This window comes from Maribacter sp. 2-571, assembly GCF_050589625.1.
Classification (GTDB): domain Bacteria; phylum Bacteroidota; class Bacteroidia; order Flavobacteriales; family Flavobacteriaceae; genus Pelagihabitans.
Genome location: NZ_JBNGOP010000001.1, coordinates 1 through 57,671, shown reverse-complemented (window position 1 = coordinate 57,671; position 57,671 = coordinate 1). Strand labels below are relative to the sequence as shown.

The window sequence follows — 57,671 nt, the reverse complement described above, 5'->3', positions numbered from 1 at the left end:
TTGGACGTAATTTCTGCCGTTACCGGGCAATCCTTCTTTAGCCCGAGCAACACGGCCTATATGGCACACGTCGGGGGTGCGGTAATCGGCTTTATCATCATGTGGTATTGGAAAAAAAATCAGTTTAACGACAAACGCTGGAACTAAGTATGGGAACTACCGGACTTCGATATCAATACACCCGATTAAGTATCGCCGAAAAACTGATCGTCATTAATGTGGCCGTTTTTCTTTTGGATCTGTTGATTCCCTTTTTCCTGAAATTACCGGGAGAAGCGATTTCGGTTTGGTTCGAACTTCCAAAGGAAATTTCGCGATTTCTTTCCCAACCTTGGTCCTTGGTCACCTATGCGTTCTTTCATGGTAGTTTTGGCCATATTTTTTGGAACATGTTGCTGCTTTATTTTTCATCGCGCATATTGCTCAACCTGTTCGGCGACCGCAAGTTCATCAATATTTATTTCTTGGGCATTATTGCGGGCGGGGCTACTTTTTTGATAAGCTATAATATTTTTCCGGTGTTTTACAATGCCAATTCCGCACTGATCGGCGCTTCGGCAGGGGTAATGGCCGTGTTGATTTTTGTATGTGCCTATATTCCACAGCAGGAGGTACGCCTCATCTTTTTTAACGTACGGCTTTGGGTGGTCGGTCTAACGGTCGTCCTGCTCGATTTGATACAGATGGGCAGTGGCAATGCCGGCGGACATTTGGCCCATTTGGGCGGTGCGCTCTTAGGGTATGTGTATGCGCGCCAATTGACCGGCGGGAGGGATATCGGGGAAGGATTCGCAAAAATGTTGGACAGTATCGGAAACCTCTTTAAGCCAAAAGCAAAAAAAGCGCCTTTGAAAACGGTTTATCGAAAACAACGGAATACCGGGTCTCGAACAGTGAAAAATAGCGACAAGGCGAGCCAACAGCGAAAAATAGATGAGATACTGGACAAGATTGGAAAATCGGGCTATGAGAGCCTTTCCAAGGCCGAAAAGGATTTTTTGTTCAAAGCCGGTAAAGAAGACCAATAGTGTTTAGAGGCCTTAGCAAGTGGAATGTATTCGTATACCTGTTGAACGTCCTGTTCGCCCTTGTGATGCTTGTTGCTTTTTTGGTGCCGCTCGTTCCCGCCAACGTGTTTCCGTACCTATCCCCTTTGGGCCTTGGTATTCCCGTATTGGTGGTACTGCACCTATTTTTTGTTTGTTACTGGGCGGTACAATGGAAAAGACGGCTGTGGCTTTCTGTGGTCTTATTGCTGTTCGGTTACTTTTTTATGGGGTCTTTTTTTAAGGTCGGTTTTTCTTCCGGCGAAAACGGTCCCCAAGATCTAAAGGTAATGACCTATAATGTTCGTGGGTTTAACAAGTGGAAGGCCATTTCGGAATCGAACATCTATAACAAAATCTTCGATTTTATTGCCATGGAAGATCCGGACTTCATCTGTTTTCAAGAAGTGGACTATTTGAAACGGGGGGACTTCAAAAAATATCCGTACCAACATCTGAAATACATCAACAATACCAATCGGGTATTGCTCGGCATCTTTTCTAAATATCCGATCGTGGATCAGGGTACGCTCGATTGGCCCAACAGTATCAACAATGCCGCCTTTGCCGATATTGCCCTGAAAAACGATACCATAAGGGTATACAACCTTCATATGGAATCGCTAAGAATCGTACCCGAGAAAGCGGCCGTTGTAGCGCAACCCTATGATAATGTGTATAAAAAACTGGTAAAAGCGTTCAAGAAACAGAGCGAACAGGCAGCAATTTTTAGGGCGCATAGGGAAACCGTTTCCTATAGTTCCATTGTGTGCGGGGACTTTAATAACAATCAATTTTCCAATGCCTACCGCATTATAAAAGGGGATATGCAAGATGCGTTCAACCAAAAGGGCAACGGTTTGGGGGAGACCTATAATTTTTTGGGCATACCGTTACGCATCGATTTTATCCTTTCGGACCCCAAATGGGAGGTTAGCGCGTACAAAAGCTATGAAGTACGGTATTCCGATCACTTTCCGGTCATGGCCAGCTTTCGATTATCGGAAAATTAGCCAACAATCCACGGTATCGGCCACGATATGCAACAAAAGGGAAATACCGATAATCCGGGTCTTTTTAAAAAAGAGTAGTAAAACATAACTACCTATAGCCCAATAACGGTGTAAGGGATGAAAACCGATACTGCACCGGTTGGGGTCAAAAATGGGGTCTGCCCATAAATGGTCCAAATCGATGATTATACCTCCCCAAAGCAGCAACAGAACAATGCCCCTATTTTCCTTGAAAAATAAAAGCACAAGTGCTATGGGAACGATAAAATGGATGCCGTAATGAAGAAGAAACCTAAGCATCCAAAAAAGGAATATGTTGTGCCTTTAAATAAGAAAGGGCGTTCGGCCCTTCATTAAAGAGCAGGTCCAGCGTGCTGGTATTGGGTATAAACCCATGGCGGTCCCCAAAAACCTGTACATAGGGTTCAGGCGCCCACTGCGGTTCTTTTTTTGCTCCTATCAAGAACCTTAGGTCAGTGTATGCATCAGGGGCCATCTCGTATGCTTCCGTAACCGCTGTCGGGGTTTCCAATTGGAGCACATCGTATAAAAACGAAATCGTTTTAAGGTTGAAGTTGATAAGGGAATCGAACTTTTGATGGAACAACGGATACAGATCGTCCTCATAATATTCGAAAAAGGGCGAGGTACGATACGCGGTTTCCAAGGTGCGCCAATGCTGTCGCTGCCACGGGTACGAATTGTCGATATGCACCGCTTGGTAGCGTTGCCGTCCGTTGGTGCCCCCTACGTGTTGTATGGGGATGCTCAAAAGGTGCTTTCCGGAATCCGTACAGATGCAACAGCGGTTGCGATACGTCTGTTTTTGGTAATTGTCGTGCAGTTCCCAAACCACTTCGCGCCGCACCATGGCCGACATGGTGGCAATACCGGGAAAATAGGAGGGATGGAAAAGGCTTTTCAAAATAAAAAAATAGCGGCGTACCCGTTTCTACGGTCCTGATGCGAACAGTTACGCTCCGGTTTCACTTTTTTGTTTTTTTCGTTTCCATAACCAACTTCCCACAAAATAAGCGGCCAGCAGCCCTAAAAACAACTTTAGGTACGATCGGGGTTCCCCATCTCCATGAACGGTGGTAAAGATCCTGTCCCATCGGGGGCGCCAATTTAGAATTCCTTCATTAAAGTTATCAAAACTGAGCCAAATGAATATGGGTGTTCCCACGATATGGTTTTCAGGTACATACCCCCAGGCACGGCTGTCCTCGGAATGATCGCGGTTGTCGCCCATCATCCAGTAATAGTCCTGTTTAAAAGTGTAACTATCCGTAAGCTCGCCATTTATTTTGATTTGATTGCCCGAAACACTCAACGTATTGTCCTCATAGTGTTTGATGATTTTTTTATAAAGGGGCAATGTTTTTAAATTCAATGGTACGGTCTTTCCTTTTTCGGGAATGTATATCGGTCCCATTTGGCTATAGTTCCAAGCGTAGTCCGTACTCTGGGGAAATAGGTTGCCCCCACCTTGTCCCTTAGGTTGTATTTGACGTACTACGGAGTCGATACCTGCATTTTTTCTGAGTTGCGCTACCATATCGTCCGTAAGCGGGGCAATTCGTTGTCTACCGGTTTCCTCTTTTATGGAGAGCCTTAGTTTTCGGGCCAAGCTTGCGGGAATACCGTTTTCCTTCGTATAAATTTCCAAGTTGCCTTTCTGGTCCCTATTAAAGCCCATTACATAGCCCTGTAGTCCATCGGCCTGCTGTTGGTTCAGTTGGGCGGTGATATACTTTCGCTGAAAGCCGGTAACGCCGATTTCTTGTAATAGTTTTGATGAAACGCCCTTATTGGCATAAATGATATAATCGTATTGCGGCTTGGCCCTGTCCGACAACTGCAGCCGTTTTCCGTTAATGTATACATAACCGTCGATAACCGCTAGGGAATCCCCTGGAATACCAACGCAGCGTTTTACATAGTTCGATTTTTTATCGATCGGTTTGATCACTCCTTTTTCTTTCTGAAAAAAGCGGTACACGGTATCTGCCGGCCAGCTGAAAACAACAATATCGTTGCGATCTACCTTGCTGATCCCGGGCAATCGCATATAGGGCAAATGTGTTTTGTTCAACCACGATGTTTTGGCGGTTTCTGGATTGACATCGGCTACATAGGACCTGGTTTTTAGAACGGGAATGGTATCGTGCACCATCGGCGCGGCAATAGTGGTCATCGGTACCCGAGCCCCAAAATGAAATTTACTGACGAACAAAAGATCCCCTACACGCAAGGTCCGCTCCAGCGATGGGGTAGGGATAACGTAGGGTTGAATGAAATAGGTATGTACCAAAGTAGCGGCCACCACCGCAAATACTATGGAACTCACCCATTCTCCCAAGCCCGATCTCGGTTGAAGACTTCTGTCTTCCAAATAGGAAACGTCCAAAGCGTAATTTACGTAATAGATGTAAAAACCAAGACTAAGGATGACCAACCATGTCTCCCACAATTTATTGCGTCCAAAACTGCGGATGGTCTCTACCCAAACCACGGGAAACATCAAAAGGTTGATAATGGGGATGAAAAGCAAAATGACCCACCATTTCGGACGCTTGATGATCTGCATCAATACAATACCATTATAGATCGGTATCGCTGCCTCCCAAGCTTTCCTGCCGGCTTTAACATATAATTTCCAAGTGCCCACAAAGTGGATTACTTGAACGATCAAAATAAAAATAATCCAATGCGTTCCGTTCATCTGAAATGATATTGTTGGTAGTTTTCTTTTTGCTTATTGTAAAATTAACACGTTCTAATCGATCACAGTCCCAGCACGTCCTTCATGGAGAAAATACCGGTACGGTCCTTGATCCACTCCGCGGCAATGACGGCCCCCAATGCAAATCCTTTTCTGTTATGGGCGGTATGCTTTATTTCAATACCATCGACTTCACTTTCATAGGTCACGGTATGCGTTCCCGGTACCGTTCCGATGCGTTTGGAGTCGATTGCAATCTCATGTTTCTTGACGTCATTCCCTAGCTTCCAAGTTTCATATGTCGTATGTTCGAGTATGCCTTCGGCCAAGGTAATGGCGGTACCACTGGGGGCGTCCAGTTTTTGGGTATGGTGGATTTCCTCCATGGATACCGAGTATTGCGTAAGTGCTTTCATCATTTTTGCCAGCTTCTCGTTCAGATCAAAAAAGATGTTCACGCCCAGGCTGAAGTTCGAAGCGTAAATGAAGGCTCCTTTTTCTTTCGTGCATAGTGCTACGGCCTCCTCATATTTTGACAACCATCCCGTAGTTCCCGAAATAACGGGTACGCCGTTGGTAAAGCAGCTGCTGATATTGCCAAAGGCGGCATCGGGCATACTGAAATCGATAGCTACGTCCATTTCACCGAAATTGATGTCCTGGGTGTCCACATCGATCTTTGCAACGATCGTATGCCCCCTTTCAACGGCGATTTGTTCGATCATTTTTCCCATTTTTCCATAGCCGAAAAGCGCAATATTCATGAGTTTGGATTTTTGTTTGGAATGTTTTGTGCCGCCGTTAAAATTTAATGATCATAGCCATGCCGTAGTTGGGATCTCGCGTTACGGCGTTCAAATTAAGGTAGGGTTGCATATCAAAACTAAGGTCGTCGCTAATATTGAATTGTTTTAAATGCGCATCCACATTGGCATCCACAATATTGAGAATATAAAGCCCTATGGTGACCACCAGTGCCAGATCGCGGTCGCGTTGGTAGCGTTCTTGTTGGTTTTGTAACACACTTTCATCAAAATCGGGACCATTACCGTCCCCATTGGGGTCATAAAATTCATCATCGGTAAAACCGGCGCGTCTCCTTTTGAAAGCGGTCCGAAACCGATCATAATTATTATCGTTCCAAGTGTACCAATAAATACTGGCCCCTAAGGCTCCGTAAACCAAAGGTACTTTCCAATAACGTTTGTTATAGATCTGGCCCATACCGGGAAATACGGCCGAATAAAAGGCGGCCCTACTTGGGGCCAACGGATTGATGATTTTTTTTTCTGCAATAATCGTGTCTTGAATAACGATACCCTCCTGCTTTAAATCCTGCTGTAAGGAATCTACCGCTGTTTCCGTTTCGGCTTCTTGGGCCATTAGCCCGGTCAGCGGAAACAGTAATAGCAATAGCAGTATACGCAGGTCGTTATTCACCTAAAATCAGTTTTTGAATTCGGTCGAATTCCGCTTCGCTATGAAACGGGATCGTAATCTTGCCCTTGCCCTTTGCCGATGCACTTACCGCCACGTTTACGGAAAGTTTTTTTGTAAGCTTCCCTGCTCCGCCCGAAATAAAGGAAGGGGAACGCTGTGTTTCGGCACTGGTTTTTTGGGTGGATACCGGTTTTTCATGGAACGCTTTGACCAGTTTTTCGGTCTCCCGGACCGATAGGTTTTCGGTTATGATCTGTTCGTAAAGTGCAATCTGCTCTTCTTTCTTTTCTATGTTCACCAAGGCCCTACCGTGTCCCATGGTCGTAAAACCATCGCGGATGCCCGTTTGTATGATGGGATCCAATCGCAGCAGTCGCAGGTAATTGGTAATGGTCGATCTTTTTTTGCCCACCCGATCGCTCAATCGCTCCTGCGTCAATTGTATTTCATCGATAAGGCGTTGGTAGCTCAGGGCAATCTCTATGGGATCAAGATCTTGCCGTTGAATGTTCTCGACCAAGGCCATTTCCAAGGATTCCTGATCGTTCGCGATCCGTATGTATGCGGGTATTTTTCGAAGTCCGACCAATTTGGAAGCCCGAAAACGACGCTCCCCGGAAACCAATTGATATTGGTTGAAATCCATTTTCCGTACCGTAATGGGTTGTATTACCCCCAACTCACGAATACTGGTAGCCAATTCGTTGAGTGCGGTATCGTTAAAATTGGAGCGTGGTTGAAAGGGATTCACCGCAATGGTCTCCAAATCCAGTTCAACAATGTTACCTACTACCTTATCCGCATTTTTATCGGAAACGGACTGGATATCGTTTTCCGGATCGTTCAATAGGGCCGATAGCCCTCTGCCCAAAGCCTGTTTTTTGGTTGCCTTTGCCATTATACTGTTTGCTTGTTGCGCTTGATCATTTCGTTGGCCAAGTTCAAATAGTTTTCGGCACCCTTGCTACTTGCATCGTATTTGATAATACTTTCGCCATAACTGGGCGCTTCGCTCAATCGAACGTTTCGTTGTATGATGGTATCGAATACCATATTGGCAAAATGTTTTCGTACTTCTTCCACGACTTGGTTGGACAAACGCAAGCGGGAATCGAACATGGTCAAAAGCATCCCTTCAATGTCCAGGTCCGGATTATGGATTTTTTGGACACTTTTAATAGTGTTCAGCAGCTTGCCCAAACCTTCCAAGGCGAAGTATTCGCACTGTATGGGAATAATGACCGAATCGGCAGCGGTAAGGGCGTTCAGGGTAAGCAACCCTAGGGATGGCGCACAATCGATCAGAATATAATCGTAAGTTTCCTTTAGCTCCGTTATCGCCTGTTTCATCATATACTCCCGCTGGTCCTTGTCCACCAACTCGATTTCTATGGCCACCAGATCGATATGGGCCGGGATAAGGTCCACATTCGGAGAATCGGTCTTAACGATGGCGTCCATCGCTTTTTTGGTATGTTCCAGCAATTGATAGGTGCCTACCGATACGCTGTCAACATCGATGCCCAGTCCAGAAGTGGCATTCGCCTGGGGGTCGGCATCTATTAGCAATACTTTATTTTCCAATACGCCCAACGATGCCGCTAAATTAACGGTCGTGGTCGTTTTTCCAACGCCTCCCTTCTGATTTGCTATAGCAATAATCTTGCCCATTGTCCTACCAAAATTAGAGGGTAAAAGTACGATTATTTACAATGCCAAAAAATGGAAATTGTTAACATGAAGTGAATGAACGCGTTCTAAGTTGTTCTTTTACCTGCAAATTTCGCATTTTGCACCGTAATTTCGATATTTTTGGCTTCCGTAGCTACGGCTATGCAACCAAAAAATAGCTTCATTACGGCACAAAAGCCTTCGTTCTCGGTCACAAACAACAACTTAAAACGCGTTCAATAAGTGTAGTGCCCTGTGTTAAAGTAGGTTAAAGAAATGAACATCCCATGTTCACGGTACTGTAACGGGTGGCACTCCCTATCGCTCCTCTTCGGATAGCAACCTAAGGCTATCCTCATATTCGATCAGGTAAATTTCTTCGTTCTTCTTTTTGAGGAAATACTGTTCCCGGGCAAACTTTTCCAGTTGCTTGGGGTCCGACAGTTGTTCGATTATTTTTTTGTCCTTAGCGATTTCCTCTTTTAAAAATTCCTGTGTTTTTTGTAGTTTTTCAATTTCCTGATTGAGTTCTAAATGTATTTTCAAGGAGTTGGTATCAAAAAATATCATCCATATGAGGAAAGCGGTCAGCACCAACACATACAGACTGCCAAAGACCTTAAGCAAAGGGTACCACTTGCTTTTTTTGAAATTGCTCCAACCCATAAGGCTTATCTCAGTTTTTGATCGATAACGCTCCGCATCATGGCGACGGCAACGGTATTGTATTTGTTGTTGGGGATGATCATATCGGCATATTCCTTGGAAGGTTCTATAAATTGCTCGTGCATCGGCTTGATGTTGCTCTGATATTTTTCCAGGGTCTCGTTAAGGTTCCATCCTCTTTCGTTGACATCCCTTTTGAGCCGTCGTATCAGTCGCTCGTCCGAATCGGCATGAACAAAAATTTTAATATCGAACATGTCCCGTATTTTGGGGTTGGTCAAGATCAAGATACCCTCTACGATCATTACCTTGCTGGGGAGAATGGGAACGGTCTGATCGGTACGGTTACATTCCAAAAAAGAGTACACCGGTTGCGCAATGGCGTTCCCGGCCTTTAGGGCGGTCAAATGGCTTTCCAACAGTTCAAAATCGATGGACTGCGGATGATCGAAATTCGTTTTTCTACGTTCGGCCAAGCTGAGATGCGAAAGATCGTTGTAATAGGAATCTTGGGAAATGACCCCGACTTCACCCTTGGGCAGTTCGTTCACGATCTGGTTCACCACAGTAGTCTTTCCACAACCGGTGCCCCCGGCAATCCCGATAATCAGCATAGGTATTCTTTTTTGCAAAAGTAGCGATTTGACTTTAAAAACGGGGCGTCATCGGACATATCCGATGGCAAACTATTTTTGGGTACTGTGGTGCTTTACAAACGACAGCTGTGCACCTCGGTATCAATTGCCAGATGTCTTTTGGTTCCCAAGGAATAGCGTTGCCACATCGGTTCCCAATTGAAGGAAACCCTACCGGTAAGCATGCCTTTTTTCTATTTTTTTGAAATGAAAACAACAAAAGAAATTACGTAACTTCACCCCTATAGTAAAATAGTTGTGCTTATGGATCCCACTTTTAAATTGACCGTAAACGAAGCCTTGCAATTTGATTTGACGAAGGTCGACCTAGCGGAAACCGACCTGTTGGAAGTGTCGGAAAACACCTTTCATGCGCTTGAGGGCCATAGGTCTTACAATGTACGATTGGTGACTTCCGATTTTCTTCGAAAACGGTATGTCCTTACCGTGAACGAAACCCGATATGAGGTAGCTATTGCGGATGATTTGGACGTTTTGATCCAAGAAATGGGGTTCGCGCTTTCCGAGACCGAAAGTGTTACCGCGATCGAAGCGCCAATGCCGGGACTCATTCTAGAAATCAATGTTACCGCGGGTCAGGAGGTAAAGGAGAACGATACGCTGTTGATCTTGGAAGCCATGAAAATGGAAAATAGCATCGTATCGCCGCGAGACGGACTGGTTAAGTGCATTTCGGTAGCACCGGGCGATACCGTTGAGAAGAACCAGGTACTGATCGAATTTGAATAAAAACCGATATGAAAAGAATAGTGGTCGCCAATAGGGGCGAAATAGCGGTCCGTGTGATGAAGACCGCACAAAAAATGGGCATCAAAACGGTTGCGGTCTTTTCCGAGGCCGATCGGAACGCACCCCATGTGCGGTTTGCCGATGAGGCCGTATGTATTGGTCCGCCACCCTCTTCCCAGTCCTATCTGTTAGGGGAGAAAATCATTGAAGCTGCCAAAGCACTTGGTGCGGATGCTATACATCCGGGTTATGGATTTTTGAGCGAGAACGCGGGGTTCGCAGAGGCCGTCGAAAAAAATGGGCTCGTTTTTATCGGCCCGAAAGCAGCCGCAATCCGAGTAATGGGGAGCAAACTTGCTGCTAAAGAAGCGGTAAAAAAGTTCGATATCCCCATGGTGCCGGGTATCGATGAGGCCATAACCGATGTGGAAAAAGCAAAGGGAATCGCTTCCAAGATCGGTTTTCCCATTTTGATCAAAGCTTCCGCTGGCGGCGGCGGTAAAGGAATGCGAGTGGTTACCAACGCGGCCGAAATGGAATCCCAAATGGAGCGCGCCATTAGCGAGGCAAAATCGGCCTTTGGTGACGGTTCTGTTTTTATTGAAAAGTATGTGGCCTCCCCAAGGCATATCGAGATACAGGTAATGGCCGATTCCCATGGGAATTACCTGCATTTTTTTGAACGGGAATGCAGTATACAGCGAAGACACCAGAAGGTGGTGGAAGAGGCGCCCTCCTCGGTATTGACGCCGCAATTAAGGGACGAAATGGGAGCCGCCGCAATACAAGTGGCCAAAGCGTGTAACTATATCGGGGCAGGTACGGTCGAATTTTTATTGGATGCCGATCATCATTTTTACTTTTTGGAAATGAACACCCGGCTTCAGGTAGAACATCCTGTCAGCGAATTGATATCCGGGGTGGATCTGGTGGAATTACAGATAAAGGTGGCCCGTGGCGAAGCGCTATCCATGCGACAGGAAGATTTAAAGATCAATGGACATGCCTTGGAACTACGAGTTTATGCTGAAGATCCCTTAAACGATTTCCTGCCCAGTGTGGGTACCTTGGAGACCTATCGTTTGCCGAAAGGGGAGGGCATACGGGTAGACAATGGTTTTGAGGAGGGGATGGAAGTACCCATTTATTATGATCCCATGTTATCAAAACTGATCGCTTACGGTGCTACCCGAGAAGAAGCCATACAACGAATGCTGCTGGCCATAAAGGAGTATAAGGTCGAAGGTGTGCAGACGACCCTACCGTTCGGGAAGTTCGTTTTTGAACATGCCGCTTTTCGTTCCGGACAGTTCGATACCCATTTTGTAAAACAGCATTATGCCCCCGAGGCATTAACGGAAAAGAATTCCCAAGAAGCAAAAATAGCGGCCCTCATCGCATTGAAAACGTATCTAAAGGACCAAAAGACACTCAGATTACCTACAGCATAATTATGGATTTGAAACAACAGCAGTTAGCGGAAAAAATAGCATTGGCCAAACAGGGCGGTGGACCGTCCCGCATAGAAAAGCAACATTCCAAAAAAAAGTTGACCGCCAGGGAGCGTATTCATTACCTTTTGGACGAAGGGTCCTTTGAAGAAATGGGCATGATGGTGACCCATAGAACGACCGATTTTGGAATGGAAGACCAACTTTTTTATGGGGATGGCGTAGTAACCGGACATGGTACTATAAATGGCAGGGCGGTATACGTGTATGCACAGGATTTTACGGTGTTCGGGGGAGCCCTTTCGGAAACCCATGCGGAGAAAATTTGCAAGGTGATGGATCTGGCCTTGAAGGTAAAGGTCCCCATTATCGGGTTGAACGATTCTGGAGGTGCGCGTATTCAGGAGGGGGTACGGTCTTTGGGCGGATATGCCGATATTTTTTACCGGAACGTTCAGGCCTCTGGCGTAGTGCCCCAGATTTCCGGAATTATGGGCCCCTGTGCGGGTGGTGCCGTATACTCCCCGGCGATGACCGATTTTACGGTTATGGTAGCGCAGACCAGTTATATGTTCGTTACCGGACCGAATGTGGTGAAAACGGTGACCAATGAAACGGTTTCCGCAGAGGAATTGGGCGGTGCCACCACCCATGCCGAAAAATCAGGTGTTTCCCATAGGACCGCCTTAAACGATGTTAGCTGCCTGGAGGACATCAAAACACTTTTATCGTACCTGCCGAGCAACAATACACAGCGACCGCCCCATCTTGCCTATGAACTTCAGGATGAGGTTCGCGAGGTTTTGGAGGGTATCGTACCCGAAAATCCGAACAAACCGTATGATATGCGGGCCATCGTGAACGGAATCATCGATACCGATTCGTTTTTTGAGATCCATAAGTCGTATGCCGAAAATATGCTTTGTGGTTTTGGGCGTTTGGGCGGCAGCAGTATCGGCATCGTGGCCAACCAGCCAATAGCCCTCGCCGGAGTGCTGGATGTCAATAGTTCCAGGAAAGCGGCCCGTTTTGTCCGTTTCTGCGATGCCTTTAATATTCCCCTATTGGTACTGGTCGACGTTCCCGGTTTCTTGCCCGGTACCGATCAGGAGTGGAACGGTATCATCGTCCACGGCGCGAAGCTGTTGTATGCCTTTAGCGAAGCTACGGTACCAAGGGTTACGGTAATTACCCGAAAAGCATATGGTGGGGCGTACGATGTAATGAACTCCAAGCACATTGGTGCCGACTTCAATTATGCATGGCCTGCGGCCGAAATAGCGGTGATGGGCGCCAAGGGGGCCAGTGAGATCATCTTTAAAAAAGAAATTGGGGAGGCCGAAGACCCCGTGGGCAAACTGGCGGAAAAAGAAGCCGATTATGCCGAAAAATTTGCCAACCCCTATCGCGCCGCACAACGTGGATTTATAGATGAGATCATTCTCCCCAAAAACACGCGACGCAAGTTGATCAAGGCCTTTGCGATGCTCGAAACAAAGGTTGAAAAGGTTCCGGATAGAAAACACGGCAATATACCGTTATAGTTTTGGGGTAAATCCATGGGTACTGTCCATGCGGTGGATTTTGCTTCTCCATAGGACAAGGGCATTTTCAAAAACCCTTTTTTGAATGAAAACCGGGGCATGCATAAAGCATAGCAAAGGTAAGTTGGTATCGTATCAAAAAAGCTTGTCCCTGCTTTTGATGTAAAACTATCGATCAAGGGGTGGCAATCCTTCCATCCGATATTGCCAATACTATTTTAACTTTAAAATAGCACTAATAAATCGTTTCTTTTTCAGCTATTCTTCGTTAAAAAGCCTGTTCCCAGCTTGACTGGGAATCTAACCGTAACAAAGGCTATGCTTAAATTTTTCGCCTTGAACAACTAAAAAATAATTCAATTTCTATACATGCCATTTCAAAGTTAAAATGGTATAATTTTGCCGGATGCACGAAAACGATTCCAAACCTGCCTTTGAATTTGTGGCCTTAATGGCGGCGCTAATGTCCATCGTGGCCTTGGCGATCGATGCCATTTTACCGGCAATTTCCCAAATTGGCATTGCCGTGAACAGTTTGGATGCCACCGATAACCAGTTGTTGATCACCATGATTTTCTTAGGGCTCGGTGTTGGGCAACTTTTTTTTGGTCCCCTGTCCGATAGTTATGGTAGAAAACCAACGGTGTATGCCGGATTTGTACTCTTTTTGATCGCTAGCGGTATTTGTCTTTTTGCTTCTTCGCTTTCCGTGATGGTCTTTGGCCGCATTCTTCAGGGTATTGCCCTGTCGGCCCCGCGTACTATGGCCATTTCCATAATCAGGGATACCTACAAGGGCGATTATATGGCACGGGTAATGTCCTTTGTGACGGCATTTTTTATTTTGATTCCCATAATCGCCCCGGCGATAGGCAAATGGATTATGGACGCTTACGGATGGCAGGCTATTTTTTATGCCCAAATGATTTTTGGTTTTATGGTATGCTTTTGGTTTTGGCGCCGTCAGCCGGAAACGTTGCGCACGGAATATAAGGTGCGGTTTACGGCAAAATTGTTTCGAAAAGGTCTGTTGGAGTTTTTGAAGTATCCGGAAACCGTAGCGTTCACCTTTATTTCAGGTTTTATCACCGGTGCCTTTTTGGTATATCTGAGTGCGTCCCAACACATTTTTGAGAACCAGTACGGAATGCCGGAGCAGTTCCCCTATATTTTTGCCGGTCTGGCTATTTCTATTGGATTGGCAACCCTATTGAACGGTACGCTGGTGGTCCGTTTTGGTATGCGAAAATTGGCCATGGCCGCGTTGTGCATCTTTTGTTTGGTAGCGATTTTGTATGTGGTGGTTTTTTGGGGAAAGCCGAACCCCGGTATTCCCTTGCTCATGGCGTTCTTGTCGGTACAGTTTTTTTGTTTGGGTTTTTTATGGGGAAACTTTCGGTCTATCGCCATGGAACCTATTGGGCATATTGCCGGCATCGGAGCGGCCATTAACGGATGTTTTAGCACCTTGTTGTCCGTGCCTTTGGCCAATTTTATTGGAGGTTTCGTACAAGAGACCATATGGCCTATGTTTTTAGGGCTGGCCGTGTGTGGTTGTATTTCCCTGGTTATTTTTCAGGCGACCCTGCGTAGTACCGCCAAAAAGCGCCTTACATCCGGGCAAGGCTGATATATTTTGAGAATAGTCTAGTTTTGGTCCGTACGGATGTTGTTTTCCCCCGGCCGTAAGGCAATCGTTTTTCCGTTTTTTTCAAAGCTGCCCGCTACCCCTTTTGGCAAGGTTATCCTGTATCGGTTTGGTTTTTTCTTTACCATCCGTATCGTTCCTTTCGCGTGTTGCACCGTTGCGGAGTAGGCTTTCAAATTATTGTCCTGGGGCCGTATCATAATCGTTTTAAAACCCGGTGTGGAAGGGGATATACCGGCGACCAGTGCGGGAAGTTCGTACAAGGGGTGTGCGCTCCAGGCATGGCAATCCGATCGGCTTTCGGTGCCATGCTCCGGAAAAGTGGTCATCCCAAGCGAAAGCGCTTCTTCCCAAGGTTGAAAGCTCTCCAAGATCAGATGGCCGTTGTTCGCTTTGGCATATGCTTGAAACGTATAAAATTTATGATAGGTAGTGGCCCTTAGAATACCCTTATCCGTATACATGTTTTGTGCCAGTTCCGAGGGGGCGATGCCCGGAACATCGGTCAAAATAGCTAGGGAATTGGTGTGCTCCGTGAACACCTCTTTTTTTGGGCTTTCTGCCAGTAGTCCCCGTTCGGGATCGAAACAGTGTTCGAGCACATTCGACTTAATTCGATCCGATATTTCTTTATAGTGTGCAGTATTGACTTCTAGGGAAAGTGATTGGGCCATTTCCAAATACGAATCGATACCATAGGCCAATAAAAGGGCCAATTGGGCATTCGGGCGTTGGTTGAGGTAAGGCGGTTCCCCTATTACAAAGCCCTTGGCACCACCATCGGTATGGTTCCAATACGGAATTCCCGTAATGAGGTACGAATCGTTCAAGTATCGTTCGAACCAAGTTAAGATCAAGGGCACAATATGGATGTTGTCAGCAATGAAATCAGGGTCTTCGCGAAGCATAAAATAATCGTGCAATTGCAGTATATAAAGCAATGAAAAGGGAGGTATGATCTGCTTTACCCTTGATGGGTAGCGACTTTGCGTAAGGCCTACTGCCGAGAATGAATCGTTGAACTGCTGAATGGCATTACGGGCCAACGATTCGTTTTGGGTAGTATATAAGCTGATCAATGCCTGTATGCGGGTATCGCCAATGTATTGCAATTGCTCGTAATATGGGCAATCCATATAAATTTCGTGCGCGCAGAGTTGGGCGGTTCGCCACGAAGCTTCCAGAAGTGCTTTGATATTCGGATGTTCAGTGGTGAACGTCCCCGTCTTTTTAAAAGGGAATGCCGAGTACCGGTTGTAATAGTCATGTAGGATGATCGCGTCTTCTCCGGTCGTGATCTGTAACTCCACATAACGGAAGGTCCTTAGCGATAGGGGAGTATAGCGAACACTATCTTTTCCGGTAAGCTCGAATAGGTCCTTAATGCCCTTCATCTTTTTCCCCTCGATTGTATTTCGGTCGCCTTTCGCTTCTGTTTCCGTGTCGAACAACGACTCTTGGTAACGCAACTGAACGTTTCCCCCTTTTCCGCCCGAAACCAAAAGCAAGGGATAGCCCATGGAGAGGTGCTGGTTGTCCAACAAAAGCGTCACCTTGCTAGATGGTGGAATATGAAGGTCTTTGATACCTTTTGTATCGATACCCTCGATTCTTCTGATTTGAAAATTATTTTCGATGGAGTCAGGAAAAATTGGGATGGTTCTAGGGGTAAGGTTCCACTGGGTGGTTTTCCAAGAGTTGACCCCAACTTCGTTTCCGTAACCCAGGCTGATCGCGTTTTTCCATTCCCCATCCTCAAAACGGGAACGATACCAATCCGGACGCTGGCCTTCCGCCAGAACGTGATCGGATGGGTAAGCGATGTACCCGCCACCGATGGCTTCGTTCGAGAGCAATACCGGACGATAAGAGGTATCTTGTACAACCTTCCAGCTGTCATCGGTATTCAACTGTTCTCCGTATTCGGGAAGCTGGGCCTGTACAATAAGGGCCGTGTGTACCGATTGTTGGCGCTGCGCATTGTGCTGACCAAAATTCCAGACTTTTATGGCAATGGTGTTCTCGCCCTTTTTAAGATATTTTGAAATGTCCAGAACATCGTAATACCACCGCTCCAACGAGCCAAAAGAGGGTCCGCGATGTACAGGTGTTCCGTTGATGTAAAGATCGTAGCGGTTATCGGCCGAAATGTTGATGGGCAGCGTATTTGGAACCGAGGACAATTCAAAACTTTTTCGGAACAACAATACCGCGTATTCTTTTCCGCTAGTAACTTCGGAACTGATCCATTGTGCATAAGGTGCCTGCTGGTGTTCTCGTTTGTGAACAAAGCGTTCTTGTGCACCCATGGTCGTCAAAGCGAAAAAGATAAAGAAGGTCGGATACCACTTCATGATTTCAAATTTCAAGGAATTCTTTCCGTTTCGTTTTTAATCCATTGGCCAATTTAACTCATGATCCGTCGGTTTTTGAAGATCAAATTGGCCTGTACTGCTTTGTAACATTAACACCTACAAAGCATTTTCCATGATTTCCGCTACTACCTCCGGATTTAAAAGGGTACTGGTATCCCCTAGGTTGGAAGTGTCCTTCGATGCGATCTTACGTAGAATACGCCGCATTATTTTGCCACTTCGTGTCTTTGGAAGTCCACTTACGAACTGTATTTTGTCCAGTTTTGCGATAGGGCCTATTTGTTCCGTAATCTGTTGGTTGATTTCCTTTCGCAAGTTGTTACGATCTCTTCCTTCGCCGGTTTCTTTTAAAATGACATACCCATAAAGGGCGTTGCCCTTAATATCGTGCGGAAACCCGACAATGGCAGACTCCGCAACAGCTGGGTGCTCGTTTACGCTATCTTCGATCGGGGCAGTACCCAGATTATGTCCGGAAACGATAATTACATCGTCTACCCGACCGGTAATACGGTAGTACCCAACAGCGTCCCGCAACGCCCCGTCTCCTGTAAAATACATATTCTTGTAGGCCGAGAAATAGGTTTCCCGATACCGTGTATGGTCTCCCCATATCGTACGTGCCATGGAGGGCCAAGGGAATTTGATACAAAGCCTACCATCGACTTGATTCCCATGGATTTCCTGACCGTCCCCGTCCATAAGCGCAGGTTGGATTCCGATGAAGGGTAGGGTCGCGTAGGTCGGTGTAGTAGGGGTAACATAGGGTATCGGGGTAATCATAATGCCCCCGGTCTCGGTTTGCCACCACGTATCGATAATCGGACTTTTCTTTTTGCCCACATTATTGTTGTACCAATGCCAGGCCTCCTCATTTATGGGTTCGCCCACAGAGCCGAGTACCTTTAGACTGGACAGATCGTATTTTTCTACAAAGTCAAGATTTTCCTTGGCCAGGGCACGTATTGCCGTTGGCGCGGTGTAAAATTGATTTACCTTGTGTTTTTCCACAACCTCCCAAAACCTACCGAAATCGGGATATGAAGGCACGCCCTCGAACATGACGGTGGTCGCTCCATTGGCCAATGGGCCGTAGATGATGTAGGAGTGGCCGGTAATCCATCCGATGTCGGCGGTACACCAATACACATCTTCTTCGCGGTATTGAAATGCATTTTTAAAGGTGTAGGCGGTATACACCATATAACCGGCGGTAGTGTGCACCATTCCCTTCGGTTTTCCAGTAGACCCAGAGGTGTACAAGATGAACAAAGGGGCCTCGGCATCCATAACTTCTGCCGTAGCATCGGCATAGGCGTTATCGAGAAGCGGTTGTAACCATTTGTCCCTACCCGAAACCATTGTAATGTCCGAATCGATGCGTTTTGCCACCAAAACGGTCTTTACGTTAGGGCAGTCGTTTAGTGCTTTGTCCACTATTCCCTTCAGGTCGATTGTTTTTGCACCGCGAAACGACCCATCCGAGGTGATGACCATTTTGCAATCCGAGTCGTTGATACGTGCCGACAAGGCGTTGGCCGAAAATCCGGCAAACACCACTGAATGTATGGCGCCAATGCGGGCACATGCCAGTACGGATACCGCCAACTCCGGGATCATGGGCAAATAAATACAGACACGGTCCCCTTTTTGAATGCCATTTTCGATCAATACGTTGGCCATACGGCATACGCGCTCATGCAGCTGTTGATAGCTGATGTGTTCCGCCTCGGCCTCAGGGTCATTGGGTTCGAACAAGATGGCCGTTTTGTTCCCACGTGTTGGTAAGTGCCGATCCAAACAATTTTCGGTAATATTCAACTTGGCCCCTTCGAACCATTTGATTTCGGGTTTTTCAAAGTCCCAGGAGAGCACATTGTTCCACTTTTTGCGCCATACAAAGTGTTCCTCTGCAATTTCTTCCCAAAATGCCGATGGATTGCGAACGGATTTACGATATATCTGAAAATATTCTTCTAAATGTTTGATGTGATAATTGCTCATGAAAAAGGATTTCTACGACTAAAAATAATTAAAAAAATCAGTGGCCACTGGCCTCACCGGCACCGCTGGGGATTCGGATATCCTCCACAATTTCTTGTACCTCCTGTGGTGGTGGCGGGGTAAACTTCATGACAACAATGGATACCACAAAGTTTACGATCATCGCTACCGTTCCGAAACCTTCGGGCGAAATACCGAGCCACCAGTCTTTTTTAAGTGCGGTTACGGCTTCCTTTCCTCCATCAAAAATTCCAAATTTGAATTTTAGCATATAAAAAAGCATCAGCAAAATACCGACCACCATACCGGCAATGGCCCCTTCTTTGTTCATCTTTTTATAAAAAATTCCCAAAACGATCGCCGGAAAAAAGGAAGCGGCCGCCAGACCAAAGGCCAGTGCAACTACCGCCGCTACAAAACCGGGCGGGTTGATGCCAAAATATCCGGCAATTACCACGGCTACGGTAGCAGCGCCCCTAGCCGCCCATAATTCCCCTTTTTCAGAAATGTTCGGTACGAATATCTTTTTGATCAAGTCATGCGAAACCGAGGCCGAAATGACCAATAATAGGCCTGCCGCGGTCGATAGGGCCGCTGCCAAACCACCGGCGGCCACCAGGGCGATAACCCAGGAAGGAAGTTTTGCGATCTCGGGATTGGCCAACACCATAATATCCTGATCGACCACAAGCTCATTTTTAGCGTTATCGGCCACATATTGAATTTTGCCGTCACCGTTTTTATCGGTGAAACTGATCAGCTTGGTCCGTTCCCATTTGGTAAACCACTCGGGCATGTCGCTATATTCCTGATCACTTACCGTATTGATCATATTGGTCCTGGCGAATACGGCAACCGCTGGTGCTGTCGTATATAAAATGGCAATGAGCAATAGGGCCAGTCCGGCAGATTTTCGGGCATCCTTTACCCGTTTTACGGTAAAAAAGCGAACAATGACATGGGGAAGGCCGGCCGTACCGACCATGAGGGCCAAAGTAATGGCAAAAACATCAATGGTACTTTTGGAGCCGGAAGTGTATTCTGCGAAACCGAGATCGGTGGAAAGGCTGTTCAACCGGTCCAGTAAAAAAGTTCCCGAGCCATCGTTTAAGGTGCTTCCCATACCCAATTGGGGTATCGGGTTTCCCGTCATTTGTATGGATATAAAAATAGCAGGTACCATGAAGGCAAAGATCAATACACAATATTGCGCCACTTGGGTATAGGTGATGCCTTTCATCCCTCCCAATACCGCGTAAAAAAGAACAATGATCATTCCGATGACCACGCCGGTATTGATATCGACTTCCAAAAAGCGGGAGAATACCAGACCTACGCCCCGCATTTGACCGGCAACGTAGGTAAAGGATACCAAAAAAGCACAGAACACCGCCACCAGACGGGCAGTGTTGGAATAGTAGCGATCTCCGATGAAGTCGGGTACCGTAAACTTTCCGAATTTCCTCAGGTATGGCGCCAATAAGAGGGCAAGAAGTACGTACCCTCCGGTCCACCCCATAAGGTATACCGATCCGTCATATCCGGCAAAAGCAATGATTCCCGCCATGGAGATGAACGAGGCGGCGGACATCCAGTCGGCCGCAGTGGCCATGGCGTTCGCCAAGGGGGATACCCCTCCACCGGCAACATAAAAATCTTTGGTAGATCCGGCCCGGGACCATATGGCGATGCCGATATATAAAGCAAAAGTAATGCCTACCAAAAGATAGGTCCATGTTTGAACGGTCATAATAGTTGTGAATTGATGGGCGTTTGGTCGCTAAACAGCAAAAGGACTGCTGCCCCGGAGATACTATTTCTTTTCGTTAGGTTTTTGATTTTATTCATCGTATCCGTACTTTTTGTCCAGTCGGTTCATGAGACGTACATATACAAAAATCAAGATGACGAAGACATAAATGGCGCCCTGTTGTGCAAACCAAAATCCCAATTCAAACCCACCTATCTTGAATTGGTTCAAAGTGTCCTTGAACAAAATTCCGGCCCCGTAGGAGACCGCAAACCAAATGGCAAGTAATATGCCCAAATAGCGAATGTTCTCTTTCCAATAGGCGGAGGCTTTTTGTTGTTTGTCGTTCATTTGTACATGATAGTTGTATGGTTGAAAAATACGTTGGTTTGGGTTTCAAGATAGGTAATTGCCGGGTAAAGGTCAATTTGGCAAGTACAAAACACCACTCGAGGAATCCCTTTTTGCACCGGTTACCGAACATAACACGTTTATTTCCCGTTCAATACGTAACGCGCCCATCAAGGCAAAAACCAATGCTTCCTTAAACTCGATCAAGGTAGGAGCCGGTACTATTATTTCGATGTCTTTTCCTATTTTATCACCTAAGGTTTTAATGAGAAAATGGTTAAGGGCACCACCGCCTGTGATGAACAACCGTTGTTTTGCCCTCGTAGCGTTCAATTTTAACTGTTGGGCAATTTTTTCGCAAATATGATGGACCGCGGTATGCAATAGGTTTTCAATTTCGTCCTCCGTACTATCGACGATAGGGGCCACCTCCTCTACAAACCATTCATATCCGATGGACTTTGGGTAGGGTAGTAGGTAGTACTTCAGGGCATTCAACCGCTCCAGCATTCCGTTATTGATCTTTCCCTTGGCCGCTAGCGCACCTCCACGGTCAAAATCAAGATCGATCTTTCGTGTGATGTAATTTAAGATCATGTTCGCCAGTCCAATGTCATAGGCGATGCGTTTGCCGTTCTTTTCAAAAGAAATGTTACTGATGCCCCCTAGGTTCAAACAAAAGTCATATTCACCAAAAAAAAGACGATCTCCTATTGGGACCAAAGGCGCTCCTTGGCCACCCAGGGCGACGTCGTTGGAGCGAAAGTCGCAAGCCACCTTACATCCTGTAGCATTTGCCAAATGTTGGCCCGAACCGATTTGATAGGTGAGGCCGTTCTGGGGCTGGTGGTGCGTGGTATGGCCATGGTTCGCTATACAATCGACCTCCAGGGAGTTTTCTTCAATAAACTGTTTTACCTGTGTGCCTTGCCAAGCACCATATTCATTGCTAAAGGACAATAGCGCGTCGGCTTTCAGAAAAATTGCGTCTTTCAATTCCGACTGCATTTCAGGGGTATAGGCAATGCTTTTTGTATTTAAAATGTCAAAAGACCATTCATCCGCCGCTTTACTAATATGGCAATAGGCCATATCCAAACCATCTAGGGAGGTTCCCGACATTAGGCCTATTATTTTATAAGTTTTCATCTGTTAATATTTATTGTTTTTTAATGGTCAGATGTAATTCGCCAATAATCATTTCGGTTGGTATCAAGAATTGTTATGGCTCATTTCATCTATTTAAAATTTTGTGGTCTGCTGAAAATGAATAAACTAAAAATTTCTGCTTCTTTCATAGATCGGGTTAAACTCTTGTTCAGTTGGTTTTGTTAGCTGTCGTCGATTAAAAATGGTGCACCTCTTCACAATTGTATGGGAAGCTTTCCCAATGCCTTTGCTTTTCCCAAAAAATGTTGTGCCGCATGCTCTTGGAAGGTCTCAAATTGCTGATACGCCACTATGGTCGCCTTGGTATGTTCAAATGCGATATGTTCCAGACAGTAGGGATTACCAAAAAGATAGAGCACCACATCGTTTTCCAAGATTAACGTATTGATGTCGTTCAGTTCGTTTTCGGCAAAGCCAAAGGTATTGTTGGGCTTTACCTGCGGGGGAAATAGGGCCAACACCACTGGCTGTCCTTTTTCGTTAACGGGAAGATCTGGTGCCATTTCCGAATCTTTTTCCAACGCTTTTACGGATCGCTGTGCCCAAATTGCGTTAAGAAAGCTGTTATTTGTATTCGGTATGTTCCCGAATACCTTAAAAGCGGTCTCCCGAAACTGTTGTAAAATAGTTTCCGTTCCCTTGATCATGGTCAAACTATAGAACGCTATCTTCCGGTTCAAAGGTGTTTCGTCCGACAGCTGCGGTACTATCTCCGGAATATTGGAAAACGCTTTCTCCTTTAATTTCCATATCCTGGCGAACGCTTTCTCAATTTGGTCTTTGGAAGCATTTCGGGCTATGGTTTCGATACCTTCCGCGATATGTTCGGCAAAACATAGTACATCATTTCCGGCATCAAAGGCCAACCATTCTAATTGTCCTTTAACAGGGTATTGTTGGGCGACGGCATGCATGTTCAGCGCATCGGAAATAACGACCCCATCGTATCCCATTTCCTTTCGCAACACTCCCGTTATAATTTCTTTGCATATACTTGAGGGCGTCTTCTTGCCATCTGCCAGACTAGGTACCGATAAATGTCCGATCATTACGGAATCGACCCCTTCTTTAATCAGTTCCTGGAAGGGATACAACTCGTTCGCTACAAGCGTTTCTTTCGACTTTTCGATCAGGGGAAGCCCCAAATGGGAGTCCGTGGCGGTATCGCCATGCCCGGGAAAATGCTTAATACTGGTCAATACCCCTTCACTTTGGGTTCCTTTGATAAAGGCGCTTGCCTTTTTGGTTACCAAGGAACGGTCTTCTCCAAAGGAACGGTATCCGATAACGGGGTTATTCTTGTTGTTGTTGATATCCACGACCGGAGCCAAATTCCAATGGATGCCGGCCGCTTTGCAGTCGTTCGCAATATGTTTTCCCACCTCAAAAATAAGCTCGGGCCGATTTTGGATCGCTCCCAGGCTTATCGCATAAGGGTACTGCGGTGTGTTTTCTATGCGCATGGCGAGTCCCCATTCCGCATCTATGGCGATGAGCAAAGGATATTTTGCCGCTTTTTGATATCGGGCAATACGCTGTTTGAGCACCTCAAAACTTTTGGTGTTGAATTCCACCTGTTTTTTTCCTTCAAAATTGGTCGCGGCACTGGCCCTGCTATGAAAAAAGCAAACACTTCCGATGCATTGTTCTCGGATAAGTACCTCCAGCTTTTGAATTTCTTCCTCGCTATCATTGATAAATGCAGCGGGCATAAACAACTGTCCTATTTTTTCTTTTGGAGCAAGTATATTCCTTGCTTGGCCATAGGCTATAGGTTTAGAGGTCATTGGTACTGGATTTTTTACCAAAATCGGCAGGGTAAACAATATGTTTCAATAAAAAGAGCGCAGGGAGGGCGGCCACTACGACCCACATAAAAAACCCCGGGTATCCCAGCCACTCCTGTATGTATCCGCTGATCATGCCCGGAAGCATCATGCCAAGCGCCATGAATCCGGTAGCGAGGGCGTAGTGCGACGTTTTTGATTTGCCTTCGGCGATGTAGATGAGGTACATTAAAAATGCCGTAAATCCGAAACCGTAACCAAACTTTTCAAATACCACGGTAACCGTGACCAATATGATATTTGTGGTTTTGGTAAACGCCAGAATAGCATAAAGTATATTGGGCAGGTTCAAGGAGAGTACCATGGGTAGCATCCATTTGCGAAGCCCGTCCCTTGAGATAAGGATACCACCCAATATTCCTCCAAGGGATAGAAAAATGACCCCTACGGTTCCGAAAATGGTCCCAAGTTTTTCGGTTGAATAACCAAGTCCCCCGTCGGCAGGTGCATCTAATAAAAACGGCGCGGCCATTTTTACCAATTGCGATTCTCCCAAACGATAGGTGAGTATAAAGGCGAGTGCGATACCGATGCCCGGTTTGTTGAAAAAAGAGGACAGTACCGCTAGAAAACTATCCGGTTTCTCCGTCTGCGCGGTTTCTGGAATTTCTTCCTCGGTGGAAAAGAAATTGGATACGGTCAAAAGCAGCATTAAAAAAGCCGTTACCGCCATGGTAATACTCCATGCTTTGGTGGTATCGCCGTATTTGTGTTCCAGATAGCCCGCCAGTACAACGATCAGCCCCTCACCGGTAACCATCGCCAAACGGTAAAACGTACTCCGGACCCCTACAAAGAACGATTGGCTTTTTTGGGTCAATCGTAACATATAATACCCATCGGCTGCAATATCGTTGGTGGCCGATGCAAATGCCGCCATCCAAAAACAGGCAAGGGTAGCAACAAAAAATAGGTTTGTGGGGATGCTCAATGCAACGCCAAAAAGTGCCAGGGAAATAATAAGTTGCATGCTTAAAAACCACTTTCGTTTTGTGCTTTTTAAGTCGATAAACGGGCTCCATAACGGTTTCAGCACCCAGGGTAGGTAGAGCAGACTGGTGTACAGGGCGATATCGCCATTGCTTACACCCAGCTTTTTGTAAAGAATGACCGAGACGGTCACCACTAAAACGTAGGGAAGCCCTTGTGTAAAATAGAGTAGGGGTACCCAAACCCAGGCTCCTTTGTCTTTTTGTGTCATAGTCTTTTTTTAAATACTACCAATGAGGCCCTAGCAACAATGGAACGTTAACGCTTAAGCCGAACCATCCCGAACGGAAACCGCCATGCCACTCCCTTAGCGTTTTAAATGTACGGGAATCGGCCGGGTTTCCCTCCGATACCGATCGATAAAAACCAAGTGGAACTTCTTTCTGCCCTTTAGTTTTTCCGTTGCTATGGTCAAGCGCCCGACATCCGATACAGGTACAATAGCGCTAATTTTTTTCGGGGAATGTTCGACCTTTTTCTTTTTTGTTGCATACAACACGGCATAGCGGTAGGTGTTATCGCTATCATATAGAAGTTGTACGGTATCCTTAAGTTCATTGACCGATGTAATCCGTGGTGAAACCGTGTTGGTCGCTACCAAATGGGATACAGGGGTCAACGCTTTGAATCGATACTGTTTGCGTTTTAGGTAGCTTACCACATCGGAATGCTTGTCCATTAGGCTTTTCGCGCTAAAAAAAGCGTTCCCCGAAACGGCACCCAAACTTCTGCCAAAATCGATTTGCTTTGGAAGTTCCTTTTTGTCGTCCCATGCTTTGTCGCTATTGTTTCGAATTTTATAGGGGCCGTTCCCGATATAAAGGTTGGTGCCTAGGCTGTTGGCACTCCACCATTGTACTATTTTGCGATGGGAGGCTACGGGGAGGTCCATGCTCCAATAAACCTGCGGTATCATATAATCGACCCATTTGTTTTTCATCCACAGCAAGGGATCTGCATACAGGTCGTCATAGGTGGTCTGTCCCGCCTTGGTATCCGATCCCCTGGGGTCCGAAGAACTATTTTTCCATACGCCAAAGGGACTTATCCCCAACTGGACCCAAGGCTTTCTTTTTTTTATGGTTTCGAAACTATTTTTTACCAAGGAATCAATATTGCTTCGCCTCCAATCGGCCAAGGATTGTCCCGGTTTTTTATGATAACCATAGGTGCCGCTATCCATAAATACTTCGCCGGCAATGGTGTAAGGGTAAAAATAATCATCGAAATGAATAGCGTCGATGTCAAAATTGGCTACAATTTCGTCGATTACCTGCACCATTCGTCGCCGTGCATCGGGGTTTCCAGGGTCGTAATAGTATTTCTTTCCATATTTGACCATCCATTCGGGATGCAGGTGAAAGTCGTGGGTCGGACTCAAGACTTCTGTTTTTAGGTCGAAAGTGGCCCGGTAGGGGTTTAACCAGGCGTGAAACTCCATCCCTCTTTTATGGGTCTGATCGATCATCCAATTCAACAGGTCATTTTTTTCGGTCTTTACCTTTCCTTCCGTACCATTGAGAAAGCGGGACCACGGGGCATATGCCGAAGTGTAAAATGCATCACCGGCCGTTCGTACCTGCACAATGGCGGTATTAAAGTTCATTTGCGCATAAAAGTCCAGTACCCTTAAAAAATCCGCTTTTTGTTTGGCTACGGAATCATCGCCATTCTTTGGCCAATCAATATTTACGACCGTAGCTACCCAAAAACCACGAAATTCGGTTTTAGGGTGTTTGTTTTTTACGCTTGCGCAGGAGGCAAGCATCAATAACGCAATAGCTACATAACAAATGATGGTCCCTTTTCTCAATTTGGTACAAGTTAGTCTACCGGAGGTGCAAGAGCATCCTAGCCCGGTATATCGGTTTTAATGTTGACCGTTACGGTAAAGCTACAGCTTTAGCTGAACTTATAGCGTACAAAACCTTCCATAGCTTCATATTCGGCCATTCCCAGGGCATTGTATTTACTGGCGGTCCGTTTGTTGCGCTGTTCTGCCCGTTGCCAAAATTCCCGCTCGTCATTACCCGGGAACATGGCGGCGTCCTTTTGGGATTGGTGTTTGAATATGGCATTTTTCTTTCGCTCCATATCCTTCGGTCCTATCGGCACGGCCATCTCCATATCGGCGATGTCCCATTCCTGCCATGCCCCTCGGTACAACCATACATAACAGTCCTTGATCCATGCCGCCCCTTCCTTTACCAAGCGGTCGATCGCTTCGAAAACGACTTGCAGGCATACCCTATGGGTACCATGCGGGTCGGAAAGGTCCCCGGCGGCAAAAATTTGGTCCGGGCGTAGTTTTTGTAGCAGGTCATAGGTAATCTGAACATCGGTATGGGAATACGGGTTTTTCTTTACCGTTCCGGTTTCGTAGAAGGGCAGGTTTTGAAAGTGCGCATTTTTTTCTTCTACCCCGCAATAGCGGCAAGCTGCCAAAGCCTCCCCTTTTCGTATCAATCCTTTGAACCGTTGGATTTCCGGGCTGTCGATCTGTCCGGGGAGCTTGTTGTTCAAAAACGTGCGGACTTCGGTAAATTTTTGTTGCAAGGAGGCGTTTTCTTGTTGAATGTCCGTGGCAAAATCCATAAAACGGATCACTTCATCATCAAAAACGGCGATATTGCCCGAAGTTTGATAGGCCACATGTACCTGGTGCCCCTGATCCACCAATCGAAGTAAGGTACCGCCCATGGAGATAACATCATCATCGGGGTGCGGACTAAAAATAAGTGCCGTTTTTGGATAGGGATTTTTGCGTTCGGGCCTTTGGCTGTCGTCCGCATTCGGTTTACCACCGGGCCATCCGGTAATGGTATGTTGCAAACCGTTGAATACTATTAAGTTGATATGCTCTGCGGAGCCTATTTCAGCAACAAGGCTTCCCATTCCATGTTCGTTATAATCTTCGTTAGTGAGTTTTAAAATGGCCTTGTTCAATTGTTCGGAAAGCCAAATAGTGGCTTTTTTTATCAAGCTATCCGTCCAATTGCATTCACTGGTCAGCCAAGGGGTCGCGACCCTCGTTAATGACGATGCTGCGGCATCGTCGATAATAAAATCACAATTCGGATGGTGCTGTAAAAAAGTAGCGGGCACGGATTCCTTTATAGGTCCTTCGACCGCCTGCTGGATGACCTCGGATTTTCCCTCGCCCCACGCCATTAAAATAATCCGTTTTGCGGCCATGATCGTACCTACGCCCATGGTAATCGCCTTGGAGGGTACATTCTCCAGTCCAAAAAAATCACTGGCGGCATCCAGTCTGGTAACACGGTCCAAACGCACCATTCTCGTACTACTTTTCAAGGATGATCCCGGTTCGTTAAAGCCGATATGTCCTGTTCTACCAATCCCCAATATCTGTATATCGATTCCCCCATATTGGGCGATTTTTTTTTCGTAATCCTGACAAAATTCTCTAACGTCCTCTTTTTCCAAAGTACCCTTGGGAATATGGATGTTGGTTTTTTTGATATCGATGTGATCGAACAAATGTTCGTTCATAAAACGCACATAGCTGTGTATGGAATCGGGTTCCATAGGGAAATACTCGTCCAAATTGAAAGTAACCACATTATGGAAGCTGAGTTGCTCCTCTTGATGGAACCGTACCAAGTAGTCATATACTTTAGTGGGGGTCGAACCGGTTGCCAGACCAAGTACCAATTTTTTTCCCTTTGCTTGATGTTCGCGGATCAAGGATGCGATTTCATTGGCGACGGAAAGCGAGGCTTCTTGGGAACTGTTGTGGATGACCGTGTGTATTTTTTCAAACTTTCGGGATGTCTCGTCTACGATTTCATTCATTTTCGTGCGTTTTTGGACGTTGATTTTAATGCGATACGCGTTTTTGCAAACTGACCAAAGATACACAAATAAATCAATTTTGCGGTTTTGTGCTGTTATTTTTGCTTTTTAATGCCGTTTTTAAATGATATAGTTATTTTTTAGCCTGATAAGCGGCAAAAAAACGCATTTGATTTAATTTTCTATATTTGCCCTTGTTAAAGCGTGATAATTGATGTTAAAAGAAGAACGGCAACGGGTAATTTTGAACGAGGTGGCATTGCACAATCGGGTATTGCTAAGCGATATTGCCGAATCATTGGACGTCTCCATCGATACTGTTCGGCGTGATGTGAAGGAGCTCGACGGAGCGCAGAAATTACGAAAAGTACATGGTGGTGCCATTTCTATGGGCTTTACCGGTCAGCGAAGGACCAACGAGAACGTATATGCGCTTGCTGAAAAAACAATTATCGCCGAGAAGGCCATAAGTCTTCTCAAAGAAGGGAGCGTCATTTTTATCAATGGCGGCACTACCTGTTTGGAAATGGCGCGGATGCTTCCCTTGGATATGAAATTGACCTGCTTTACCATCAGCTTGCCCGTGGCTATTGAGTTGCTGCGAAAGCCTAATGTAACGGTTATTTTTATCGGGGGGCAGTTGTCGGCCGATTCCCAGATCGCCATGGGTGCCCAAACGGTACAGCAATTGTCCGAGATAATGGTCGACTACTGTTTTACCGGAACCGGGTATGTAGATTCCCTTCACGGGCTTACGGAGTTCGACTGGGAGATCGTACAATTAAAAAAGGCGGTCATCAAGGCGTCAAAAAAAACGGTGTTACTGTGCATATCGGAGAAACTGAACTCCCAACACCGATATAGGACCTGCGATATCAACATGATAAACACCATGATCACCGAGTTGGACCCCAACAATAATCTGCTGAACCTATTTAGGAACCATGACATTCGGTTGTTATAACAATATTTGCCTTAAACAATACATTTCTCGAAATTCCATGGTGATTTTTAAATAATGTATTACTTTTTCGCCCGGGATTTAAAATTGACGAAACATAAATGGACTATATAAAGATTACCGAGACACCTTCCAATCATGAACATTTGGAAACAATGGACACGGCTACGCTTCTGGCGGCCATGAACCAAGAAGATCAAAAGGTAGCGCAAGCGGTAAATAACGTTATTCCCGAAATAACCCGTTTGGTCGATGCTTTGGCGGAACGTTTCCAAAAAGGAGGGCGTTTGTTTTATATCGGCGCGGGGACCAGTGGTCGCCTAGGAATTTTGGACGCTTCGGAAATACCCCCCACTTTTGGAATGCCCCACGACCGTGTTGTAGGATTGATCGCCGGAGGCGATGGCGCCATTCGTAAAGCGGTAGAAAACGCGGAGGACGATCGAACCCAAGCTTGGTTGGATCTAAAGGCACGCGATATCAATAGCAACGATGTGGTTGTCGGTATTGCCGCTTCGGGAACCACGCCTTACGTTTTGGGAGGGTTGGCCGATGCCAACGCCAATGGGCTTTTGACCGGTGGTATTACCAATAATCCCGGATCACCGTTGTCCAAGGTAGCTACCATCGCTATTGAAGTCAATGTGGGTCCCGAGTTCGTTACCGGTAGTACGCGAATGAAAAGTGGAACATCGCAAAAACTGGTATTGAATATGATTTCGACGGCCCTAATGATCCGTATCGGGCGTGTAAAAGGGAATAAAATGGTCAACATGCAACTGAGCAACGACAAGTTGGTAGATCGCGGTACGCGCTACGTTATGGAGGGGCTCGGGGTAGGTTATGAGACGGCGGAGGCGCTCCTCAAAAAACACGGGTCGGTAAAAAAAGCGTTGGACGCAGGGCGTTAGTTTTGTGGTGTTTTTCTTATCGAACTTTGTAAAATCGATTCAATTTCCTTCCTTGAATAGCTGTAGAAACCCTGATAGTGGTGTTTGGCAATACCCTCATTTTTTGGGAGTTAGCTTGTAGATGCCTTTCCCTTCAACACCGACATAAAGATACCCGTCGGGCCCTTCTTTAACGTTCCGAACGCGACCCAGGCCATCCAGCAGTTTTTCGCGTCTTACCACTTGCCTGTTCTCGATAACAAGCCGTTCCAGATATTGAAATGCCAAGGAGCCGACCAATAGACTTCCGCCATATCCGGCGTAGGTATCGGTGGAAACGAAGGCCATGCCACTAGGGGCAATGCTCGGTACCCAATAATGCAATGGCGGTTCCAAGCCTTTTTTTTCGGTATAGGGGGTAATGGCCGTCCCGTCATAATTGATCCCATAGGTTACCAACGGCCATCCATAGTTGGCGCCTGCCTTAAGAATATTGATTTCGTCCCCACCACGTGGCCCGTGCTCATGGCTCCATAGTTTTCCCGTTCGCGGGTGTTTTACCAAACCTTGTGGATTTCGGTGACCGTAACTGTAAATGGCCGATTTGGCGGTCGTATTGTCAACGAACGGATTGTCGTCGGGAATGCTACCGTCGTCGTTCAACCGGTATACTTTGCCCCCGTCCCTTTGTAACGATTGTGGATTTTCGTCGCGGGCGCCCCGTTCGCCGATGGTGAAATAGAGATGGCCCTGATCGTCGAAAGCGATTCGGGAACCAAAATGTTGTCCCTTTGTAGTGTTCGGTGCGGCCTTGTATAGCAGCTCCTTATCGATTAAGGCATTGTTTTCGATCCTGGCCCGCATGAGCGCGGTATGGCCACCTTTGGCTTTCCCTTCGGTACTGGCATAGGTAAAATAGATCCAGCCATTGGTAGTATAATCGGGATGAACGGCAATGTCCATCAGCCCTCCCTGCCCTCGGTTATATACTTTCGGCAGGTTTGTAATGAATGTTTTTGAATCAGATTTCCAGTGTATCAATTTTCCGGATTTTTCGGTAACAAGTATCGTTTTGTCGGGCAAAAACGCCATACCCCACGGATTGTGCAGTTCATCGATTATTAGGGTTGCGGTGAATGGTGGATTTTCAGGTGTAATCAATTCATTTTCAGGTAATTGATATGCTTTTGCTTGAATAGTTGCAAGAAGGGTCAAAACAAAGAGTACACTATTTTTCACAATATTACGTTAGATGAATATTACTAAGGTGGCTGAAACGCCTAAATATAAAGAGATTTTATAAGTTTAAACAATTACGCTAAAGAATACTCCGAGATCCCAAAGCTCCTGTGTTCTTACCAAAGAAACTTAACCTATGCTCCCAAAAAAAACAAGGCATCTTGTGTATGCCACAGTGTTACTGGCCCTTTCCGTTGTATGTACCTCCGCTATTGCGAACAGTGCTGTTTACACCAGTATCATAGAAGCCATCGCTTTAGATAAGTCTTCCGAAAAAAAGAAAAGCACCCTAAGTCAAGGTACGTTGGATATTTTGTCCAACAAGGCTGCCCGGAACGGTGCCGATTTGGCTACCGGTATTTCAAGTGCTCCAATGTTTATGAGCATTGTCCAAAATTCCGATGAAGAAGTGTTTTGTTCCGTAGACGGCTCGTTTATGGCCAAATTTTTTCTGTGTGGAACCAATGATGATAGAAATGTTACGGTATCGCAGTCCGGAACGGTAGAGTGGCAGCAACAGTTAGGAAGCTGTAGTTTGGTCGGTACCGACAACTGCCCGGTTATCGATCCGAGTTGTTGGCCTTCCACTGGTGGATCTACTTTTACGGGCAACAGTTTTCCTTTAGATGCCAGTGATCCAGATGTTGCAGGAGAGTATCGGGTTCGGGTGAACGGTGGAGCATGGTTCTATTTTAGGGTAACTTCCAATCCCGTTAGTCCAAACCTCGTGAAGACGGATATTATTTGTGGAAACCCTGGAAGGGTAGAAATCAACAATCTTCCTGCGGGTTACGTATATACCATAGGAGATCCCGCGGATAACACTGGATATCAGGCAAACCCTGACTTTCCGATCACAACTCCCGGTACCTATCAAGTACATGCAAAATTGGACGGCGCTTCGGCAAGTTCCTGTATTTTTCCATCGAACACGGTCACCGTTAACGAATTGGACATCCGTGTGGAGGTATCCCGAACCGATATCACCTGTGATGGGGAGTTTGGTAGCATTTCGGTAGAGATTTTTGATGTCCCGGAATTTTATAGTTTCCGATTAATCAAGGATGGTTCTACCTTTAATACAGCAGGGCCAAAAGCAGGAAGTACGCAAACATGGAGTAATTTGGGTCCAGGTACCTATATGGTCGATGTTTCGGCTGCCGGTAGCTGTACAGCCTTGGTCGATACCATTGATGAAGGAAGTGGTCCAGTACCGATTACCATAGGAGATGGTGTTTCCCCTATTGATGCGGCAGCTTATGCCACCGATAGTTTTGGTTGTGGGGCCACTTCTGTTCCCGTATTCTTGGAAGCGAGTGGTGGAACCGCACCCTATTCTTATAGTGTGGATGGTGCACCATTTACAGGTTCTTTTACGGATAATGTCACATTTGATGTTTCTACTTTTGGTACTTACAACATTATCGTTAGGGATGCTGGTGGTTGTACTAAAGACGCAGCTGTTGACGTGGAAAACCTTCCAGCTCCAGTCGTAAATTATACCGTTACGGACGCGGCTTGTGGTAGCACCAACAATGGTAGTATTGTGGCAAATGTAGTGAACAGTAATGGATATACGCTAACCTTTAGTAACGATGGTGGTGCTACTTTTCAAAATAGTACCACTTTTGCCAACTTGGCGCCAGGACCGTATAATATGGTGGTTCGCTACGAGCAAGACTCCTTTGTATGTACACTTCCCAATCCGGACCCTCCGGTAAATGATCCTCCACGGATCGAAACGGTAGGTACTCCTTCGACCATAAGCTCTACGGCAACCGGTAATTCAACCCCTTCCTGCGCGAATGAAACCGGCGGTGAAATTACTTTTACACCCGCCACTGGGGGGGTAGGGCCATATTCCTACAGTATCGGTTCGGGTTTTGTAGCTGGTCAAACAGTATTTAGCAATCTGCCTATCGGTACTTATAATACGCAGGTCAGGGATCAAAACGGATGTGTTGCCGACGCGGGCCAAGTGGTATTCGCCGCTTTGGACAAACCCACCGATATCGATTTTGCCGAGATTGCCCTGGATTGTTCTACGAACTCTGCCACTGTACAGTTGACACCAACGTCGACGAATCCTATAGTAAATTATAGTATCATATCCCCATCCGTTGTTGACAACGGAGGTAGCGATACGTTTGCAGGGCTTACGGTCGGTAGTTATGTATTCCAGATTACGGATGATGAAGGTTGCTCCTATGAGGAAAGCTACACCGTTGATAATATTTCATCGATTCGCGTTTCGGCACAGACCCTTTCAGAGGTCATTTGTGTAGGTGAATCTAACGGAACGGGACGTTTTGTCGTTGATGGTTTTGCTGGAACTTACAACTACCAAATTGACGCTAATCCTGTGGTGACCAACCAGACCGATAACCTGATCAGTTTAACGGGACTTACCGCAGGCAGTTATACGATTACGGTAACGGATAACGATACGAACTGTGTTGATTCGGCAACTTTGACGATTGCCGAGCCTTCCGCACCACTCTCGTTAAATCCCATTTATACCGAGATGAGCTGTCAGAACAATAACCGTGGGGCCATCAATGCCAATGCTTCCGGTGGTTGGGGCGGTAACCGATATAGTCTTGTACGGGCCGACGGTTCGATTATCGCAGGACCAAGGAGCAACCCCAATTTTACCGGTCTTACCAGTACTACGGAAACTTATTTCGTGCGTGTGGAAGATAATCTGGGTTGTGTGGTAACATCAAGCCCGGGAAAAACATTTACCGCTTTAGAGTTTCCAACGATTTCTTTGGGGACCTCTGATTTCTGTTTCGATAGTACCGACGCGGCTTCATTGAGCGTGGTGGCAACAGGTGGTGATGGTATTTACGAGTATCGTATCAATGGAGGACCTTGGGGACCAAGTCCGTCCTTTAGTGGTTTGGCTCCGGATACGTACACCATCGAGGTAAGGGATGGTAACGAATGTCCTGCATCGATTACCCGCACCATTGAGCCACAGCTGACCACCAACATTACCATTGTAAGGGAATTGGAATGTACGCTTACCGGAACTCGGGATGCCCGAATCCGTGTCAATATCTCCGATGGATACACACCCTATTTAAATTATGAAGTAAGTTTTAACGGTGCGCCTTATTCGGGCACAACGGCAATAACTGGAAATTCCTTCGTTTTTGATACACCAAACGATGGTACGTATCAATTTCGGGTCTCCGATTCCGGCACTGATGGTTCCGGAGCCTCATGTACAACTGAAACTAACGAAGTGGTAATCGCACCGATCGAATCGATCGTGGCCTCCGCCGTTCCTACCGATCCTCGATGTGGAGATCCCAATACCGGGGTTGTGGAATTGGTTCCCGATACGTCGGTGGGTATTCCTCCTTATGAGTACAGTACCGATAATGTAAACTACGGTAGCCAGCCAATATTTGGAAATCTTGCTCCGGGCAATTATACCTATTATGTCAGGGACAGCCGCGGATGTTTTGTGCCGGTTCCATTTACCATAGGTCCGGCAGGTCCTCCGTTGGATGCCACGGTTGCCATTACGGATGCAACCTGTAGCCCTGGTGGAACATTCGGTGAAATAGATGTCACCGGAATTACCGATGGTACGGCGCCATTTACGTATACGGTTTTGGATGCCGCTGGAGCTGTTTTTGCCACCGTAGGCCCAACACCGGCTACAACTGCCAATTTCCCAAATGTTCCCGAAGGTACCTATACCGTTGTGGTAACCGATGATTTGGGTTGTGAGGACCGTGAAAATGTAATCATCGACAACGATTTAAACTTGGACCTGGTTCCCGTTACCACAACTACGCCTCCCGACTGTTCTACGGATCCAGTGTACATTGTGGATATTGTTGAGCTTCCGGCGCTCGATCCCCCTTATCAAATCGGTTTGTTGGGTGGTCCGTTGACCGCACCGAACGTAGATGTTGATACACACGATTTTACGGGGCAGATACAACCCGGTGTAACCTATTTTGTAGAGGTCATCAACGCTTCCGGTTGTCGTTATGTAGAGGAAATAGCTCCAATTACGGGTCCATCCTTAGGAGTGACCGCAACAGGAACCGAAACTTCTTGTGACATCAGTGGAAATGGAACGGTATCCTATACCGTATCCGGCGCCAGTGGTGCCACTGTTGAGGTGACTTTGGTAAATACCGATACCGGAGCTGTTATAGCGGGCCCGAACACCGTTCCCGCAGCAGGTCCTTTTCCGGATTTCAATAACCTCCCTCCGGGCAATTATCAGGTATTGGTGGAAGACCTTACGAGCGACTGTGATGGTGGCGCGGTAGCAACGGTGATTCAGGATATTCCGACTGTGGCTATCGATGTCAATAGCAGCGCCAGTTGTACGGATCCTTTAGGTCGCTTGGTAGTTCGTGGTATCGGGGGTACGCCCGCATATACTTTTGCAATTGTTACGGCCAACGATCCAGCACCCGGTGCAGGAGCCTACAGTACCGATACCTCTTATGATCTTGCGCCCGGCACCTATGATGTATATATTCAAGATAGTGCTACCGGTCGTACTTGCGGTTCCGTTTTGGAAGATGTGGTTATCGATACGGAAGGGGGCGTCGGTACACCTACCATTGATGTAATCAACCAATGTGTTGCCGTGTCATCATACAGCATAAACGTAACCGCTCCACTTACAACAGGTCCCGCACCGGAAACGACCTTTGAATACGATATTGGTGGAAACGGATTTCAGACCAGCCCTAACTTTACTGTTGCCAACCCAGGTACCTATGTCATTACCGTAAGGGATGGAAATGGTTGTGAGGGTACTGTAATAGCGGAGGTTTTCGACTTTTTCTCTATCGATTTGAGCGCAGGGTCCGAACCCTCCTGTGATAATGCAAGTGGTCGTATTTTAGTAAATACCGATGGCGGTAGCGGTAATTTTAGGTATACCTTATCGCAAGGGGGAATACCCTTTCCTCCAGTAGACGCCGGCCCCGATTATATTTTTACAGGTATCGCCCCGGGCAATTATGATATTGAGGTGGAGGATCTAGGGTCCAATACCACTCCTAATTGTACCGATACCGCTACCGTGGAAGTCGCTACTTTGACCACACCGGTAATCGATACAACCGTTGAAACTACAGTTTCATGTAACGGTGGTGTTGGTGGTAGTGGGACCGATGGTAGCATTTTGGTCACCATAGATCCCGCTTCCGCGGTCGACGGTCCGTTTACCTACAACCTTTACAATGCTGGAGGTATACTAATTACCTCTCAAGTAGAAGATTTATTCGAAGACCTTTCACCGGGAGCCTATCAAGTTGGGATAAGTTCAGAATTCAGCTGTGAATCCGCAAGACGAACGGTAGTGGTTCCTGAACCCACCACTTCATTAAGTATGGATTGGGAGGCATCCCCCTACGCTTGTGATACCAGTAACAGTACCTTTAATACGACTACAATAACCGTATTTACCGACAGTAATTTGGATGGTTCTGGTACGCCAACGGGTACCGCACCATATAGCTACAGTCTATTGATCGCTGGGGATCCCACCTATGACGGTACTTCCTTTCAATCCACCAATACCTTTGAGGTAATCGATAATGGTAGTGTACAGGACGCAACGGTTATCGTTCGTGATGCCAATGGTTGTGAGTTGACGGTGCAAAGGGATATCGATCCACCAAGTAACCTGACTTTTGATTTTGCACTTACAAAGCCACTTACTTGTGATGCCACGGGAAGCGGCACCGATCCGGCAACCCTTGAGGTCATTGTTCTTGAAGGGCCTGGCAATTATACTATACACCTTTTACCCTTCTCTACCGGAGTGTCCTTTTCAACCGGAGGTACAGATCGTGCAACATTCCCGTTAAGCACACCTGGCGATTATATCTTTGCCGTAAGTGATGATAGCAACGGAGGTTGTTTTTATGTAACCCAGCCGTACACCCTTGACGATTTTAATGATATTGAAGCGGTAATAGCCGAGGTAACTCCGGTCACCTGTTATTTGGGAACCGATGGTGTCATTAGCTTAGAAGTAAATAACTATGTGGGACGATATCGCGCTGAGGTATTCACTGTAGATGCTGCAGGAGTCGAGACCACTACCGGAAGAGTTGAAGATTTTGATACCGCCGCACCGATCAACACCCCGGAACTAATCGACAATGTTCCTGGCGGAAACTTAGTGGTACGAGTTGAAGCCTTGGATTCACCATTCTGTGATACCCGCAGTAACATTGTTACGGTTAGGCAGCCGAACGAGGCGCTTACCATAGATGCTCGACAAACGGCGAGTGTAACTTGTTTTATCCCTGGAAGAGGTGAAATCACCGCGACCAATGAAGGCGGTTGGGGTAATTATGTATACCGTTTGGAGATGTTCAATATAACTTCAGGTGCTTTTGAGGCATACGTGCCCTATGATAGTTTCGGACCCGATAATCGTTTTATAGGATTGTCCGAAGGGCGTTATCGTGTATTTGTGGAAGACGATCGGGGCTGTCCTATAGATCAGGAAGTTACTTTGGACTTGCCAACGGCCATTACCGCTGATATAGAGGTGGTACAACCGCTACTTTGTCCAGGTGACAATAATGGTGTTATTAGGGCTTTTAATGTGACCGGTGGCGAAGATGACAATGGTGATGGGGAAGAATACCTATACCAATTGAACCGTATCGATAATGATGGAAACACCATTGGTGATCCGGATGCGCTTCAAGAGTCCCCGGTGTTCTCGAACCTTTCGGCCGGAAATTATTCTATTACTATTTTCGATGGTTGGGATTGTAATGGTGTAACTCTTGTGGAAACAATACAAGACCCTGAACCGTTACGAGTAGATATTGCCGAAGTTACCCCTCCGGGTTGTGGTGATAGTGCCGCCTTACGCTTGACCGTGGAAAGCCATGTGGTCGGCTCGGGAATGGACTATAGCTACCGACGTCTTGGCGATACAGGTCCCTTTACCGACTTTAGGGCCGCTGGTGATACTTCACCGGACGTGAACTCTGTGGTGATAACCATTCCGGATGTAACAACGGATCCAAGTCCCTATCGGTACGAGGTTCAAAACAGTAATGGCTGTCCGCCCGTACCTTCCCCGGAACTGGTAATGGAAAAAGCACTACCATTGGTACTGATACCCGACTTGGTCGATGCCAACATTAAATGTGAGGGTGAAGCTACCGGAATCATCAGAACACAAGGCTATAATGCCATCGGTCAATACCGTTATACTTTGGTGAATAATGATTTGGGCAGTAATGTGGATTCCCCTACCGGACCGTACAACGATCCTGCGATACCCACTCCTGCCGATATCGTTCAAGGCACCAACGATACAGGTATCTTTAGAAATCTAGGCCCAGGAATATATTGGGTATATGGGCAGAGTGGCGCCTGTAGCGCGATAACCGAGCAGATCGAAATTCTTCCCAAAGACCCATTAGTGGTCTTACGGGCAGAACCGGCCCCGATCAGTTGTTTCGGTCTGGAAGATGGTACGATCACTATAGAGGCCGAAGGGGGTACGGGAACCATTCGCTTCTCCATATCCGAGACCTTAAGCGAGTTCTATGAAGGGACAGACCCCGCAAACCCGAACCTTATTGTGTTCAGGGACCTTCCTCCAGGAGATTACGAGGTCAACATCGTTGACGAATTGGGTTGTACCCAGCGAAGAGATGTTACCGTTCCGGATGTCGAGGAATTGGTGGTTTCCGATCCCATTGTGACCGATGAAATATGTTTGGGCGCCAATGACGGTACCATAAACATACCTATTGATGGTGGTACACCTTTGATAGATGCTTTGGGTGTCGAGTATTATGAAATCAAAATAGAAAAAGTATTCCCCGATAATGAGGAAAGCGATACGACACCTTATTTCGACTATTATCCTGGTGAGGTTTTGACCGATAATCAGGGAACCGCGTTCATCACCGAACATGAATACCTGATTTCAGTAAGGGATGCCAATGGCTGTCCGGATTTTGGAGCGTTCCGAATAGAGTCAGGGGTACTCTTGGATCACTTTATCGATCCACAATACAGCTGTTCCGGTAATGTTCCGAACAGCAGCGTAAGTGTGGAAATGATCGATGAGAGCGTACTACCGCGTGTTACTTTTTACTTGGAAGATATAAATGCAATAGCCCCGGAAATATTGCTCTTACCGGAAGACCAACAAAATGCGGAGCGCCGATTATTGGCCACTGGGGAACGTGCTTGGAGCAACTTGCCACCAGGCAGCTATCAAGTTTATTTGTTCCACGAAAATGGATGTTCCGAGCTGAGTGAAGTCTTTGAGATCGAAATGTATGAAAACTTAGAGGTAGTTTTAGAAACGACCGGTCCCAACCAGGTTACCGCAACGGCAACTGGAGGGTTCGGCACCTACGAGTATTTCTTTCAAGGGGTCTCCCAAGGAACCGATAACATATTCCTATCGAACGAAGATGCTTCGGTTACCGTACGGGTCGTGGACGAATTGGGTTGTGAAGTAAGTGCGGCCATTGAGTTCACCTTTACCGGAATGTTGGAGATTCCTAATTTCTTTACGCCTAACAACGATTTAGAGAATGATGAATGGGAAATTGGTAATCGAGAGTTTTTCCCAAATATCGAAGTGAAGATCTATGACCGATACGGTCGTGTAGTCGCCATACTGGACCAAGTCAAAAATTGGGATGGTACCTATGAAGGTAAAGAATTGCCATCGGGAGACTACTGGTACGTCGTAAATCAAAATGGCCAGGATAATACACAATTCGTAGGGCATTTTACCCTTTACCGTTGATGTACATTTTATGCTAGCATATTAAAAAGCTCCCGGAAATCGGGAGCTTTTTTTGTTCTGGTTTGGTCCAGATTTATGAAAAGGGCGGTTTTTAAAATTATAGCGCTGCTTTAAATCGAATTTTTAACGGTTATTGATAAAATCATAGTACGCATTCTGGACTTCGTTCTTTATCTTTCCGAACAACATCAACTCGGATTCCAGATGAAAAAGTATGTATTGCCGTTATCCCTTCTACTAAATATCGTTTTGGTGCTTTATATCGTGTTGTGGGGAAAGGTCGGAAAACCGAATAGCGACCCGCCGCAAATGGAAAAAGCTATAGCGACGGATACCATTTCGATTACGGATGAAAAAGGAATGACGGTCGACACCGTCAATATCGTAATGCTGGGAAATTCCATTACCTACGTAGGGGACTGGCAGGAACAGTTGAATAGGACCGATGTATTCAACGGCGGTAAGCCCGGTTGGACCACCCAACAATTATCTTGGGTAATCGATGACTTTATAGAAGCCCACCGTCCCAAACTATGCTTCCTAAAAGGGGGAATCAACGACTATACCTTGGGCATCGGTACCGACCGCATCTATCAAAACATGACCATGGTCATGGATTCCATATCGGGCTTGGGAACCAAACCGATTTTTACGACCACTTTATATCAAAGGGGAGAAAAAGAGCGTAACCTCGAAATTGATACCTTGAATACACGTATGCAGGCATTTTGTACCGAAAAAGGGTACGACTTTATGGATTTGCGCCCCTTTCTTTGCAAAGATGGGGATATATTGGAAGAATTTGTTTTGGAGGACAATACGCACCTGAAACCCAACGCCTATCCGGAATGGGCGAAAGCAATGCGTCCTTTTTTGAAAAAATATGGATTGAACTAATACCTCCGACGGCACATATAATAGGCAAGAAAGAGCACTATTACGACTTAAACAAACTCATTTATGATCAAAAGCATATATAAAATAAGTATCGGAGCGCTGTTGTTATTCACGGTACAGGTATTCGGTCAACTAAAACCCGAGGATAACTTTACATATATTCAAATCGACAGTACCAAGCAAATGTGGGGCGATTGGGCGGAGCCGGAATGGCTGCGCTATTTTGGTCTGGATGCAGGCGATGTAGGTCGTGACGGTAATATGGATATTCTTTCGGGCCGGTATGTGTATCATAACCCTGGCGGAGCGATGGAGGGCAATTGGAGACGCACCGTTCTTGATGATAATGTGGACGGCATCCTTATGATGGATATCGATGGTGACCCCTATGTCGATATTGTAGCCATGGCATTACCAAATCTCTATTGGTACGAAGCAACCAATGTGGAGGGAACACGATACCAACGCACAAAAATAGGCGAGGTACCGGCTACTAGCCATGTCAATAGTCAAGGTTTTGAAAAGGCCCAACTGATACCTGGTGGCCCAAAGGAATTTGTAATCGCCGGAGACGGGGATATTTATGCGGTACAAGCCCTGGAAAATGAAAAGGGGGGTATCGATTGGAATGTAAAAATGATTTGTGAGAATACCTCCGATGAGGGCATCGGGGTAGGTGATATCGATGGGGACGGTGATTTGGATATTGCGGCAGGCCGAAGACCGGAAGGAGAGGGCGAGCCTAAAATATTGGTATGGTATGAAAATCCAGGAAATATCGACGTTTTATGGAAGCCTACGGTGGTAGGGGAGAGCGTGCATCCCATCGACCGGGTGGAAGTTGCCGATCTTGATGGGGACGGTAAAACGGATATTGTAATTACGGAAGAACGGTATCCCGGACTTGAGCCGGACGCTAATTTTTGGTGGTTCGCCCAAGAAAGTACGACCAAGTGGACCCGAAACAAGATCGTTACCCAATTCTCCATTAACAATCTGGATATTACCGATATCGATAAGGACGGGGACATTGATTTGCTTACCGCCGAACACAAGGGAACCGCATTGGAACTGCAGCTTTGGAAAAACGACGGTACCGGTGTTTTTTCAAAAAGCATCTTGGATACCGGAAAGGAAAACCATTTGGGAACCCAATGGGTCGATTTGGATGCCGATGGTGATTTGGACATTATCGGTTCGGGATGGGACCGGCACCAATACATGCATGTTTGGCGAAACGACGCCATACGCTCTCTGAAGACCGGTATGATTTTTAGGGAGTACCCATGGACTCCCGAGGAAGCAAAAGATGAAGGCAAGTTTCTAAGGGTAGGGGGAAAACTCGATTATACCATAAATGAAGACCATTTCCCCCAAGATTTGCATCGGGACGGGTTCATCACCTTGGATGCCGATGTAGACCTGTCCAATGTTATCGGTGCCGAGGTCATCGTGGAAAGGGTACAATCGCATGAGGATACCAAAAACCTGACCATTCAGTTCAATGGGGGAAAACCGATTCCCCTTCCCGAACCGGTTTTGATTTCCGACCCTGCTACCGACTATATGTTCCATAGTAATATTCGGGTACCGGTTGCCATAGCAGATTTAAAAGCGGGGAACCAAAACACCTTTAAACTAACGGTAAACAAGGACCAGGCTTGGGGTTGGCCCCAAAATCTGATTTATGGAGTGGTACTCCGGCTGTATTATGCCTCAGATCGGGCAACGGCATATGGGGTGAAAAAATCGGCCCGTATGAAAAGGGTGTTTGATGGAACAGATCAAAAAGAGGTGCTTTCCGAAGTCATTTACAATATGATCGATGCGCCGGATATCGCATCCGTGGAATATATCGGCCTATTTGAAGATGTGAACCTACAGGGCGATGGAAAATACCGGCAATGGCAGTTTCGACATCATCGTGGCAAACGGGAAGGGCAATTGGGCATTCGGTACGAAGCACCATTTGAAATGCGCTTGAATCCCGATATCCTTCCAGATCAAATGGATCCTGTACGCATCATCGCGTTGGCGACAGATACCAATGGTCTCACCCGCGTTATTCCAGTCGATAATGGCCTAAAAATCAAAAGAAACCATTCGGTAACGCTTTTGAAACCGTGGAAACAACCACCTTTTTGGACCACCAGAAATGGAGAACACGAACAATATTTCAATAGTCCGGTATCCGGATCGGAGGTGAAAGAGGCCAGCTTGTTTTGGAATAGTTGGAGTCCTTGTTATTCCGAGGGTATCGAACTGAACGGAACCGTTCAGGCCGCCGATAAGAAGGTTCCTTGCTACGATGCACATTGGCATGACTGGCTTTTAGCGGAAATTGGTGGCATTAAAAAAGGAAAGAATGTACTCAAAACACTCAAAACCCCCTTACACGATGGTGAAATGGTACATGGCATGGAAGTACAATGGCCCGGTATCATGCTAAAGGTAAAACACTCCGGATCGGGCCGGGGAGCCGTTGAGATCAGTGAAGGGGAGTATGAAGGGAGACCGCATTATATCGTTTATACCAAAGCGGCAACCTATTATTTAGATCGGGCAGGGGGCGGTTTTTCACGAATGATCGATACTTATGGTAATGATTGGGTAGCCTATCGGACCGAACCCTGGGACCAGTATCCCGCTTCGGCGGCCTCCTCCTTTCGCGGCGTTCCCAATCTGGTATTTGGCTCCGAAACCGACGGTGGGGCGGGGCACCCCGGTCATGATAAGTGTACTTCCGTTGTTTCGGGCGATACCGTCATTACTACGACCACCAAAAGTGGAAAATGGAAGTGGGAATGGCGTTTTTACGACAATTATGTTGAACTGAACATATTGGAAACCGATCAAAGCACTCCTTATTGGTTTTTGTACGAGGGAACCCCGGGCGGGGCCTACCGTCCGGAAAAATCGTACTTTGGAACCGATAGTACCCGTTTTCAGGACAACGTACCCGATTTTTTTAAAGGAACCGTGGCTTGGGGAAATTACCAATGGGCGTATTTTTCACGATCCGGAGTGGCAGCCTCTTTTTATGTTGCCCAAAAGAAAACCGATACACATACGGACATGATGTCCTATCTCGGTAATACCGAAGAAGGCGCGCTTAGCAAAAACGGTATGACGGTATTCGGTTTCGGAAGGGGCAAGAATACCAAACCCCTTTTAAAGGGTCCCAATTCTTTTATTTTGGGTTGGACCGACTTCGCTGTCGAGAATCAGGAAACACACGATAAAATTGCAAAACAAATTAATAGTATAATCAAGCCATTAAACTAGTACCATGAAAAAAAACAGCTACATTCTCTTACTAACGGTCGCTTTGCTTTGTGGTGGGGCATTGCAGTCCTGCAAAGAAGAAAAAAAACAAGTTACTCCCGAAAAAAAGGAAGCCCCCCTTAAGGCACTGGCTTTTAAACAGCGGAAGATCGTGGATAGTGCCAAATTTTGGTGGGCGCATAGCCCGGCCGATGTTACAGGCGATGGTATCGTAGATCTGGTATTCATCAATAATAACTCCGCGGGCGGGTATTTGGGCTACTATGAAGGTAAAAAAGAAGCGGGCCCATGGGAACGGCATATTATTGCCGAAAAACCGATAACGGGCGGACTTTTTGCCGGGGGCGATCTGGAAGCCAACGATATTGACGGTGACGGGGATATGGACGTTATTGCCATTAAACACCCGGGCGAATGGGTCGATGCCGGGGCCACTGCAGAATTGTTCTGGTATGAAAACACCGGGAATGCATGGAAGCCCCACACCATCGGTACCGTACCCGATGCCGTAAAAGACGTAAGTTTTGCCGATTTTAACACCGATGGCGTTATGGACCTCGCCATTCTTACTTTTGATGAGCACACCCTCAGTATTTTTCAGCAAAACGGCCCCGATACATGGGAACGGGTACAATACATCCAAAACGACGTATTACATGAAGGTATGGCTGTCGGCCAAGTCGATAATGACGGGTATCCGGATATCGTGGCTACCGGTTTGGTCTATTACAATCCAGGGGCCGATCTTACCAAGGAATGGCAGACCGAAAATTTAGATGAAATGTGGAACGATCAAGAGGGGGATTGGTCCAGAAACGGGACAAAAACCTTTATGGTAGATGTCGATAACGATTACCTTGTAGAAATTTTTATGGCGCATTCCGAACGGGCAGGGTATCCATTGGTCGCTTACAAGAAGATAGGGGACGAGTGGCAAAGTCGAATCATCAAGGATAGTATTCCGGCATGCCATACGCTACAGGTGTATGATTTTGACCTTGATGGCGATTTGGATGTTTTGGCCGGAATCAATTTTGCTCGGGCCGTAAATCTTGATCAAAAAAACTTCGATGTATCCATATTTTTGAACAAAGGCGGGTATAACGAATACGAGGAAATGGTTATCGACACCAATGGCATATACAACGGTCAGGCAGTGGACTACGATGCGGATGGGGATATGGATATTTTTAGATATCCAAACCATGAAGCGACGGACTTTTTTGTCCTTGAAAATACCATTAACGATTAGTGCCAATTTTATAATTGCAGTGCATAGTCGAATGTGGAACCGCAAAGGTTGATTACCTTCGCGAACTAAATCCGATATTTTGAAGCATTTTTTTTACGGTCTTTTAATAGCATTTTTGACGCAAGGTTGCGCGGCCCAATCCAAGGCGCAATTGATCGATTCCTCTCAAGAGACCGTTATCAAAGAACACTTTGACTATTACCTTTATTATCCAAAGGGGTACGATACCCTGGCCGAAAAGCGTTTTCCTTTGCTGTTGTTTTTGCATGGGGGAGGCGAATCGGGAGATAGTTTGGTCGCCGTAAAGCGCAACGGACCCCCAAAATTGATCGCTAGGGGAAAAGAGTTTCCCTTCTTGATCTTGGCTCCTCAAAACCCGCACAAAAAAAAGTGGTGGAATACCGTGGCCGTAAAACAGTTGTTGGATACGATCGTGGCCAACAATCATGTCGATCCCGACCGTATTTACCTCACCGGACTCAGTCGCGGAGGTGGGGCGGCCTGGGAAATGGCGGTGCAATATCCCACAACCTTTGCTGCAATGGCCGTCGTGTGTGGAATGACCCCGCTGCCTTATGCCGCCTGGATCGATAAAAAAATGCCGATTTGGGTGTTTCATGGCGAAGAGGACGAATCAATACCGATTTCGGAGTCGGAAACCATGGTGGAGCGTCTACTTTCCATGGGGTACAACGTGCGTTTTACCAGATATCCCGGTGTTGCACACGATTCATGGATTCCTGCATACAATACCGAGGAGCTTTACGAATGGTTTATGGCACAGGCCCGTAAATAATGAGGTTTTAATTTCCCGTTGTGCCAGCCCATTCGGGAACCGAAGCATCGATTCCCAATACTGGGAGTATAAAGAAGTAAAGCAATAAGGATAGCAGTAAAATAAAAACCAAATTCAGCCAAAGACCGGTTTTTGCCATTTCTCCAACGGTAATTCGATCACTGGCAAAAATCACCGTATTGGTTCCGGTTCCCGATGGCAGCATAAAAGCAAAAGAGCAAGCGAAAGTTGCGGGTATCATAATCAATAAGGGGTGTATTTCTCCTGCAACGGCGATGGCTCCCAATAATGGCAAAAAAATGGTGGCCGTTGCGGTATTGGAGTTGACCTCGGTCACAAAAACGATCAGGGTGACCACCAAAACAACGATCCAAAAACTGTGCAGATGCCCCATCTCGGGAAAAGCGCTTCCAAGCCAAAAAGCGGCCCCCGACGATTTAAAAGCAGCACCCAATGCCAGTCCCCCGCCCAAAAACATGGCGACGCCCCAAGGTATTTTCTGGGTAGTTTTCCAATCCATTAGCCGAAACCCTTGTCCATCCCCTACCACGAACAATAAAAAAGCGCCCAACATGGCAACCGTACTGTCGTGTACAAAATCGGAAATTCCCAGAATAGTACTCCAACCGGGTATGGTTAGGGCCCCCAATATCAGGTCGCTTTTAAAGATCCATCCCAAGGCGGTAAACAAGAAAAGCAATAGCACCCTTTTCTCCCCAATGGTGGTTCGCCCCAGTTGTCCCTGTTCCGCGGTGATGAAAGCCGCTCCCCCTTTAATTTTTCCATTTACCTTAAAAAACCATACCAAATAAAACCAAACCAGCGGTACGAACAAGGTTACCACGGGAATCCCGATTTTCATCCATTGAAAGAAATCGATTTCCGGGGCGTCCGGATACAGTTTGTTGAACAGGCCTGCGAACACCATATTTGGAGGGGTGCCGATCAAGGTTCCCGTACCTCCAATGCTAGCGGCATATGCAATACCAAGAAGCAGGGCAAGTCCAAAGTTATGCCTTTCATCAACGGGTAATTTCTGTATCAAAGCGGTCGCAACGGGCAACATGATAAGCACGACCGCCATATTGGTGATCCACATGGAAAGAAAGGCGGTTGCGACCATAAACCCCAAGACCATTGCGCGTTTTCCGGACCCTAAAATTGTGATGGTAAATAAAGCCATACGCTTGTGAAGCCCCTGTTTTTCAATGGCTTTTGCCAAGATAAAAGCGCCAAGTAGCATGAGCACGTAATTATGGCCATAGTTACGGGCGGTCGCTGCCGAGGTCATGATACCAAGAAAGGGAAACAGGATTACCGGTAAAAAGGCCGTCATATAAATGGGCACTACCTCTGCGATCCACCAAACGATCATCAGTAGCGCTACCGCCAAAACACGTTGACCGGAACTAGGGAAGTCTTCGGGAAAAGGAACTACAAGTACTATTAAAAATGAAACCAACCCCACCCAAAGGCCTATCTTTTTTGATGTTTTTCTAACCATGCCGATTGAAAACTAAAATATTTTTACGGCTAACCGAAATATCGTACCCTATTTTTGATGATATGATATTTTTAGGTATTCAAATGATACAATCGAAGTGATCGATAGTGACCGTTTTTTAGTAGATTACCAGGATAATCAATCCGAAACCCATGAAAGGTATTGTTAAACTTCTTTTTCTTTGCTGTACAACGGCCATACTCATGCTATGTTCAAGTTGTGAAGAATCCCTACCTCCAATATCCGATACCTTTTCTGAACAGATACGGCTGAACCAAATCGGGTATTATCCGGCTGCGATCAAAAAAGCCGTCATCGTCGACGGTCCCGAAACCCAAAAGTTCATGGTAGTGGATAGCGTGGCCATGAACGTACTATTGACCGGCACGCTATCGTCCGCCGAAGATTGGAAATTGGCAGGGGAAACGGTGCGCATTGCGGATTTTACAAAACTGACGACTCCGGGGACGTACCTGTTGTTGGTACCGGATTTAGGATATTCCTATCCTTTTAAAATCAAGAAAAATGTACTGCACGAGGCGTTTTTAGGTTCGATCAAAGGGCTTTACTACCAACGCGTGGGCATCCCGTTAAAAAAAGAACATGCAGGGAAATGGCATCGGGACATCGCCCATTTGGACGACAGTATACCCTTTCATCCTTCTACCGGAAAAACATCGGGATACATCAGTTCCCCAGGGGGATGGTACGATGCGGGCGACTATAATAAATATATCGTAAACGCCGCTTTTCCCTTAGGGCAGTTTTACCTATTGCAAGAGCAATATCCGGAGCTTGTATCCGATAATATGCTCAATATCCCTGAAAGTGGGAACGGCAGAAGCGATTATCTTGACGAGTTAAAGTATGAAATGGATTGGGCCCTAACGATGCAAGATGGGGATGGCGGGCTTTTTCATAAACTCACTACAAAGAATTTTGAAGGAATGGTGATGCCTTCCGCAGCCACTAGTCAACGGTATATCGTTGGGAAAGGAACAACGGCCACATTGGATTTTGCGGCTTGTGCGGCCCAAGCCTATCGGGTTTTTAAGACCGTTGATAGCGCTTATGCGGAAAAGTGCCTCACAGCGGCCAAAAAAGCCTACGATTGGGCCATGGAAAACCCCGCTGTCGCCTTTACCAATCCTGAGGATGTGCATACCGGGCAATACGGGGACGCCGATTTTGAGGACGAGTGGTTTTGGGCCAATGCGGAACTGTTGGTCGCCACCCAGGATAGTGTGTATCGCAACAACATAAAAAAGAAGGCTATCGATTTTAATTTTAAGGCGGGAGAAAGCTGGACGGCCTATATGCGTTTTCTGGGAATGTTTACGTTGTTGGACAATAAGGAGGCCATTTCGGAACCCTTCTACAACAGTATCAAAAACGGAATAATTGCCTCGGCGGACCGTTTGGTGACCAGTGCCCAAGAACTGGATTATTTTCAGCCGATCGATGATTTTCATTGGGGATCCAATAGTGATGTGCTAAATGCCGCAATGGTAATGGCACAGGCGTATCGGTTAAAGGGAAGTCCGAAATATTTGATCGGAGTGCAGCAGGCAATGGACTATATTTTGGGCAATAATGCCATGGGAGTGAGCTATCTTACCGGTTTTGGGGATAAGACCCCTATGTTCATCCACCACCGGCAAAGTGCGGCCGATGGTTTGGAAGATCCGGTACCTGGGCTGTTGTCCGGTGGTCCCAATAGTCGATTACAGGATGTGGCCGGTGGCGCGGTATATCCTGAAAATCCCGTACCCATGCAAAGTTGGGTAGATCAGGAACCAAGTTACGCCAGCAATGAAATTTGTTTAAATTGGAATGCGCCGATGACCTACGTTTTAGGTTTTTTGGAACACGAATCAGATTAATCCAGATTCCCTTAAAATACGCATCATATGTACATAAAGTTTAAATCCGTTCTGCTCTTTTTTTATATGGGGCTCTTATTTGGTAATGGCCTTTACGCTATAAATCCGGAGCCAAAAAAGAAACCTCGCAACGTCATCTTTATCCTTACGGATGATCACCGTTATGATTATATGGGCTTTACCGGGAAAGTTCCTTGGCTGAAAACCCCCCATATGGACCGTTTGGCTAAAGAGGGGGCCTACCTCCCCAATACTTTTGTAACTACCTCGTTATGCTCACCAAGTAGAGCCAGTATTTTAACGGGACAGTTTTCGCACAACCATACGATTATCGATAACTATTCACCGGATCCCGGTAATTTGACCTACTTTCCGCAGTACCTTCAAAAGGCAGGGTATCAAACAAGTTTTTTTGGAAAATGGCACATGGGAGATCACGGGGATGAACCGCAACCCGGTTTTTCCCATTGGGAAAGTTTTCCCGGTCAAGGGGTCTATTACGATCCCACAATAAATATCAATGGGAAACGCGTAGCCTATAAGGATTCTACCTACATCACCGATCTGCTGACCGAACACGCCATCGATTGGCTGGACAAGCGCGATAGAAAAAAGCCTTTTTTCATGTATTTGTCCCATAAGGCAGTGCATGGGATGTTCAAACCCGCCCGAAGACATAAGGGAACCTATAAAGGAAAAAAAATCACGCTTCCAGCTACTTACGAACAGACCAAAACAGGGGAATACCGCGATTTAAAATGGCCGCAATGGGTAGCGGATCAACGGATAAGTTGGCATGGGGTAGATTTTATGTATCACGATAATAGGGACATCCATGAAATGGTGGTGGCGTATTGCGAAACGCTTTTGGGGGTCGATGAAAGTGTGGGGAGCGTTATGGAGTACCTCGAAAAAGAAGGTTTGGATGACTCCACCTTGGTCATTTACATGGGCGATAATGGTTTTAGTTGGGGAGAACACGGCTTGATCGATAAACGCCATTTTTACGAGGAGTCGGTAAAAGTACCGTTGCTTGTGCGATGTCCCGAACTTTTTAAAGGTGGCGATACACCCCAGCAAATGGTACAAAGTATCGACATTGCCCCTACGATTTTGGCAGAGGCCGGAGTGAAACAACCGGAACATATGCCCGGTGTTTCCTTTATCCCCGTCCTAACCGGAAGTGACCAAGGGAAGGGTAGGGAAGAGGTATTCTATGAGTATTATTGGGAACACGATTTTCCGATGACGCCCACCGTTTTCGGTATGCGAAACGATCGTTACAAATTTATTCGGTACCACGGCATATGGGACCGAAGCGAGTTGTATGACCTTAAGAACGATCCCGATGAAAAGTACAACCTCATAGCGGAACCCGATAAGCAAGAAATGATCAAATCCATGTCCTCCGCAATTTATGAATGGTTAGAGGGGACGGGTGGTATGAACATCCCCCTCAAAAAAACGGTAAAATATCGCTTTGGGGATTACAAACATAAAAACGAATATTAATTTTTTAGGTCAAGTTTGTTGTTCTTAATATGCGTGAAGGTTTCCCGAACATTAATCTCTTCATTTTAAACGGGACAGCTTAAAGTTAGAGAACTTAGGGCGAATAAATACTAGCATTACTGTCTAGCGAGTAGGGACTTATAGTACCTGTACAAAAAATCATAGCACATCATCTCGTGAAGACGATTTTTTGATTTAAAAAGTCGATTCATAGACATGTGAATGTGGCCCCCTAATTTTTGAGAAAAATTAGTTGTGAATTCATTTTGGCTTCCAGGTTCCAATGTTGGCGCTATAATTTTTTTAACTGATTTGCTTTTCATGTCCAATAGATTCAATATCGGTGCAAGATCTTTCCTGTCAATCACGGTAAAAGCCATAAAATCTTCTATTTCACGTCTTAGATTTCGATATTTTTTATCAATTTGTCTTTTATAGGTGCCAGTTATACCGAATTCTTGCCAAAAATCATTTCGTAGCATCCCTAAAAACCTTAGTCGATCTTCGTATTGAAATTGAAAGCTGGTTAAGAATGAATCTATTGCCCTTAATCCAAAAAGCCATCTTAAGTTGAAATTATCGTATTCATTAATGGAGGCGATAAAATTGATTATCATGAGACTATCTGCATAAAATATTTCTTCTGACTGATTCATCAAAGTTGGGCCATATCTCTCCACTTCTCTTTCATATGTATCAATTTGTATTTTCCATATGAAATAATCCTCCCGATATTTTTTCAGCAATACGAATAAGTTTTCTATTACAGTCCCCACGCTGTTCGGGCCGCTCATATGGAATCGGACTCTAAGATGAAATTCTGGATCTCCATACCTTATAAAAAACCATTTTATAATTATCTTTTCTTCCACCAATCTTTCTGAAAGAGGTTTAATCACTTCTACAAGAATGGAGTCCGCGGTATTACGTCCTGTATATATTTTATAATACAACCATTCATCTCCCGGCATGAAACTCCATTTACAGTGATTTTCAACCATTTTCAGCTTTGTTTTTTCTCAGTTTATCATCATTGAAATATGACATTATAATTTGATTAGAAAAATACTGACCATTCCTTTTGGTCGCAGAGTCTTCTGCAAACAAAAATTCCGTTAGCGAGAACTTTGATTTTTTATTCGCTATGTTCAAAAATAAAGAAACCGAATCTAAATTGTTAAAGTTTATAACTAAGAGATTGTCCCTATGGCCAATTAATACATACTGTGGAAGCCGGTACTTTTTCCTGAAAGCTGCTATCTCACTTATAAGAATATCTTTTTCTTCTATGCTTGAATTCAAAGGTTCGATACACTTTTTAGATAAGTTCCATCGGGCCTCCTCTAAAACCAAGTTCTCATATTCCACTCGTGGAAGAAATTCGTAATCGTCCGCAAAAGCCCCCCAATCGAACCCAATATGACGTTTTACACCGCTTGTTTGAATATCACAAAGAAAATTGTAGATAGGTAAGGTGTCAGAGGAAAAATTATGAGCATTTGTTAAACGGGGAATTACTTCCTTGTTCTCCTTTCGAGATCTCAAAATTAACCTCTTTCCGGCTTTTACAGAAATCATTAAATCATTGATGGACAACTGTTCATCTTTTAACTTGACAGATTTCGATAGATAAGGTATTTCATATTTTCTAAAAGTAGGTCGCATTAGAATATTCCCTACCCTGGACTCCGGCAAGTGGACGATTTCAGCTAAGATTTTATCGAAATTTATCCTTTCCTCTACATTAACAATATTTCTTGTATGCATTAAAATGGCATCATCTCCATGGCAAAACCTGCCTAGCAAGTTTGCAGCGCTCGATCCACCAAGATAATTGAGTTTTATTTTTTCGTTATTATTTATCTTAAACATTTCTAATTTACAAGAAAAAGTATCGGGCAAATCATTCCAAGTGGCATCGAGGTCCTCGAACATTTTTTCATTTAAGCTCACTACATATTCATTGTCTTTCAATGCTTGAAAAAGCCTTTTTCGAAGAATCACATCGATAGTGCTTACTACAACTTCCTTGTTCTCCTGAAACACCGGATTGGGTAATACGAGGTCGTCAATAAGAGGAGAAACATCACCAGATTCAAGATTTTGTTTAAAGCCTAGTCCTATCTCTACATCAAGGGCAATTGATAAAGGAATTTCTTTTTCACCGTACCTATCGGAAAACCGTTTGATAAATTTATCTAACACAGTGTTTACTCTTGACAAGGAGATCTTATTAAGTAAAACCAACCCTTTATTTATTGAGTCGGAAACAGCAGTGCTTATGGAATTTTCATTTATTTGCAATACCAAATCTGTTTGAAACATAAACTTTAAGTTATAGTCCCCACCTAATTTCTTTAAGTCCTCAAAAAGTTCTAAATATACTTTGGAGTCATTTCCGATTATACTATCTATTTCCACAAGTTTTTTATTGGCATTAACTAATACTTCGTGAATCTCATTCACGTCGTCTAAAGTGGATAGCACAGAACAGATTTGTTCTAAAAACTCAGGCCCTGAAAGAGAAGGTTCCAAATCACTTATTAAAAGTTGGTTTTCCACAAGTTCATTTATAAAATCCTTTGCTTCCTCAAAACTTATTCCATCTTCTACAATGCTAGAAGCTAAAGTATTAAGTAAGGCTCCTTCTTCCGCGATTTCTAAAACTTTATCTAAATAGAAACTGTTATTAACCGCTGATATGCGATGCATTCGTTTCCCATTTAAATAATTATACTCTACATATCTTAGTTGATCGCCTATTTTGTAGACGCTTGTATTCGGAAAAAAAAGGATTTGCTCCTTTACCCTGGGAATAGAAACTAAATCTTGTGAAAGCGCAACCAAAAAATTCATATCTAGTTTAGTATATCTTTTGTTTTGGGTAACTTCTTTGAGTTCAATTTTGGTATGCTCGGTAATCTGACCTACACTACATCCTGCAAAAAGACCGAATGGAGTACACCGAGAAGACATTCTAATAAGATACTTTAAGACGGACTGTTTTAGTTTAATTACGTCTTTAAGCTCTGTAAGCTTATTGTTCAACCACTTATGTATTTCTTTGTGCAAGTCTGGAGAGGCAAGAAACAAGGCTTCGGAAATTATCGGGTCTTCACATATTTTTTTTAATTTATCTTCGCAAATATTTGTTTCGGAAGTCAAATCCTTCAAAAAATTGATTGGCAGCAAAGGGGTCCGAAGTAGGTAATTGGGGAATGTTTTGTAAGGTATTGTCGTTTTCATGGGTTCTAGCTTATCATTAAACATTCGTCCCATGTGGTATCAAAATCAGCCAGATAATCTATCAAAGTAAGTCCTATACCTGAAATTCCTTCTAAAAGAGAGATTGTTGGATACCAGTCTTGATTTTGATGATTCCATTGTCTATATCCCGCGTAACCCATTTTATCTATGCCTTTTAGTAAGCCATCATTAATCCAATACCTAGCGGCATTTTTGAAAGTTACTTCCCCGGTGTCTTTAAATAGCCTATTAAATATTTGGGAAATTCCAAATGAGCCATGACAGATACTCGCATCACGCACTCCACTATTATGAGATCCAACTCTTCCGACACAGTGCCTTAAAATTTCTAAGGAATTTTCTTTTAACATATTGCGCTCAAGTATTTTTGAAGCAGAGTACAGAGCAAACCCAATTCCCAAATCGCCGTAGCACCATGCTAATCTGCTTTCTCGTGAACTATTGTTTTTAGCGGATACTGAGGTTGGAAACAAGGAGACTAGTCCACTATCTTCATTTTTACACTGTAATATATATTCGACGGCACCATTGAGCAGATAAGCTGTTTTCCTTTTAAAGTCATCAATTTGATAAAGTCTCGTTAAAAAGCTGATAATACTCGCCATGCCATGAGAAAGTCCTAAGTCATAATTTTTACTGTCATTCAAATCTCCCGAACGAACTGGCCATTTAATCATGTTCGTTCCATCTTTTTCTGAGATTCTTTCAAACTCTACCAAAAAACGTGATAGTTTTTTTTTGTAATTCGATTTTAGCGTTTTAGAACCAGTACTTCTATATCGATTCAAAAAATAATATGCATGACCGATAGCCCCATGTAAAAAATCATAATTGCCTTGCTTTAGAGTGCTAATCATCTCATTAAATATTGGTAGGTCTATTTGAGTAAGGAAACTATCCATATCTTCATCTAAAAACCCTTCCATTGCTAAATGATCCAAGGTCCATCCCATTCCGGAAAGACCAGAACAGTATGACAAATGATTAAACCCTTCACTGATTCTAGCAATTCCCAAATTCAAGAGATCGGCTGCAAAAGTGCTATTTTCATCAATATCCAGATATTTAGAGTAATAGAACTGAAACAGTGAAGCACCCGAAGTACCAGCTAAAACCCCAACAAGTTGTTCCTTTTCATAATTAGCTCGTATTGCGTGGTCTATTTCGGTTAACTTTGTTAAAAGCACTTTTTTTTCCAGTTGAACTGAGTCCATATATAACAATTAATTATTCTAATATTTGATGATATAATTCACTTGATCGGGAAAGCATTTTTTGAGAAGTTAGGGAATTACTTATAATTTGATAATCATTAAGTGTTGAAGGCTTCAAAATCACTTTATAAAGATACTTATCCGTTATAACTTATAGCATTCAAATTTTTCCTGTTCCCTAAAAAAAGTTATTTATTTTCTTACGAATCATAGTGTTATTCTTTCACTAAATATATAACTTTCATGGCAAGTGTAAACGGGTAAGCCTTCATAAGCAATAGAACTGAAATCTTCAAACACTATAATAGTATTGAACAATGTTTAATAAGAAAAAAAATATAGATTTAGCCATATTGGTCCTACGATGGTATATCGTTTTTTATATGATCAGCTATGGATTCTCTAAACTTACACTAAGTCAATTTGGAGTTCATGACAACTCTATTTTGGACAAACCAATCAAGAGTATTGACAGCTTTTACGTTGCCTGGCATTTGTATGGAAGAAGTTTATTTTTCAATATAAGCACTGGGTCAATGGAAATCATCGGAGGGATTCTTTTGATTTTTAATAGAACCACAATAATAGGTTCTTTACTTGTTTTGACGATTTTAACGCAAGTATTAATAATAGATATTTCCTTTACTGTTGAAACAATAGGTCCGCAGTTATCCTTAAGAGTTGGAGGCATGATAATAGCGACTTTATTGATTTTGTTTTATTATAGGCATAAAATAATCATTGCTTTTCAAACCTTGACCCGAGGTGTCTCAACAATATTCAAATATAAATGGTGGATATATCCAATTTTACTGGTGGCAGGGTTTTTAATGGATTTTATAATGGCTATCATAATTTGGCCAATTAAAGCCATAATTGAATGGTTTAGCTAATCGGTTAAAGTATTCACTTCAACAATTCGTTTATTTGACACTATCCCATTAACTGTGTAAGTTAAAAATAACGAGGGTTAGACTTTTATCTAAAGTCGGACCCTTTTTTCATAGATTGTAAGGAACTGATTTAATATGATTCCCCAGTTTCTGACTGGCATCGACCATTTTTTGGTAGCCTCCCTAGTAGCCAAATATACAGATTTCATCACTGCATCGTCCGTTGGGAAGGAGAGTTTGTTTTTGGTATATTTTCTAATTTTTCCATTAAGATTCTCAATAAGGTTAGTGGTATAGATGATTTTTCTGATCTCTATGGGAAACTCAAAGAACACTGTAAGCTCGTCCCAGTTGTCCCTCCAACTTTTGATGGCGTAGGAGTACTTGCTTTCCCATTT

General features: G+C 45.2%; 41 protein-coding genes (1 of these 41 running past the window's edge). 17 read left to right on the top strand and 24 right to left on the bottom strand.

Annotated elements, in window-relative coordinates:
* The 3 genes in view from ACRD7P_RS00205 to ACRD7P_RS00195 are tightly spaced (at most 2 nt apart) and all read left to right on the top strand, a layout consistent with a single transcriptional unit that may run on beyond the window.
* Positions 1 to 147 carry the 3' end of a rhomboid family intramembrane serine protease gene (locus ACRD7P_RS00205; protein WP_430905446.1) on the top strand. Its footprint begins 600 nt before the window's first position, so the window shows 147 of its 747 coding nt (coding positions 601-747); its start codon lies beyond the left edge, outside the window; the stop codon is at positions 145 to 147.
* Between the two features lie 2 nt (positions 148 to 149).
* The gene (locus tag ACRD7P_RS00200) at positions 150 to 1,028 is read left to right on the top strand and encodes a rhomboid family intramembrane serine protease (protein ID WP_430905445.1); all 879 of its coding nucleotides are present in this window, start codon (positions 150 to 152) and stop codon (positions 1,026 to 1,028) included.
* Positions 1,028 to 2,059: an endonuclease/exonuclease/phosphatase family protein gene (locus tag ACRD7P_RS00195; protein ID WP_430905444.1), complete on the top strand. Its 1,032-nt coding sequence runs from the start codon at positions 1,028 to 1,030 to the stop codon at positions 2,057 to 2,059. Before ACRD7P_RS00200 ends, ACRD7P_RS00195 begins: the two co-directional genes overlap by 1 nt.
* Here the strand turns inward: ACRD7P_RS00195 and ACRD7P_RS00190 are convergent.
* The 9 genes from ACRD7P_RS00190 to udk all read right to left on the bottom strand — a co-directional run bounded on the left by ACRD7P_RS00190 (position 2,045) and on the right by udk (position 9,175).
* Positions 2,045 to 2,359 (bottom strand): DUF6122 family protein, encoded by a 315-nt coding sequence (locus tag ACRD7P_RS00190; protein WP_430905443.1) that lies wholly within the window; start codon positions 2,357 to 2,359, stop codon positions 2,045 to 2,047. The genes ACRD7P_RS00195 and ACRD7P_RS00190 overlap by 15 nt on opposite strands.
* Complete coding sequence (locus ACRD7P_RS00185) at positions 2,352 to 2,984, bottom strand: WbqC family protein (protein WP_430905442.1); 633 nt, start codon at positions 2,982 to 2,984, stop codon at positions 2,352 to 2,354. The genes ACRD7P_RS00190 and ACRD7P_RS00185 overlap by 8 nt, the downstream gene beginning before the upstream one ends.
* 48 nt (positions 2,985 to 3,032) lie before the next feature.
* Positions 3,033 to 4,784 (bottom strand): signal peptidase I, encoded by a 1,752-nt coding sequence (lepB, locus tag ACRD7P_RS00180; protein WP_430905441.1) that lies wholly within the window; start codon positions 4,782 to 4,784, stop codon positions 3,033 to 3,035.
* A gap of 62 nt (positions 4,785 to 4,846) precedes the next feature.
* Positions 4,847 to 5,548, bottom strand: a complete 702-nt coding sequence (dapB, locus tag ACRD7P_RS00175) for a 4-hydroxy-tetrahydrodipicolinate reductase (protein WP_430905440.1) — start codon at positions 5,546 to 5,548, stop codon at positions 4,847 to 4,849.
* 37 nt (positions 5,549 to 5,585) lie between these two features.
* A complete protein-coding gene (locus tag ACRD7P_RS00170) occupies positions 5,586 to 6,224 on the bottom strand; it encodes a DUF5683 domain-containing protein (protein WP_430905439.1) in 639 nt (212 codons plus the stop codon).
* Entirely contained in the window at positions 6,217 to 7,122 is a 906-nt protein-coding gene (locus ACRD7P_RS00165) for a ParB/RepB/Spo0J family partition protein (protein ID WP_430905438.1), read from the bottom strand. Before ACRD7P_RS00165 ends, ACRD7P_RS00170 begins: the two co-directional genes overlap by 8 nt.
* Positions 7,122 to 7,895, bottom strand: coding sequence for a ParA family protein (locus tag ACRD7P_RS00160; RefSeq protein WP_430905437.1), 774 nt, complete (start codon positions 7,893 to 7,895; stop codon positions 7,122 to 7,124). The genes ACRD7P_RS00165 and ACRD7P_RS00160 overlap by 1 nt, the downstream gene beginning before the upstream one ends.
* 318 nt (positions 7,896 to 8,213) lie before the next feature.
* A complete protein-coding gene (locus ACRD7P_RS00155) occupies positions 8,214 to 8,561 on the bottom strand; it encodes an FtsB family cell division protein (RefSeq protein ID WP_430905436.1) in 348 nt (115 codons plus the stop codon).
* Positions 8,562 to 8,566: 5 nt separating this feature from the next.
* Entirely contained in the window at positions 8,567 to 9,175 is a 609-nt protein-coding gene (gene udk / locus ACRD7P_RS00150) for a uridine kinase (protein ID WP_430905435.1), read from the bottom strand.
* 285 nt (positions 9,176 to 9,460) lie between these two features.
* Here udk and ACRD7P_RS00145 point away from each other — a divergent pair, with 285 nt between their 5' ends.
* The 4 genes from ACRD7P_RS00145 to ACRD7P_RS00130 all read left to right on the top strand — a co-directional run bounded on the left by ACRD7P_RS00145 (position 9,461) and on the right by ACRD7P_RS00130 (position 14,571).
* Positions 9,461 to 9,946, top strand: coding sequence for an acetyl-CoA carboxylase biotin carboxyl carrier protein subunit (locus ACRD7P_RS00145; protein WP_430905434.1), 486 nt, complete (start codon positions 9,461 to 9,463; stop codon positions 9,944 to 9,946).
* Positions 9,947 to 9,954: 8 nt separating this feature from the next.
* Positions 9,955 to 11,397: an acetyl-CoA carboxylase biotin carboxylase subunit gene (accC, locus tag ACRD7P_RS00140; RefSeq protein ID WP_430905433.1), complete on the top strand. Its 1,443-nt coding sequence runs from the start codon at positions 9,955 to 9,957 to the stop codon at positions 11,395 to 11,397.
* 2 nt (positions 11,398 to 11,399) lie between these two features.
* Complete coding sequence (locus ACRD7P_RS00135; RefSeq protein WP_430905432.1) at positions 11,400 to 12,941, top strand: acyl-CoA carboxylase subunit beta; 1,542 nt, start codon at positions 11,400 to 11,402, stop codon at positions 12,939 to 12,941.
* A gap of 406 nt (positions 12,942 to 13,347) precedes the next feature.
* Entirely contained in the window at positions 13,348 to 14,571 is a 1,224-nt protein-coding gene (locus ACRD7P_RS00130) for a multidrug effflux MFS transporter (RefSeq protein WP_430905431.1), read from the top strand.
* A 17-nt stretch (positions 14,572 to 14,588) separates the two neighbouring features.
* Here the strand turns inward: ACRD7P_RS00130 and ACRD7P_RS00125 are convergent, their stop codons facing one another.
* From ACRD7P_RS00125 to nagB, 9 genes are all read right to left on the bottom strand, one after another.
* Positions 14,589 to 16,943 carry a hypothetical protein gene (locus tag ACRD7P_RS00125; protein ID WP_430905430.1) on the bottom strand — a complete coding sequence of 785 codons (2,355 nt, stop codon included), beginning with the start codon at positions 16,941 to 16,943 and terminating at the stop codon, positions 14,589 to 14,591.
* 117 nt (positions 16,944 to 17,060) lie between these two features.
* A complete protein-coding gene (gene acs, locus ACRD7P_RS00120) occupies positions 17,061 to 18,968 on the bottom strand; it encodes an acetate--CoA ligase (RefSeq protein ID WP_430905429.1) in 1,908 nt (635 codons plus the stop codon).
* Between the two features lie 37 nt (positions 18,969 to 19,005).
* Positions 19,006 to 20,718, bottom strand: a complete 1,713-nt coding sequence (locus tag ACRD7P_RS00115; RefSeq protein ID WP_430905428.1) for a sodium:solute symporter family protein — start codon at positions 20,716 to 20,718, stop codon at positions 19,006 to 19,008.
* Between the two features lie 90 nt (positions 20,719 to 20,808).
* Positions 20,809 to 21,069: a DUF4212 domain-containing protein gene (locus tag ACRD7P_RS00110; RefSeq protein WP_430905427.1), complete on the bottom strand. Its 261-nt coding sequence runs from the start codon at positions 21,067 to 21,069 to the stop codon at positions 20,809 to 20,811.
* 72 nt (positions 21,070 to 21,141) lie between these two features.
* Entirely contained in the window at positions 21,142 to 22,218 is a 1,077-nt protein-coding gene (locus tag ACRD7P_RS00105; RefSeq protein WP_430905426.1) for an anhydro-N-acetylmuramic acid kinase, read from the bottom strand.
* Between the two features lie 215 nt (positions 22,219 to 22,433).
* The gene (locus ACRD7P_RS00100) at positions 22,434 to 24,026 is read right to left on the bottom strand and encodes a glycoside hydrolase family 3 protein (RefSeq protein WP_430905425.1); all 1,593 of its coding nucleotides are present in this window, start codon (positions 24,024 to 24,026) and stop codon (positions 22,434 to 22,436) included.
* Positions 24,016 to 25,287 (bottom strand): MFS transporter, encoded by a 1,272-nt coding sequence (locus ACRD7P_RS00095; RefSeq protein WP_430905424.1) that lies wholly within the window; start codon positions 25,285 to 25,287, stop codon positions 24,016 to 24,018. The genes ACRD7P_RS00100 and ACRD7P_RS00095 overlap by 11 nt, the downstream gene beginning before the upstream one ends.
* A 96-nt stretch (positions 25,288 to 25,383) precedes the next feature.
* The gene (locus ACRD7P_RS00090; RefSeq protein ID WP_430905423.1) at positions 25,384 to 26,889 is read right to left on the bottom strand and encodes a glycoside hydrolase family 10 protein; all 1,506 of its coding nucleotides are present in this window, start codon (positions 26,887 to 26,889) and stop codon (positions 25,384 to 25,386) included.
* Positions 26,890 to 26,978: 89 nt separating this feature from the next.
* Positions 26,979 to 28,916 (bottom strand): glucosamine-6-phosphate deaminase, encoded by a 1,938-nt coding sequence (nagB, locus tag ACRD7P_RS00085; protein ID WP_430905678.1) that lies wholly within the window; start codon positions 28,914 to 28,916, stop codon positions 26,979 to 26,981.
* A gap of 190 nt (positions 28,917 to 29,106) precedes the next feature.
* Between nagB and ACRD7P_RS00080 the strand changes: the two genes are divergently transcribed.
* Together ACRD7P_RS00080 and murQ are read left to right on the top strand one after the other, a co-directional pair.
* The gene (locus tag ACRD7P_RS00080; RefSeq protein ID WP_430905677.1) at positions 29,107 to 29,856 is read left to right on the top strand and encodes a DeoR/GlpR family DNA-binding transcription regulator; all 750 of its coding nucleotides are present in this window, start codon (positions 29,107 to 29,109) and stop codon (positions 29,854 to 29,856) included.
* A 98-nt stretch (positions 29,857 to 29,954) separates the two neighbouring features.
* A complete protein-coding gene (gene murQ, locus ACRD7P_RS00075) occupies positions 29,955 to 30,764 on the top strand; it encodes an N-acetylmuramic acid 6-phosphate etherase (RefSeq protein WP_430905422.1) in 810 nt (269 codons plus the stop codon).
* 96 nt (positions 30,765 to 30,860) lie between these two features.
* On the opposite strand, the gene ACRD7P_RS00070 is transcribed toward murQ, so the two are convergent.
* Positions 30,861 to 31,982 carry a PQQ-dependent sugar dehydrogenase gene (locus tag ACRD7P_RS00070; RefSeq protein ID WP_430905421.1) on the bottom strand — a complete coding sequence of 374 codons (1,122 nt, stop codon included), beginning with the start codon at positions 31,980 to 31,982 and terminating at the stop codon, positions 30,861 to 30,863.
* Positions 31,983 to 32,118: 136 nt separating this feature from the next.
* Here ACRD7P_RS00070 and ACRD7P_RS00065 point away from each other — a divergent pair, with 136 nt between their 5' ends.
* From ACRD7P_RS00065 to ACRD7P_RS00045, 5 genes are all read left to right on the top strand, one after another.
* Positions 32,119 to 40,770 carry a T9SS type B sorting domain-containing protein gene (locus ACRD7P_RS00065; protein ID WP_430905420.1) on the top strand — a complete coding sequence of 2,884 codons (8,652 nt, stop codon included), beginning with the start codon at positions 32,119 to 32,121 and terminating at the stop codon, positions 40,768 to 40,770.
* 204 nt (positions 40,771 to 40,974) lie between these two features.
* On the top strand, positions 40,975 to 41,667 hold the full coding sequence (locus ACRD7P_RS00060; protein WP_430905418.1) for an SGNH/GDSL hydrolase family protein: 693 nt from the start codon (positions 40,975 to 40,977) through the stop codon (positions 41,665 to 41,667).
* A 63-nt stretch (positions 41,668 to 41,730) separates the two neighbouring features.
* Entirely contained in the window at positions 41,731 to 44,952 is a 3,222-nt protein-coding gene (locus ACRD7P_RS00055) for an FG-GAP repeat domain-containing protein (RefSeq protein WP_430905417.1), read from the top strand.
* A 4-nt stretch (positions 44,953 to 44,956) separates the two neighbouring features.
* A complete protein-coding gene (locus tag ACRD7P_RS00050) occupies positions 44,957 to 46,204 on the top strand; it encodes an FG-GAP repeat domain-containing protein (RefSeq protein ID WP_430905416.1) in 1,248 nt (415 codons plus the stop codon).
* A gap of 79 nt (positions 46,205 to 46,283) precedes the next feature.
* The gene (locus ACRD7P_RS00045; protein ID WP_430905415.1) at positions 46,284 to 47,000 is read left to right on the top strand and encodes a dienelactone hydrolase family protein; all 717 of its coding nucleotides are present in this window, start codon (positions 46,284 to 46,286) and stop codon (positions 46,998 to 47,000) included.
* A 7-nt stretch (positions 47,001 to 47,007) separates the two neighbouring features.
* On the opposite strand, the gene ACRD7P_RS00040 is transcribed toward ACRD7P_RS00045, so the two are convergent.
* Positions 47,008 to 48,504: an SLC13 family permease gene (locus ACRD7P_RS00040; protein WP_430905414.1), complete on the bottom strand. Its 1,497-nt coding sequence runs from the start codon at positions 48,502 to 48,504 to the stop codon at positions 47,008 to 47,010.
* Between the two features lie 152 nt (positions 48,505 to 48,656).
* Between ACRD7P_RS00040 and ACRD7P_RS00035 the strand changes: the two genes are divergently transcribed.
* Complete coding sequence (locus tag ACRD7P_RS00035) at positions 48,657 to 50,387, top strand: glycoside hydrolase family 9 protein (RefSeq protein WP_430905413.1); 1,731 nt, start codon at positions 48,657 to 48,659, stop codon at positions 50,385 to 50,387.
* Between the two features lie 27 nt (positions 50,388 to 50,414).
* Entirely contained in the window at positions 50,415 to 51,899 is a 1,485-nt protein-coding gene (locus tag ACRD7P_RS00030) for a sulfatase family protein (protein ID WP_430905412.1), read from the top strand.
* A gap of 116 nt (positions 51,900 to 52,015) precedes the next feature.
* Here the strand turns inward: ACRD7P_RS00030 and ACRD7P_RS00025 are convergent, their stop codons facing one another.
* The 3 genes from ACRD7P_RS00025 to ACRD7P_RS00015 are packed head-to-tail and all read right to left on the bottom strand — an operon-like array spanning position 52,016 to position 56,380.
* Positions 52,016 to 52,870 carry a thiopeptide-type bacteriocin biosynthesis protein gene (locus tag ACRD7P_RS00025; RefSeq protein ID WP_430905411.1) on the bottom strand — a complete coding sequence of 285 codons (855 nt, stop codon included), beginning with the start codon at positions 52,868 to 52,870 and terminating at the stop codon, positions 52,016 to 52,018.
* 22 nt (positions 52,871 to 52,892) lie between these two features.
* Positions 52,893 to 55,145, bottom strand: coding sequence for a lantibiotic dehydratase family protein (locus tag ACRD7P_RS00020; protein WP_430905410.1), 2,253 nt, complete (start codon positions 55,143 to 55,145; stop codon positions 52,893 to 52,895).
* Positions 55,146 to 55,150: 5 nt separating this feature from the next.
* Positions 55,151 to 56,380, bottom strand: coding sequence for a lanthionine synthetase C family protein (locus tag ACRD7P_RS00015; RefSeq protein WP_430905409.1), 1,230 nt, complete (start codon positions 56,378 to 56,380; stop codon positions 55,151 to 55,153).
* Between the two features lie 317 nt (positions 56,381 to 56,697).
* Between ACRD7P_RS00015 and ACRD7P_RS00010 the strand changes: the two genes are divergently transcribed.
* Positions 56,698 to 57,273 (top strand): DoxX family membrane protein, encoded by a 576-nt coding sequence (locus ACRD7P_RS00010; protein ID WP_430905408.1) that lies wholly within the window; start codon positions 56,698 to 56,700, stop codon positions 57,271 to 57,273.
* Between the two features lie 89 nt (positions 57,274 to 57,362).
* Here ACRD7P_RS00010 and ACRD7P_RS00005 read toward each other — a convergent pair.
* Positions 57,363 to 57,671: transposase (locus tag ACRD7P_RS00005; protein ID WP_430905407.1), on the bottom strand; the 309-nt coding region annotated here is incomplete at its 5' end.

Bases quoted from the DNA above. Each gene is read 5' to 3' on its own strand.
- ACRD7P_RS00200 (WP_430905445.1), top strand. From the start codon at position 150: ATGGGAACTACCGGACTTCGATATCAATACACCCGATTAAGTATCGCC.
- ACRD7P_RS00190 (WP_430905443.1), bottom strand. From the start codon at position 2,359: ATGCTTAGGTTTCTTCTTCATTACGGCATCCATTTTATCGTTCCCATA.
- lepB (WP_430905441.1), bottom strand. From the start codon at position 4,784: ATGAACGGAACGCATTGGATTATTTTTATTTTGATCGTTCAAGTAATC.
- dapB (WP_430905440.1), bottom strand. From the start codon at position 5,548: ATGAATATTGCGCTTTTCGGCTATGGAAAAATGGGAAAAATGATCGAA.
- ACRD7P_RS00165 (WP_430905438.1), bottom strand. From the start codon at position 7,122: ATGGCAAAGGCAACCAAAAAACAGGCTTTGGGCAGAGGGCTATCGGCC.
- ACRD7P_RS00160 (WP_430905437.1), bottom strand. From the start codon at position 7,895: ATGGGCAAGATTATTGCTATAGCAAATCAGAAGGGAGGCGTTGGAAAA.
- ACRD7P_RS00155 (WP_430905436.1), bottom strand. From the start codon at position 8,561: ATGGGTTGGAGCAATTTCAAAAAAAGCAAGTGGTACCCTTTGCTTAAG.
- udk (WP_430905435.1), bottom strand. From the start codon at position 9,175: ATGCTGATTATCGGGATTGCCGGGGGCACCGGTTGTGGAAAGACTACT.
- ACRD7P_RS00145 (WP_430905434.1), top strand. From the start codon at position 9,461: ATGGATCCCACTTTTAAATTGACCGTAAACGAAGCCTTGCAATTTGAT.
- accC (WP_430905433.1), top strand. From the start codon at position 9,955: ATGAAAAGAATAGTGGTCGCCAATAGGGGCGAAATAGCGGTCCGTGTG.
- ACRD7P_RS00135 (WP_430905432.1), top strand. From the start codon at position 11,400: ATGGATTTGAAACAACAGCAGTTAGCGGAAAAAATAGCATTGGCCAAA.
- ACRD7P_RS00130 (WP_430905431.1), top strand. From the start codon at position 13,348: ATGCACGAAAACGATTCCAAACCTGCCTTTGAATTTGTGGCCTTAATG.
- ACRD7P_RS00125 (WP_430905430.1), bottom strand. From the start codon at position 16,943: ATGAAGTGGTATCCGACCTTCTTTATCTTTTTCGCTTTGACGACCATG.
- acs (WP_430905429.1), bottom strand. From the start codon at position 18,968: ATGAGCAATTATCACATCAAACATTTAGAAGAATATTTTCAGATATAT.
- ACRD7P_RS00115 (WP_430905428.1), bottom strand. From the start codon at position 20,718: ATGACCGTTCAAACATGGACCTATCTTTTGGTAGGCATTACTTTTGCT.
- ACRD7P_RS00110 (WP_430905427.1), bottom strand. From the start codon at position 21,069: ATGAACGACAAACAACAAAAAGCCTCCGCCTATTGGAAAGAGAACATT.
- ACRD7P_RS00105 (WP_430905426.1), bottom strand. From the start codon at position 22,218: ATGAAAACTTATAAAATAATAGGCCTAATGTCGGGAACCTCCCTAGAT.
- ACRD7P_RS00100 (WP_430905425.1), bottom strand. From the start codon at position 24,026: ATGACCTCTAAACCTATAGCCTATGGCCAAGCAAGGAATATACTTGCT.
- ACRD7P_RS00095 (WP_430905424.1), bottom strand. From the start codon at position 25,287: ATGACACAAAAAGACAAAGGAGCCTGGGTTTGGGTACCCCTACTCTAT.
- ACRD7P_RS00080 (WP_430905677.1), top strand. From the start codon at position 29,107: ATGTTAAAAGAAGAACGGCAACGGGTAATTTTGAACGAGGTGGCATTG.
- murQ (WP_430905422.1), top strand. From the start codon at position 29,955: ATGGACTATATAAAGATTACCGAGACACCTTCCAATCATGAACATTTG.
- ACRD7P_RS00065 (WP_430905420.1), top strand. From the start codon at position 32,119: ATGCTCCCAAAAAAAACAAGGCATCTTGTGTATGCCACAGTGTTACTG.
- ACRD7P_RS00060 (WP_430905418.1), top strand. From the start codon at position 40,975: ATGAAAAAGTATGTATTGCCGTTATCCCTTCTACTAAATATCGTTTTG.
- ACRD7P_RS00055 (WP_430905417.1), top strand. From the start codon at position 41,731: ATGATCAAAAGCATATATAAAATAAGTATCGGAGCGCTGTTGTTATTC.
- ACRD7P_RS00050 (WP_430905416.1), top strand. From the start codon at position 44,957: ATGAAAAAAAACAGCTACATTCTCTTACTAACGGTCGCTTTGCTTTGT.
- ACRD7P_RS00040 (WP_430905414.1), bottom strand. From the start codon at position 48,504: ATGGTTAGAAAAACATCAAAAAAGATAGGCCTTTGGGTGGGGTTGGTT.
- ACRD7P_RS00035 (WP_430905413.1), top strand. From the start codon at position 48,657: ATGAAAGGTATTGTTAAACTTCTTTTTCTTTGCTGTACAACGGCCATA.
- ACRD7P_RS00030 (WP_430905412.1), top strand. From the start codon at position 50,415: ATGTACATAAAGTTTAAATCCGTTCTGCTCTTTTTTTATATGGGGCTC.
- ACRD7P_RS00025 (WP_430905411.1), bottom strand. From the start codon at position 52,870: ATGCCGGGAGATGAATGGTTGTATTATAAAATATATACAGGACGTAAT.
- ACRD7P_RS00020 (WP_430905410.1), bottom strand. From the start codon at position 55,145: ATGAAAACGACAATACCTTACAAAACATTCCCCAATTACCTACTTCGG.
- ACRD7P_RS00015 (WP_430905409.1), bottom strand. From the start codon at position 56,380: ATGGACTCAGTTCAACTGGAAAAAAAAGTGCTTTTAACAAAGTTAACC.
- ACRD7P_RS00010 (WP_430905408.1), top strand. From the start codon at position 56,698: ATGTTTAATAAGAAAAAAAATATAGATTTAGCCATATTGGTCCTACGA.